Source organism: Stutzerimonas tianxiuensis (assembly GCF_053470365.1).
This window is the reverse complement of record NZ_JBPVWS010000023.1, coordinates 1-56,625: the sequence shown is the minus strand read 5'-3', so window position 1 is coordinate 56,625 and position 56,625 is coordinate 1. Positions and strand designations below refer to the sequence as shown.

Here is a 56,625-nt window from a genome sequence, read left to right as displayed (position 1 = left end):
CCTTTTTCACCGTGCCGGAGATGATCTCGCCCAAGCGATCACGATAGGCCTCAACCACTTGGGCGCGCTCGGCCTCCCGGACCTTCTGCACGATGACCTGCTTGGCTGTCTGAGCGGCGATCCGACCGAACTCGATTGACTCAACCTTTTCTTCCAGGACATCTCCAACTTTGGCCCCAGCATCGACAGCCTGTTTCATGTCGACGGTCAACTGGTGTGCCGGATCGTCGAAATCTTCTTCCTCGACCACCGTCCAGCGGCGGAAGGTCTCGTAGCTACCGTTCTGCCGATTGATCTCGACCCGCAGGTCAACCTCGTCCTCAAAGCGCTTCTTGGTAGCAGTGGCCAAAGCCAGCTCCAATGCCTCGAAGATTACACTGGCCGGTACGCCTTTCTCGTTGGATACCGACTCCACAACCAGCAGTACTTCTTTGCTCATCGTACGCCTCGCCTATCGCAATCCATTGGGGTCCGCGGGATCCGCGACTCACTCAAAACGGGGAATTATGTTGGTCTTGTCGATCATGTCGATCGGCAACAGGTATTCATGGTCGTCGACCAGCACCACTACATCCTGCTCCTCGACCCCGCGCAGAAGACCTTGGAAATTGCGCCGACCCTCAAAGGGCGAACGCAGCTTTATTTTGACCTGTTCACCCACATGGGCCGTGAACTGCTCGAGCGTGAATAGAGGCCGATCCATACCAGGCGAGGACACTTCAAGGGTGTAGTCAGAGCTGATTGGATCTTCAACGTCGAGCACACCACTCAATTGGCGGCTGACCTTTTCGCAATCATCGACAAGAATTCCGTTGGAATGGTCGATATAGACCCGCAACAAAGAATGTCGACCCTGCGAAATGAATTCGATACCCCAGCATTGATAGCCGAGCGCCTCGACCACTGGGGCCAACAAGGCCTGCAACTGTTCTAGCTTGCTCGACATCGAAGTCCCTCGCGCATGCTGTACAAATGAAAAATGGGCGAAACGCCCATCCATGACGATCGCCTGTAGATGCCGGCGACCTGGCTTGAAGCTAATAAAAAGCCCCTCGACAGGGGCTTTTTATCAACTGGTTGCGGGGGCTGGATTTGAACCAACGACCTTCGGGTTATGAGCCCGACGAGCTACCAGACTGCTCCACCCCGCGTCAAACTGGGCACGAATTATACGACCACACTGACAACAGGTCAACCGAAAGACTAAAACAAGAAAGCCCGCATCTGCGGGCCTGCTTGTTTGGTACCGAGGAGGGGACTCGAACCCCTACAGCCTATGGCCACTACCACCTCAAGGTAGCGTGTCTACCAATTCCACCACCTCGGCAAAAACCTTATTCCTGCTCCTGCAGCTGAGGCACATCATCTGCAACAGGTGCGGATGGAGTGCTTTCCAACACAGGCACATCTTCCACTACTGGCTTACTGACCGGCACTTCAAGAACCGCCGGATCCGGCAGACCTGCCCCTGAGAGCTGGTCAGCCTGACGAGTTGCGAAAAATGCCAACCCAAGACTCGTGGCGAAAAAAACGGCCGCAAGTATAGCAGTAAATCGACTAAGAAAGGTAGAGGACCCCTGACTTCCAAATACAGTTGCGGAAGCACCCGAACCAAAGGAAGCGCCAGCATCAGCCCCTTTACCTTGCTGCAGCAACACCAGCGCAACCACACCAATGGCAACCAGCAGATGCACCACAATCACAACAGTCTGCAACATCTGATCAGTTCCCTGCGGCGCGACAAATCGCACCGAAATCATTCGCTTTCAGGGAGGCGCCACCGATAAGCCCCCCATCGATATCCTGCATCTCGAAAAGCTCAGCAGCATTTTCCGCTTTTACACTGCCTCCGTAGAGGATTCGCACGCCATCAGCGATACGTCGATCTTCGCGAGCCAGCTGCTCCCGAATCGCAGCATGCACCTCTTGAGCCTGCTGCGGCGTCGCAGTCAGCCCGGTGCCTATCGCCCAGACTGGCTCATAAGCCACCACCGCCTTTTCGAACGCACCAACTCCAGCGTTAGCCAAGACACTAGCAAGCTGCCGACCAACCACTTCCAGAGTCTGCCCGGCTTGACGCTGCTCCAGCGTCTCCCCCAGGCATAGCACCGGCGTCATCCCGCACGCCAATGCAGCTGCAAATTTTTTGCCTACCACTTCGTCGCTTTCGCCCAAAATCAGACGCCGCTCGGAATGACCAACCAACACCCAACTGGAACCCGCATCAACCAGCTGAGAAGCCGACTCCTCACCTGTCAGCGCACCGAACCCGGCATCCGCCGCGCAGTCCTGAGCCCCTACAGCAATCGCCTTGCCCTGTAGACCACTCACGACCTGTGTCAGATGCAGACTCGATGGAAATACAGCAACTTCTATAACCGCCGGAAGATCCTGCTGGCGAAGCGCCTCGATCAGCTCTGCGACGCTGGCGCGGGTACCGTTCATCTTCCAGTTACCAGCTACCAATGGGCGACGCATGCTTTACCTCGTCGGTCAAAGTGGGCGCAGATGGTACTCAACGAAAAGGCACCTGGCAAGCGTAAATCACACACAAACTTCCTTAACCGCGCTTGCCAGCTCCTCGGCGTAACTGCGGACCTGATTTTCGTCGTCCCCTTCAACCATAACCCGCACCAACGGCTCGGTGCCGGATTTTCGTAACAGCACCCGACCACGACCAGCCATACGCTCCGTAACGCTGTCACAGACAGCCTGCACCTGGGGATGGGCAATCGGATCCCGATTGCCACTGAACCGCACGTTGATCAATACCTGAGGGCATTTGCTCCAGACCATGCGCTCCTGCGCAAGGCTACGACCGCGACGCTTCAGAGCAAGCACAACCTGGAGCGCAGCAATGATGGCGTCTCCAGTGGTGACATGCTGCGCGCAGACAATGTGACCTGAGTTTTCCCCACCAAGCACCCAGTCACGCTCGAGCATTTCAGCCATCACGTAGCGATCACCGACCTTAGCCCGCACAAAAGGAATGTTGCGCGCCTTAAGTGCCAACTCTAGACCGAGGTTGCTCATCAACGTCCCGACAACCCCACCGATCAGACGGTCTCGGTCCTGCAAATCTGAGGCAATAATGTAGAGCAACTCATCGCCATCAACCTGAGTGCCGGTATGATCGACCATCATCACCCGATCACCGTCACCATCAAAGGCTATACCAAGATCAGCGCCCTGCTCAATCACGGCCTTCTGCAGCTGCGCGACATGAGTGGAGCCTACGCCGGCGTTGATGTTCAGCCCATCCGGCTGAGCAGCGATAACCGTCACCTCCGCCCCGAGCTCTCGGAAGACGCTGGGTGCAACCTTGTAGGTCGCACCGTGAGCGCAATCAAGCACAATCTTCATACCGCTGAAATCTGTGCTGGTCGGCACACTGCTCTTGCAGAACTCGATATAGCGCCCTGCCGCATCATTTATCCGTGAAGCCTTGCCTAGTTGCACCGACTCCACGACCGTCATCGGTGTGTCGAGCAGCTCCTCGATCATCAACTCAACCTCATCGGGCAGTTTCGTCCCGCGGCCAGAGAAGAACTTGATGCCATTATCGTGATGAGGGTTATGTGAGGCGCTGATCACGATACCAGCGTCCGCATGGAAGGTACGCGTCAGGTAGGCGACCGCGGGGGTCGGCATAGGCCCCAGCAGCAAGACATCGGCGCCTGCGGCAGAAAGCCCGGCCTGCAGTGCCGACTCGAACATATACCCTGAGATCCGAGTGTCTTTGCCGATCAAAATGCGACATTTCCCATGCTTGCGAAATGCCATACCTGCGGCCCAACCAAGCCTCAGCATGAATTCCGGCGTGATCGGAAATTGCCCCACATGGCCACGAATACCATCGGTGCCGAAATACTTTCTACCCATACATATTCCCTATTCTGCCGCCTGCACTGCAGCAATCATTCGAACTACATCAACCGTTTCGGCCACGTCATGCACCCGAAGGATGTTAGCGCCTTTGGCAACAGCCAGCGCGGCTAGCGCCAGGCTGCCATAGAGACGATGCGACACATCCCGCTGCAACGTTTGGCCGACCATACTCTTGCGGGACACACCGACAAGCAACGGACGCCCCAGCGTATGGAGCTGCTCCAGCCTGTTGAACAGGCTCAAGTTATGCGCGAGATTTTTTGCAAAGCCGAATCCCGGATCGAGCACGACCCGGCCGGCTGGCATGCCTGCAGCTGCACACGCCTCCATGCGCTCACGCAAAAAACTGACGACCTCGCTGGCGACATCGTCGTAGTGCGGATCGTTCTGCATATCGCCGGGCTCACCTCGCATATGCATCAAGCACACCGGAAGCCCACTGCTTGCTACAGCCTCCAGCGCCCCATCGCGAGATAGAGAGCGGACATCATTAATCAAGCCTGCACCGAGCCGGGCAGTCTCGCGAATTACAGCAGGCGTCGAGGTGTCGACCGAGATAATCACGTCAAGCTCTCGAGCAATCGCCTCTACTACAGGCGCAACACGCTCAAGCTCTTCGATGGACGAAACAGCGCGCGCCCCCGGGCGAGTCGATTCCCCGCCCACGTCAATTAACGTCGCTCCCGCCGCCATCATGGCGTCGGCGTGCCGTAATGCAGCAACGACACCCGCATGCCTGCCGCCATCGGAGAAAGAGTCGGGAGTGACATTCAAGATGCCCATGACATGTGGGCGGGACAAATCAAGAACCCGACTGCCACAAGACAGCCGGGTTGAGTACATCTTTTCCCTCATCTAACGCAGCCTTAGCTTAATGCTCGCCAGCGGGACCACCAATCGGCGCCTGTGGGCGGCCACCTTCTGGCTGAATAGGCGTTCCGGTTGGACCAGAGCCATCCTGCCAGTCACGCGGTTCACGGGGAGTCCGACCTGCCATAATGTCATCAATCTGATCAGCATCGATGGTCTCGTACTTCATCAGTGTCTCGGCCATCACATCGAGCTTGTCACGGTTGTCAGCAAGAATCTGCTTAGCCGTGCCGTAGCACTGATCGATGATGCTACGAACCTCGAGATCGATCATTTTTGCCGTGTCACCGGACACATTAGTGTGCTGACTACCCGCACTGCGGCCAAGGAACACCTCGCCCTCTTCCTCTGCGTACATCAGAGGGCCCAACTTTTCGGACAGCCCCCACTTGGTAACCATATTACGGGCCAACTGGGTAGCACGCATGATGTCATTGGAGGCACCAGTGGTAACCCCCTCAAAGCCGAGCGTCATTTCCTCAGCGATACGGCCTCCAAACAGCGAGCAGATTTGACTGATCAAGGCTCGTTTGGAAAGACTGTAACGGTCTTCTTCGGGTAGAAACATCGTGACACCCAAAGCCCGACCGCGCGGAATGATCGATACCTTATAAACAGGATCGTGCTCCGGAACGACGCGCCCCACGATGGCATGCCCCGCCTCGTGGTATGCCGTATTGAGTCGCTCCTTTTCGGACATGACCATGGACTTGCGCTCGGCGCCCATCATGATCTTGTCTTTGGCCAGTTCGAACTCTTTCATTTCCACCAAGCGCTTGCCGGCGCGTGCCGCAAACAACGACGCTTCGTTGACTAGGTTGGCTAGGTCCGCACCTGAAAATCCAGGCGTGCCCCGCGCAATCAAAGCCGGCTCAACAGTGTCACCAAGCGGAACCTTGCGCATGTGGACTTTAAGAATCTGTTCGCGACCACGAATATCGGGGAGCCCAACGACTACCTGACGGTCGAAACGACCGGGGCGAAGCAGCGCAGGATCGAGCACATCCGGCCGGTTCGTGGCAGCAATGACGATGATGCCGTCATTCATTTCGAAACCATCCATCTCGACCAGCAACTGGTTCAACGTCTGCTCTCGCTCGTCGTGACCACCGCCGAGACCCGCGCCGCGATGGCGACCGACAGCGTCGATCTCATCAATGAAAATGATGCACGGCGCATGCTTCTTGGCTTGCTCGAACATGTCGCGCACGCGGCTAGCACCCACCCCGACGAACATCTCAACGAAATCGGAACCGGAGATGGTAAAGAACGGAACCTTGGCCTCGCCAGCGACCGCCTTAGCCAAAAGCGTTTTACCGGTACCCGGTGATCCAACCATCAGCACGCCACGCGGAATGCGGCCTCCGAGACGTTGAAACTTACCGGGGTCACGCAGGAACTCGACCAGTTCGGTGACTTCTTCTTTCGCCTCATCACAACCGGCGACATCAGCAAATGTGGTTTTGACCTGATCTTCGGACAGCAGGCGAGCCTTGCTCTTGCCAAAGCTCATCGGGCCGCCTTTGCCACCCGCGCCGCCTTGCATCTGCCGCATGAAGAACATGAAAACCGCAATGATCACCAAAATTGGGAAGCTAGCCACCAACAGCTGCGTCCAGATGCTCTGCTGCTCAGGCTGCCGGCCTTCGATCACCACATTGTTGTTGATCAGGTCACCGATCAGGCCGTTGTCCTGAATCGCGGGGCGAATCGTCTTGAACGTCTCGCCGTCACTGCGCTTGCCGGTAATGACGAAACCGTCGACGGTCACGCGCTCGACCTGACCTTCTTTCACCTGCTCGATGAAATCCGAATAGTTGAGCGTTTGCGGCTCTGTCGGGCTGGAAAAGTTGTTCATCACCGTCACCAGGACAGCGGCAATGATCAACCACAAAATCAGGTTCTTTGCCATGTCGTTCAATTCACTACCCTCTAGAGCAGGCGGGTTTTCGGGAGCCTGCATGACGGCCGATGGTTCGCTCTCGGCCTAACTTACTACACAACGTTGCTGAACGCGCAGCTCGGTCTGTAACCCGATATGAAACATGCTAGCCGGTAAATCATAGGCTCGGGTTCGACGGGATGGTTCAGCTCCATTCGGTTAAGACCGCAGCGCTTCCAGCGCGTTGCCATCGCCCCGGTATCCGCGCGCCAGCAGATACTGTTCACGTGAGCGGTCCCTTGATGACAAGGGTTTACGCATCTGCACCTTATCGAAATTCTGCCGCACATCCTTCAGGTAGGCATCGAAACCATCCCCCTGGAAAATCTTGATCAGAAAGTCCCCACCGGGGCGCAGAACTCGCATGGCCAGATCAAGCGCAAGCTCGCAGAGAAACATCGCTCGCGCCTGGTCAGCAACCTTCACCCCACTCATATTGGGGGCCATATCGGAAATCACAAGGTCAACTTGCGTTTCACCGATGGCCTGAAGGATCTCAGCGAATACTTCGTCCTCAGTAAAATCACCGAGAACAAAGGTAACGTCCGCAATGCTGTCCATGGGCAGAATATCGGATGCAATCAGCCTCCCGCGATCACCGATCACCCTGCTGGTGACCTGCGACCAGCCGCCCGGTGCAGCCCCGAGATCGACCACTGTCATGCCTGGCCGGAGAATACGATCCTTTTCTTGAATCTCGAGAAGCTTGTAGCTCGCTCGCGACCGATAGCCATCCCGCTGCGCCATCTTTACATAGGGATCATCAAAATGTTCTTTCAGCCAACGCGGGCTGGTCTTGGAGCGTGCCAAGCTGTTACCTCATCTGTGCGGCTCAGAGCGTGTCAGTTACACTAGCCGGGTTTTCCAGGGTTCTGACGCAAGGGTCGAATTATGCCGCTCACTAACGAGCAGAAGAAACAGTACAAATCCATCGGCCATCATCTGAAGCCTGTATTGATCGTATCGGAGAACGGCTTGACCGAAGGCGTACAAGCCGAGCTGGAGCGAGCCCTGAACGATCACGAATTGATCAAGGTGCAGCTGCGGATCACCGAGCGTGACGATCGGCGCGCGCTAACTGATGAATTATGCAAAATTGGCGGCTGCGAACTGGTTCAGTCTATCGGCAAGATGGCACTGATCTATCGCAAGAACCCCAAAGTGAACAAGCAGCTCTCTAACGTGCATCGCTTCCAGAGCTGATCCACTTTTCAGCCGCCGTCTTCTGCTATCGCTCCCGACCGGGAGCGACTTGCAGCACCAGGATTAACCCGCACAAACCCATCGCCAAGTAACTGAATACCAACCAGTACGATGATTCGATAATGCCCGCCCGCGCCGAAAAATGACTTCCGGCCAGGAGCAGCACTGCCAGTAACAGCTGACCTCGCAGATCGCGCCAAAGACTACGAAGCCCGCAGAGCTGGATCAGCACCGCCGCCTGAAGCAACACACAGAACGCAGCGAAGCCCACCAGCAAAGGCCGCAGACTGCCGGCGACCTCTTCGATCAGCAACGGCGCCAAGCCGATCTTGGCCAACGCCGGCAGCATTACAAACTGCAGCAGCCATAACCCGCCGACCCAGAATGTCTGGGCCAGCTGCCAACTAATCACGCCTGCGCGCATCGGTCGAATCTCAGAGATGGCGAACCTCGACGATCTCGAACTCGACCAGCCCTCCCGGCGTTTTCACCACAGCGACGTCACCTTCGACCTTGCCGATCAGGGCGCGCGCAATTGGGGAGCCCACGGAGATCTTGCCGAGCTTGATCTCCGCTTCGTCCTCACCAACGATCTGATAAGTGACGCGCTCATCAGTCTCGACATTGGCAATCTCAACGGTGGTCCCAAAGATCACTTTGCCAGTGTGCGGAATGCTGCTGACATCGATGACTTGAGCATTCTGAAGACGCCCTTCGATATCACGAATCCGCGCCTCGACCATGCCCTGCTGTTCGCGAGCGGCGTGATACTCGGCGTTTTCCTTGAGATCCCCCAGCTCACGCGCCACGCCGATGTCATGACTGAGCTTGGGGCGAAGGACTTTGGTGAGATGGTGCAGCTCTTCTTCCAAGGCGCGCGCGCCCTGGACAGTCATTGGGTATTTAGTCATGCCTTGATTCCTGCATGGAGATCCTGCAAGCGACGTACGGTCTTCTCGGGACCGAACTTCAGCGCCTCACAGATCGCCTGCCCACCAGCCAGGGTGGTGGTGCAGCAGATCTTGTGCTGCAGAGCGTTACGACGGATTGAGAAAGAGTCGGCGATGGACTGACGCCCCTCGGTAGTATTGATGATCAGCGTGACCTCGTCATTCTTGATCATGTCGACAACGTGCGGGCGACCCTCGGTTACCTTGTTCACCCGACGCACCGGCAGCCCAGCAGCCTCGATGATCTTTGCCGTGCCAGCCGTACCGACCACTTCGAAACCAAGCTCGATCAGATCACGCGCCACCTGGGCTACGTGTGGCTTGTCGTCATCGCGCACACTGATGAACGCACAGCCACTGTTCGGCAGAATCTCGCTAGCGCCGAGCTGAGCCTTGGCAAAGGCTTCGGCGAAGCTGTCGCCGACCCCCATCACCTCACCGGTCGATTTCATTTCCGGGCCGAGGATCGGGTCGACACCCGGGAACTTGGCGAAGGGGAAAACCGCTTCTTTAACACTGTAGAAATCTGGAATTATTTCTTCGGTCAGCCCGACCTCAGCCAGCGTTTTACCCGCCATGACACGTGCCGCAATCATCGCTAGCGAGACGCCGATGCACTTCGATACGAAAGGCACTGTACGCGACGCACGCGGATTGACCTCAATGACGAAGATGTCCTCGCCCTGCACGGCCATCTGTACGTTCATCAGACCGACCACACCCAACTCCAGCGCCATCTTCTTGACCTGGTCTCGGATTTCGTTCTGGATGTGCGCCGGCAATGAATAAGGCGGCAGTGAGCAGGCCGAGTCACCGGAATGCACGCCGGCCTGTTCGATGTGCTGCATGATGGCGCCGATTACCACGTGCTCGCCGTCACACACCGCGTCGATATCGACCTCGATGGCGCAGTTGAGGAAGTGATCGAGCAGCACTGGGCTGTCATTCGACACTTTCACCGCTTCGCGCATGTAGCGCTTGAGCTCTTCTTCCTGGTAAACAATTTCCATCGCCCGACCGCCCAGTACATAAGACGGACGCACCACCAGCGGATAACCGATCACTTTCGAGGCGGCAAGTGCCTCTTCTTCGCTGCGGGCGGTCGCGTTTGGCGGCTGGCGCAGGTTCAGGCGCTCGACCATCTGCTGGAAGCGCTCACGGTCTTCAGCGCGGTCAATAGAATCAGGGCTGGTTCCGATGATAGGCACACCCGCCTCTTCCAGCGCACGAGCCAGCTTCAGCGGAGTCTGGCCGCCGTACTGCACGATAACGCCCTTGGGCTGCTCGACACGGACGATTTCCAGCACGTCTTCCAAGGTTACCGGCTCGAAGTACAGACGATCCGATGTGTCGTAGTCAGTGGAGACAGTCTCAGGGTTGCAGTTGACCATGATGGTTTCATAACCATCGTCGCGCATTGCCAGTGCCGCATGAACGCAGCAGTAATCGAATTCGATGCCTTGGCCGATACGGTTCGGGCCGCCGCCGAGAATCATGATCTTCTCGCGGCTGGACGGATTCGCCTCGCACTCTTCCTCGTAAGTCGAGTACATGTAGGCAGTGTCAGTGGCGAACTCGGCGGCGCAGGTGTCGACGCGCTTATAGACCGGCAGCACTTTAAGCTTGTGCCGGTGAGCTCGCAGGTTCTTTTCGGTTACGCCAAGCAACTTGGCCAGGCGCGCGTCGGAGAAGCCTTTGCGCTTGAGCTTGTACATGACATCGCGATCGATGCTGGACAGGCCCATAGTCTTGATTTGCTCCTCCTCCTTGATCAGATCCTCGATCTGCACCAAGAACCACTCATCGATGCGCGTGAGGTCGAACACTTCGGCGACCGTCTTGCCAGCGCGGAAAGCATCGGCCACGTACCAAATACGATCAGCGCCCGGCACGGTCAGCTCACGCTTGAGGGTGCTTTCGCTCTCGGGGTCAGTCAGATCGAGCTTCGGATCAAAGCCGGACACACCGACTTCCAGGCCGCGCAGCGCTTTCTGTACAGATTCCTGGAAAGTGCGCCCGATGGCCATGACCTCACCGACCGACTTCATCTGGGTGGTCAAGCGAGCATCAGCTTTGGGGAATTTCTCGAAAGCGAAACGCGGGATCTTGGTCACGACGTAATCGATCGCCGGCTCGAAGGACGCAGGGGTGCGGCCACCGGTGATGTCGTTCTGCAACTCGTCGAGCGTGTAGCCCACCGCAAGCTTTGCAGCGATCTTGGCAATGGGGAAGCCAGTGGCTTTGGACGCCAGAGCTGACGAACGCGAAACTCGCGGGTTCATCTCGATCACGACCATACGGCCGGTGTTGGGGCAAATGCCAAACTGCACGTTGGAACCGCCGGTTTCAACGCCGATCTCGCGCAACACCGCCAGCGAGGCGTTACGCAGAATCTGATATTCCTTATCGGTCAGAGTTTGCGCTGGCGCGACGGTAATGGAGTCGCCGGTGTGGACCCCCATCGGATCGAAGTTTTCGATGGCACAGACGATGATGCAGTTGTCCTTCTTATCGCGGACCACCTCCATCTCGTATTCCTTCCAGCCGATCAGCGACTCATCGATCAGCAGCTCGCTGGTCGGCGACAAGTCTAGGCCACGAGCGCAGATCTCCTCGAACTCTTCACGGTTGTAGGCGATACCGCCACCGGTGCCGCCCATAGTGAACGAGGGACGGATGATGCAAGGAAATCCGACCTTATCGAGCACGCCATAGGCTTCGTCCATGTTGTGCGCGATACCGGAGACCGGGCATGCAAGGCCGATATTCTTCATAGCCTTGTCGAAGCGCGAGCGATCTTCAGCTTTGTCGATGGTGTCGGCGTTGGCGCCAATCATCTCGACGCCAAACTTCTCCAGGATGCCGTGCTTTTCCAGGTCCAGCGCACAGTTCAGGGCGGTCTGACCACCCATCGTCGGCAGTAGCGCATCGGGGCGCTCCTTCTCGATGATCTTGGCGACGGTGGCCCACTTGATTGGCTCGATGTAAGTGGCATCAGCCATGGACGGGTCGGTCATGATGGTCGCGGGGTTGGAGTTGACCAGGATGACGCGGAACCCCTCTTCGCGCAGTGCTTTGCACGCCTGCGCTCCGGAGTAATCGAACTCGCACGCCTGGCCGATGACGATCGGGCCAGCGCCGAGGATCAGAATGCTTTTGATGTCTGTACGTTTTGGCATGGTCTCTCTCGAATTCTGTGCTCGGCGAACTTAGCGGCGCTTGGCCATGGCGTCGATGAAGCGATCAAACAACGGCGCGACATCATGCGGGCCTGGGCTAGCCTCAGGGTGGCCCTGGAAGCTGAAGGCAACCTTGTCAGTGCGCTCAATACCTTGCAGCGTGCCGTCGAACAGCGACTTGTGCGTGGCGCGCACATTGCTAGGCAGGCTGGCTTCGTCTACGGCAAAACCATGGTTCTGACTGGTGATCATCACCACTCCCGTCTTCAGATCCTGAACCGGGTGGTTCGCACCGTGGTGGCCGTTGGGCATCTTCATGGTCTTGGCACCAGAGGCCAACGCCAACAATTGATGGCCGAGGCAGATACCGAACACCGGAATGTCGGTTTCGAGCACTTCCTGGATTGCCTTGATCGCGTAGTCGCAAGGCTCGGGATCACCGGGGCCGTTGGCCAGGAAGATACCGTCCGGGTTCAGCGCCAGGGCTTCGCTGGCAGGCGTCTGAGCCGGCAACACAGTGACCCGGCAACCACGCGCGACCAGCATGCGCAGAATGTTGTACTTCACGCCGTAGTCGAAGGCGGCCACATGGTACGGCAGCTCACTGGCAGGTACCTCAGCATGACCGTCATCACTCAGACACCAAACGCTCGAGCGCCACTCGTAGCGCTCCTTGACGCTGACCTCTTTGGCCAGGTCCATGCCCTTGAGACCGGGGAAGCTGCGAGCCAACTCCAGCGCCTTTTCTTCAGTCGCATCGTCACCTGCCAGGATGCAACCATCCTGAGCGCCTTTCTCGCGAAGGATGCGGGTCAGACGGCGGGTATCGATGCCTGCAATGGCGACGGTGCCATTGGCCTTGAGGTAATCCGGCAGCGGCTGCTTGTCCCGCCAGTTGCTCGAGACCAGCGGCAAGTCGCGAATCACCAGCCCGGCAGCCCAAACCTTCCAGGACTCGGCGTCTTCTGGGGTGGTACCGGTATTGCCAACGTGCGGATAGGTCAAGGTGACGATTTGCTTGGCATAGGAAGGATCGGTGAGGATTTCCTGATAGCCGGTCATGGCGGTATTGAACACCACCTCACCGATAGTCTGGCCGTCGGCGCCGATAGATTCGCCGCGAAAAATACTGCCATCGGCAAGGGCGAGAATGGCTGGCTTAGTCAAGAGACCTCCCAAAGATCAAGGCTGAAGCAAGCGCAGATTGTAAAAAAGCGGGATGACGTGTGAAGGTCATCCCGCTTTTTATTTGATTCATTCTGCGCAACTTTTAGTGGACACACTAAAACGGGAAGCTTACAGAAACCGCCCTTTCAGGTCCAGCCGCAATCAGCCAAAACGCCGAGCGAGGAGCTTCCTCAGCGTAGCCCGAGCACATCCTGCATGTCATACAGCCCCGCTGGCTGCTGCTCCAACCACATCGCAGCGCGCACCGCGCCTTTGGCGAAAGTCATCCGACTGGACGCCTTATGGGTGATCTCGACCCGCTCGCCCTCGGCTGCGAACAGAACGGTGTGATCTCCCACAACGTCGCCGGCACGCACGGTGGCAAAGCCGATCGTCTCCCGCGCACGGGCGCCCGTCTGCCCTTCGCGGCCATAAACCGCAACCTCCTGCAGATCGCGACCAAGCGCCTGCGCGACGACCTCACCCATGCGCAACGCAGTGCCCGACGGCGCGTCCACCTTGTGGCGGTGATGCGCCTCGATGATCTCGATATCGACCTCGTCACCCAGCACCCGCGCAGCCGTATCAAGCAACTTCAGACACAAATTGACGCCGACACTGAAGTTCGCCGCAAATACGATGGGGATATCCTGCGCGGCCGCTGCCAACTTCTCTTTCTCTGCAACCGAGAAACCGGTCGTACCGATCACCATCGCCTTACCGGCGCGCCGGCACACTTCGAGATTTTTCAGCGTGACCGAAGGATGAGTGAAATCGATCAGCACATCGAACTCGTCGACGACCTTCGCTACCTCACCAATCAGCGGCACACCGAGCCGCCCGATTGCCGCCAGTTCACCCGCATCGGCACCGACCAGAGTGCTATCAGGCCGATCAATGGCGGCGGTCAAACCCGCAGCACCGGCAGTTTGCTGAACGGCTTCGACCAGTGTCTTGCCCATACGCCCGGCGGCGCCCGTTACTGCAATACGTCGCATAAAAACAGCTCCAAGCTGCAAGCCTCAAGCTGCAAGAGCGCCTTCAGGAAGGCTGCCGCCTGCAGCTCGCCGCTGGATTAAAGATCGCCAAAAAATCGCTTCACGCCTTCAAACCAGCCACTGGCCTTTGGCGAATGCGAACTGTCGCTCTGTAAGGTCTTGCGGAACTCGTCGAGTAGCTCGCGCTGGCGCTTGCCCAGGTTGACCGGTGTCTCCACCGCGACCCGGCACAACAGATCGCCAGCCGCACCGCCACGCACAGGAGCAACCCCCTTGCCGCGCAAACGGAACTGCTTGCCAGTCTGAGTACCTTCCGGGATCTTCAACTTCACCCGCCCGTCGAGGGTTGGCACTTCCAACTCGCCGCCCAGCGCCGCATCGGCAAAACTGATCGGCACCTCGCAAAACAGGTGCTTGCCGTCACGCTGGAAGATCGGGTGCTCACGTACGTTGACCACTACGTAAAGGTCACCAGCCGGACCGCCCTGAGCGCCCGCCTCGCCTTCACCCGTCAAACGAATCCGGTCACCTGTATCGACACCCGGCGGCACCTTGACCGAAAGTGTCTTCTGCTCCTCGACCCGACCTTGCCCATGGCAGCTACCGCAAGGATCGGAAATCATCTTGCCGCTGCCATGACAGCGCGGGCAGGTCTGCTGAACCGAGAAGAAGCCCTGCTGCATGCGCACCTGACCGATGCCACCACAGGTGGTACAGGTCACTGGACTGGTGCCCTTCTTGGCGCCAGAACCGTCGCAGGTCTTGCATTCAGCCAAGGTGGGCACCCGGATGGTGACCGTGGTGCCCCGCACAGCCTCTTCCAGATCCAGCTCAAGGGTGTAGCGCAGATCGCTGCCGCGCTGAGCGCCGCCACGCGAGCTGCCGCGACCGCCAGCAAAGAAATCGCTGAACACATCGCCAAAGATGTCGGAGAAATTGGCGTTGCCGTAAGCCGCACCCGCGCCAGCTCCCATCTGGGGATCGACGCCGGCATGACCGTACTGGTCGTAGGCCTGACGCTTGCTCGCATCGGAAAGCACTTCGTAAGCCTCGTTGGCTTCCTTGAATGCGTCTTCAGCGGCTTTGTCTCCGGGATTACGGTCCGGATGATGCTTCATTGCGAGGCGACGATAAGCCTTTTTCAGCTCCGCCTCGCTGGCGCCGCGCTCGACACCCAGCACTTCGTAATAGTCACGTTTGGCCATAAGTTTCCTGAACCTTCAAATTCGTACCCTCCAGACACGCCGACGCGGGAGCAAGCCCCCGCGCGGCGATCAGCCCCGTCGCGGCATCACCGCATCGGGCTGGAGCAAAAGGCAGCAGCCTGAACGGACTCTGCCCTCACCCCTCTCATGGAGGTCATAAGCCGCGGCTTACTTGTTGTCCTTGACCTCTTCGAACTCAGCGTCAACCACGTCGTCACCTGACTGAGCATTGTCGCCAGCCTGCTCGCCTTCGCCGCCCTGAGGCTGCTCGGCATACATCTTCTGCGCCAGCGGAGTGGAAGCCTGCGAGACTGCTGCGATCTTGGCTTCGATCTCGGCCTTGTCGTCGCCCTTGATGGCCACTTCCAGCTCGCCGATGGCTTTTTCGATGTTGGCCTTGTCTTCTTCGGTGGCCTTGTCGCCAGCCTCGGTCAACATCTTGCGAGTTGCATGCACCAGCTGATCGCCCTGGTTGCGGACAGTCACCAGCTCTTCAAACTTGCGGTCTTCCTCGGCGTTGGCTTCGGCGTCACGCACCATCTGCTCGATTTCCTCCTCGGAAAGACCCGAGTTGGCCTTGATCACGATGGACTGGTGCTTGCCGGTGGCCTTGTCTTTCGCCGACACGTGCAGGATGCCGTTGGCATCGATGTCGAAGGTCACTTCGATCTGCGGCACACCACGCGGAGCGGGCGGAATATCAGCCAGATCGAAACGACCCAGGGACTTGTTCTGCGAAGCCTGTTTGCGCTCACCCTGCAGTACATGGATGGTCACGGCGCCCTGGTTGTCATCGGCAGTCGAGAACACCTGCGACTTCTTGGTCGGGATGGTGGTGTTCTTCTCGATCAGCGCAGTCATCACGCCACCCATGGTTTCGATACCCAGGGTCAGCGGGGAAACGTCGAGCAACAGCACGTCCTTGACGTCGCCAGCCAGCACTGCACCCTGAATGGCTGCACCCATGGCCACGGCTTCGTCGGGGTTGACGTCCTTGCGGGCTTCCTTGCCGAAGAACTCGGCAACCTTCTGCTGCACCAGCGGCATGCGGGTCTGACCACCGACCAGAATCACGTCGTCGATCTTGGAGACGTCGATCCCGGCGTCTTTCATCGCCATGCGGCACGGCTCGATGGTGCGCTGAACCAGATCCTCGACCAGCGCTTCGAGCTTGGCGCGAGAGATTTTCACGTTCAGGTGCTTCGGCCCGGTCGAATCTGCCGTGATGTAAGGCAGGTTGACGTCGGTCTGCTGACTGGAAGACAGCTCGATCTTGGCCTTTTCAGCAGCTTCCTTCAGACGCTGCATGGCCAGCGGATCACCCTTGAGGTTCATGCCGCTTTCTTTCTTGAACTCGTCGACGAGGTAGTCGATCAAGCGGATGTCGAAGTCTTCACCACCAAGGAAGGTGTCACCGTTGGTGGCCAACACTTCAAACTGATGCTCGCCGTCAACCTCGGCGATTTCGATCACCGACACGTCGAAGGTACCGCCACCCAGGTCATATACGATGACTGTGTGATCGCCCTTGGCCTTGTCCATGCCATAGGCCAGCGCGGCAGCAGTCGGCTCGTTGATAATGCGCTTAACATCCAGACCCGCAATGCGCCCGGCGTCCTTTGTAGCCTGACGCTGGCTGTCATTGAAGTACGCCGGGACGGTGATCACCGCTTCGGTAACCGGCTCGCCGAGATAGTCTTCGGCAGTCTTCTTCATTTTCTTCAGGATCTCGGCAGAGATCTGCGGCGGTGCCATTTTCTGGCCGCTCACCTCTACCCAGGCGTCACTGTTGTCCGCTTTGACGATCTTGTACGGAACCATCTGGATGTCTTTCTGCACGACGTCTTCATCGAAACGACGACCGATCAGTCGCTTCACGGCGTACAGCGTGTTGTGCGGGTTGGTAACAGCCTGACGCTTGGCCGATTGACCAACCAGGATTTCACCGTCATTGGCGTACGCAATGATCGAGGGGGTGGTGCGACCGCCTTCGGCGTTCTCGATCACCTTGGCCTTGCCGTTTTCCAGAATGGAGACGCAGGAGTTGGTCGTTCCCAGGTCGATACCGATAATCTTGCCCATGTGCTTCTCTCCGAACTTTGATTGATCCGCGCCTGTTTACCGGCTGCGGGTAATACAAAAACGCTTGGCTACCAGATGGGGGTCAGCCGCAAAAATTCAAGCCTGCTCATCAATCGAAGGCGGGGTTTCTGCCGGCGCCTTGCTGACAACGACCATCGCCGGACGCAACAGACGTCCGTTGAGCAGATAGCCCTTCTGGAACACCTTGAGCACGCTGCCTGGCTCGGCATGGGTGCTTTCTTCCATGGCCATGGCCTGGTGATGCTCGGGATTGAAGGGCTCGCCCTGTGGGTCAATCTGCACCAACTGATGGCGCGCCAGAGTGTCGAGCAACAACTTGAACGTCAGCTCGACACCTTCGCGCATCGGCTTGACTGCTTCATCATCTGGATTCGACAGCTCGAGCCCGCGCTCCAGACTGTCAGCGACGCCCAGCAGATCGCCGGCGAATTTTTCCAGCGCAAACTTGTGCGCTTTCTCAACATCCTGTTCGGCACGACGACGGATGTTCTGCAACTCAGCTGCCACTCGCAGGGACTGATCCTGCGCCGCGGCCAATTGCTCTTCGAGGGACTGCACCCGTGCAGCCAGATCCTCGGTCACCTCGGCTTGCGCGGTCTCGTTTTCATCAGGGGTCTGGTTGTCCAGGTTCTGCTCGTCGGCCATGCGGTCCTCCTCATCGATACGTCAGCGGGCGTCGACCCGCGCTTGTGCCGCTATATGGGGGCAACAAAATTCTGCTTCAAGGGCGTATCCACATCAAAGAAACACCCAGCCCCTTTCGAACAGCCCATTCGGTGCCTAACCGACCGCATTTGTTTACATACCACTCACGCGGAGCAGCTTGATGAGCCACGCAGAAGCACTGTATAAATACCCAGTCACCTACGCAGGAGTCCTGCCATGCTGGTCCATCTTTCCGTTCACAATTACGCAATCGTCGAGCATCTCGATCTTGAGCTCAAACGCGGCATGAGCGTGATCAGCGGCGAGACCGGCGCAGGCAAGTCGATAATGCTCGATGCGCTAGGTCTCACTCTTGGCGATCGAGCCGACAGCAGCGTGGTGCGCATCGGCGCGGACAAGGCGGATATTCTTGCGAGCTTCGACTTGGACGACATCCCAGATGCACGAGCCTGGCTGGCCGAGCGCGATCTGGAAAATGATGGCCCATGCATCCTTCGGCGAGTGATCACTGCTGAAGGTCGTTCGCGCGGCTATATCAACGGAACGCCCTGCCCGCAAGGTGACCTCAAGGCGCTTGGCGAGCTACTGATCGATATCCACAGCCAGCACGAACACCAGTCACTGCTAAAGCTCGATACGCACCGGCGGTTGCTCGATGAGTACAGCGGCAATCAAGATCTTGCCCGCCAGGTGCAGCTGGCCGCCCAGCGCTGGCGGCAAACCCGGCAGACCCTGGAGCGACTTAGCAGCAGCAGTGATGAACAGCGCGCCCGCCACCAGCTGCTCAGCTACCAACTCGAGGAGCTTGAGACATTGGCTCTCGGCGACGACGAATTGGACCAGCTGGAGCAGGAGCACAAGAACCTCTCCAACGCAGAACACCTGCTCGGCGCCTGTCGCCAGGTGATCGAGCTGTGTAGCGAGAGCGACGCCGGCAACGTACTGTCAGCGCTGACCTCGAGCCTGCAGCGCCTGACTGGCTTTCAGAACCAGCCCGGCGCGCTTGGCGAGGCCGTCAATCTGCTGTCCAGTGCGCAGATACAGGTTGAAGAAGCGATCGGCGAACTCAATCGCTTTCTCGATCACTTCGATTCCGACCCACAAAGGCAGCAGGCACTGGAAGAACGCCTCGACAGCATCTATACCCTGGCGCGCAAACACCGCGTTCAGCCGTCAGAGTTACCGAGCTTGCAGCAACGCCTCTTCGAAGAACTGGAAAGCCTTAACGCCGACGACACTGCGCTGGAGCAACTCGGCGAAGAGCTTGCCGCCTACGAGCGACATTATCGAGAAAAAGCCGAACAGCTGAGCGCTTCGCGCCAGCTGGCGGCAGAATCCTTGGCGCAAGCCGTCGAAACGGAAATTCAACGTCTGGGTATGCCAGGCGGCAAGTTTAGCGCCGTGTTGAAGCCCGCAGCAGAAGGAGACCTGATGCCACACGGACTGGAACAGGTAGAGTTTCTGGTAAGCGCCAACCCAGGCCAGCCACTGCGTCCACTGGCAAAGGTTGCCTCGGGCGGTGAGCTGTCGCGCATCAGTCTTGCGATTCAGGTGATCACAGCGCAGACATCACGCATTCCGACCCTGGTGTTCGACGAAGTGGACGTCGGTATCGGCGGGCCGACCGCAGAAGTGGTCGGCCAATTGCTGCGCCGCCTCGGCGAGCGGGGCCAAGTACTGACCGTGACCCACCTGCCACAAGTTGCGGCACAGGGTCACCATCACCTGTTCGTACACAAGGCGCGCGGCGCCCAAGAAACCCACACCGCTGTCGCCGCACTGGATGGCAGTGAACGGGTCGAGGAAATTGCCCGCATGTTGGGTGGGCTTGACCTCACCGAGCAAGCACTGGCCCACGCCCGCCAGATGATCGGCACAGCTCAAACATCCTAAAAAAGCAAGCAACGACGACCCACGGATCATCTTGCCGCGGCGCCAGCTGGAGAGCACACACCATTCCACGTACCGGACTGCACTGGGCTGGCTTGCAATAAAACGCGCCTCATCCGACTCATGGTCATGGGCACATCCCCAACGCACTGAGGCGGCAGCAGCCGGATGAATCGCACCTTCAAAACAAAACCCCGCCAATCGGCGGGGTTTTGTCATATAGCAAGATTATCCGGGGCTCACATTCGAACCAGATCAACTCCGATCACTCAGGCTTCTTGCGGACGTACAGCACCAAGTTGTGATCCACCAGGTCGTAGCCATGGCGCTTGACGATCTCCTTCTGCAGCTTCTCGATCTCCGGATCAAAAAACTCGATCACATCGCCGCTGTCGACGCACACCATGTGGTCATGATGGCCACCGTCAGCCAGCTCGAACACGGCATGGCCGCCATCGAAATTATGCCGAACCACAAGACCGGCTGCCTCGAACTGGGTCAGCACGCGGTAAACAGTTGCCAGACCGACATCCTCGCCGGCCTCCATCAATGCCTTGTAGACGTCCTCTGCGCTCATATGGCGACGATCAGTGGTATCCAGCATTTGCAGGATCTTGACCCGTGGCAGGGTTACTTTGAGGCCAGCTTTGCGTAGTTCGCTATTTTCAACCATGGTGGGCTTTCTCGCTGCTGCTGTTTCGCAGCCTCCTTCAATACGGGTATGATCCGGGCTTTGCCCAGCCAAGATAGTGGAAGTCACCTACCGATGCAAAACACCAAGCTCATGCTGTCCAGCCTCACGCTAGTGGGCCTGTTCGCACTCGCCGGTTGTTCATTCCCCGGGGTTTACAAGGTCGACATTCAACAGGGCAATGTCGTGACTCAGGACATGATAGACCAGTTGCGCCCCGGAATGACCCGATCACAAGTGCGGTTTATCATGGGCAACCCGCTGATCACCGACACGTTCCACGCTAACCGCTGGGACTATCTGTACAGCATCCAGCCTGGCGGCAGAGAACGTCAGCAGGAGCGCGTCAGCCTTGTATTCAATGCTAACGACCAGCTCGCTGGTCTTGCAGGCGACTTCAAGCCCGGCGTGAGCCGTGACGAAGCCATTCTGGGGACTGATCTACCGGCAAGCACCGATGACCCTGTTAGCACCGAACCAGAGGCCACCGCTCCTGGCTCTCTGCTTGAACAGATCCAGCGCGACGTAGATGCGGCGGAGCCCGTTCCAGTGCCTACTCCAGGCAGCCTGGACACAAACTAAGCGTTAACCGAACACCAGAAAAGCCCGTCACGCCGGGCTTTTCTCGTTAATGCCACTTCCTATGTGACCGCTTCACCTGATTCGCCGGCCTTGTTCTGTGTAGCCTTCGCCGCACGCTGCTTGCGAACTTCTTTCGGGTCGGCGATCAGTGGTCGATAGATCTCAACTCGCTCCCCCTCGACAAGCGTGCGCTCGTCCGGCTTGGGCACAGCCTTGCCGAAGATGCCCAACGGCGACGTTGCCAGATCCAGACCCGGAAAGTAGCCATCCATTCCCGAGCGCAGCGCTGCTTCTCGGACGCTGGTGCCCTGAGGAACGGCCAAGCGTAGCAACTTCTGCTTGTCCGCCAGCGCATAGACGACCTCAACCGCGATCATCTGCTTATCCATAAAGCTGCTTAGCCCTGTCACAGAACGCATCGACCAAGGTATTAGCGGCCTGATTGAACAACGGTCCCAAGGTGGCACGAACCAACGGCCCGGCGTAATCGAAGGTGAGATCAAGGCTGATCTTGCAGGCCTTTTCACCCAACGCCTTGAATTCCCAAATACCATGCAGATGACTGAAAGGCCCTTCTTCCAGCGACATCTCGATTCGCTTACCAGCCTGCAACTCATTGCGCGTAAGGAAGCGCTGGCTCATGCCAGCCTTCGCCACCGTCATGCTTGCGTGCATCTGTGTGTCACTGCTGGACAGCACCTCGGTTGCCGAACACCAGGGCAAAAACTTCGGATAGCTGGCTACATCATTGACCATGTCGAACAGCGCATGAGCCGGATAGGGCAGCAGCGCCGAACGTTGAATATGCGTCGTCATTCAGTCCCTTCTACTTCGTCAGTCGACAATCAGCAGCTGGAGCCGAGGCCGACAGCCGCTCACCGAGAGCAAGCGTAAAGCTCATACCTGCTACACAGCAGGTGTTGAGCATGAGCAAACGTAAAGTTGCCCATTGTCGAGGATAAGCGCACCCCTCTCAAGTTTCGCACCGTCGCACCACGCAGGTTATCGCCAGCCGCAACGGGACTCCCTATAATGCGCACCCTATGGCCAAACAGAAGAAACAGTCCCCCGGGACCATTGCGCTGAACAAGAAAGCGCTACACGACTACTTCATCGAACAGAAATTCGAGGCGGGCCTCGTGCTGGCCGGCTGGGAAGTGAAAAGCCTTCGAGCGGGGAAAGCCCAGCTGGTGGACAGCTACGTCCTGCTCAAGGATGGCGAAGCATGGTTGATGGGCTGCCACATTACGCCTCTGACCACCGCTAGCACCCATGTCATTGCCGACCCGACCCGCACCCGCAAGTTGCTGCTCAACAAGCGTGAACTGGGCAAGTTGTTCGGCGCCGTGCAGCAGAAGGGTTACGCCTGTGTGGCGCTGTCGATCTACTGGAAAAAGCATTTGATCAAATGCGATATCGCGCTAGGCAAGGGCAAGAAGGAGTTCGACAAGCGCCACACCGAGAAAGAGCGCGACTCTGATCGAGAGATTCAGCGCGCCATGCGCACCAAGGGCAAGGAAGACTGACCCTCGGCGTATCGAGCGGAACCCAGCCGCTCGATCTAGCTTTTCAACCCACCACCGCGCCAGCCCTGCTAATTCTTCTCGGGATGCGCCTGACGCCGCTGCGCACGCGCCAACCGTTGAGCTTCCTGCTGCCCTTCCGCCAAAACCTCTTGGACATAGCTGATGTGGTGATGAATGACATCCCTCGCGTCGTTCGCCCGCCGCGCGATGATCGCATCGTATAGCTCCTGATGCTGATTCATCAGCATGTCGCGGGTTTCGCTGCGTAGCGCGTACATACCGCCGATATTGGTCACTACGTTGCGCTTGAGCAGATCGAACAGACCCCGAATGGTATGCAGCAGCACTGCATTGTGACTGGCCTCGGCAATCGCAAGGTGAAAACGCGCGTCAGCGGCGCCCTCCTCGGCACGGGTAACCACCCCTTCGCGCGCATAACAATCCTGCAACGCCGCAAAGGCCTCTTTCAGGCGTTGCCTGTCCACTTCAGTTGCGCGCAAGGCGGCGTAATAAGCGCAACTGCCTTCCAGCGTATGGCGAAACTCGAGCAGGTCACGCTGCGCATCAGCGTTGTTTTCGAGCAGATGCAGCAGCGGATCACTGAAGGTCGACCCGAGGGACTCGGCAACGAAATTGCCACCACCGTGACGACTGACCAGCAAGCCCTTGGCCGCCAGCTTCTGGATCGCTTCGCGCAGCGACGGACGTGATACTCCAAACTGTTCGGCCAGCACCCGCTCGGCAGGCAGCCGCTCCCCAGCCTTGAGCGTCCCCTCAAGGATCATCGTTTCGAGTTGCTCGACGATGTTATCCGCCAGCCTCCGCTGGCGCACCACTCCCACTTCCATGACGCCTCTCGATTGGTTTGACCACTGTGTTGGGAAGCAGCGTAGCCAGCCGCTAGGTCCACCGCAATAACCGCCGCTGCGACCAAAGTCTATAGCTTGCTAATTGACGCAGTGCCGACAGAACTCTTACGCTGGCCGGACCCTACTGTAAATTGGTATTACCACTTTACAGATAGAGTAACCAAACAAGAAGAGGACTAGTTAATGCGGTCTCCGTTTATCTGCTCATCACCGGTCCGCCCGGGCCCCCATTTGCTCATTTCGACCCTGGGAGCCTGACATGTCTACCGGACTGCTCGCCCTGTTTGCCTTTACCCCGATCCTGCTGGCCGCCGTTCTGCTGATTGGCCTTCGCTGGCCGGCCAGCCGCGCCATGCCGGTTGTGTTCTTGTTCACTGCCGCCATTGGCTTGTTCATCTGGGACATGAGCTTTACCCGGATCATCGCCTCAACCCTGCAAGGCCTGGTGATCACGCTGGGACTACTGTGGATCATCTTCGGCGCGATCCTGCTACTGAACACTCTCAAGCATTCGGGTGGCATTACCGCCATTCGGGCCGGTTTCACCACCATTAGCCCGGACCGTCGAATTCAGGCCATTATCATTGCCTGGCTGTTCGGCTGCTTTATCGAAGGTGCCTCTGGCTTTGGTACTCCCGCAGCAATTGCAGCACCGCTGCTGGTTGCGGTGGGCTTCCCGGCCATGGCAGCGGTTTTGATGGGCATGCTCGTGCAGAGCACGCCAGTGTCCTTCGGCGCGGTCGGTACGCCGATCATCGTTGGTGTGAATAGCGGACTGGACACCGCCTCCCTCGGCGCACAACTCGCCGCACAAGGGTCCAGCTGGCCAATCTTCCTGCAGCAAATCACCAGCAGCGTCGCCATTACCCACGCCATTGTCGGCACGGTCATGCCGTTGATCATGGTCTTGATGCTGACGCGCTTCTTCGGCAAGGAAAAAAGCTGGAAAGCCGGATTCGAAGTGCTGCCTTTCGCACTCTTCGCGGGGCTGGCCTTCACCCTGCCCTATGTCGCCACCGGCGTATTCCTTGGCCCCGAGTTCCCGTCGCTGCTGGGCGGCCTGGTCGGCCTGGCGATCGTCACCACCGCCGCGCGCTTCAAGTTCCTGGTGCCGAAAACCAACTGGGATTTCGCTGCCGCAAAAGATTGGCCAGCGGAGTGGATCGGCACTATCGAGATGAAGCTAGACGACCTCGCGGCACGCCCGATGAGCGCTTTCCGCGCCTGGCTGCCCTACATCCTGGTCGGCGCAATCCTGGTGATCAGCCGTGTCTTCCCGCAGGTCACCGGCGCGTTGAAATCCGTGTCGATCGCCTTCGCCAACATTCTCGGCGAGACCGGCGTCAGCGCCAGCATCGAACCGCTGTACCTGCCTGGCGGAATTCTGGTTGCCGTTGTACTGATTACCTTCTTCATCCATGGCATGCGCGCCGCCGAACTCAAGGCTGCAGTGAAGGAATCGAGCAGCGTGCTGCTCAGTGCCGGCTTCGTACTGCTGTTCACCGTGCCGATGGTGCGCATCCTGATCAACTCAGGTGTCAACGCTGGCGACCTGCCAAGCATGCCCATCGCCATGGCGCGCTATGTGGCTGACAGCGTAGGCGGCATCTACCCGCTGCTGGCCCCTACTGTCGGTGCATTGGGAGCGTTCCTCGCTGGCTCTAACACTGTCAGCAACATGATGTTCAGCCAGTTCCAGTTTGGTGTTGCACAGTCGCTGGGCATTTCCGGCGCGATGGTCGTGGCCATCCAGGCCGTGGGTGCCGCCGCCGGCAACATGGTGGCGATCCACAACGTGGTTGCCGCCTCGGCCACTGTCGGCTTGCTGGGTCGTGAAGGCGTCACCCTGCGCAAGACCGTTTGGCCTACGCTGTACTACGTGCTGGCCACCGGCCTGATCGGCATGATCGCGATCTACCTGCTTGGCGTGACGGACCCGCTAGTCGGCGTCTAACGCAGCCTGCGACCATTGCCCCGGGAAACACCCGGGGCAATGGCGTTTGGAGTCATGTCCTGACCTCTCCATCGCCCGACCCGGTGATCAGGACAGCCGTAAATCGAACACCGCCTTCGTCGATGACGGGCGCTCCGAGACTTATCTCGTTTCAGTCGGTGAGAACATAAGATGATCATTTCTGCTTCCACGGATTACCGCGCTGCCGCAAAACGCAAACTCCCGCCGTTCCTGTTTCACTATGTCGATGGCGGCGCCTACGCTGAGTACACACTGCGGCGCAACGTCGAGGATCTGGCAAGCATCGCCCTGCGCCAGCGCGTGCTGCGCAACATGTCGGAACTCAGCCTGGAAACCCAGCTGTTCGGCGAAACCCTGTCGATGCCGGTTGCCCTCGCCCCGGTCGGCCTGACCGGCATGCTCGCTCGCCGTGGTGAAGTGCAAGCCGCTCGTGCGGCTGACAAGAAAGGAATTCCCTTCACCCTGTCCACCGTATCGGTCTGCCCGATCGAGGAAGTCGCACCGGCAATCAAGCGGCCGATGTGGTTTCAGCTCTATGTGCTGAAGGATCGCGGCTTCATGAAGAACGCGCTGGAGCGTGCCAAGGCCGCCGGCGTTACCACACTGGTCTTCACCGTCGATATGCCCACCCCCGGCGCGCGCTACCGCGACGCGCATTCCGGCATGAGTGGCCCCAACGCAAACGTACGTCGCATTCTGCAGGCCATGACACACCCCTTCTGGGCCTGGGACGTCGGACTGCACGGCAAGCCGCACGACCTCGGCAACATCACCACCTACCGCGGACACACTACCGGGCTGGAAGACTACATCGGCTGGCTTGCCGCCAACTTCGATCCATCGATTTCGTGGAAAGATCTGGAGTGGATCCGCGAATTCTGGGATGGCCCGATGGTGATCAAAGGCATTCTGGACGCCGATGACGCCCGAGACGCCGTGACCTTCGGGGCCGACGGCATCATCGTCTCCAACCACGGCGGGCGTCAGCTCGACGGCGTTCTGTCCAGTGCACGCGCGATGCCGGCGATTGCCGACGCGGTCAAAGGTGACCTGAAAATCCTCGCCGACTCGGGCATCCGCAGCGGTCTTGACGTTGTGCGCATGATCGCCCTCGGCGCGGATACCGTGCTGCTCGGCCGCGCCTTCGCCTACGCGCTGGCGGTGGACGGCGAAGCGGGGGTAAGCAACCTGCTCGACCTGATCGAAAAAGAAATGCGTGTTGCGATGGTGCTGACCGGCGCCAAGACCATCAGCGAGATCAGCACGGATTCGCTGGTACGCGAGGTTGATCACTATCAGACCAGCCGCCACGTCGACTGAACTTGGCTGAGCCCATCGAGAAGGCCGCCGGCACTCGCCGCGGCCGCTACCTCCCGGAGCCCGAAATGAACGCGCCTGCCGCTCTACCGACTGACTTTCTCGCCGCTGTCGAAAAGCTGATTCCGGCTGAGCGACGCTTCGACGACCCTCTTTCAACGCTGGCCTTTGGCACAGACGCCAGCTTCTACCGGCTGATTCCCAAGCTGGTGGTACGGGTCGAGTCTGAGATGGAGGTGGTGGGACTGCTCAAGCTGGCTCACAGCCAACGGGTACCCGTGACCTTCCGGGCGGCGGGCACCAGCCTATCCGGCCAGGCGATTTCCGACTCGGTACTGATCGTACTGGGCGACAACTGGAACGGTCGCGAGATACGCAACGGCGGCGAGCAGATACGCCTTCAACCCGGCGTAATTGGCGCCAATGCCAACGCCATACTGGCGCCGCTCCAGCGCAAGATCGGCCCTGATCCGGCCTCGATCAACGCCGCAAAAATCGGTGGCATCGTCGCTAACAACTCGAGCGGCATGTGCTGTGGAACAGCGCAGAACAGCTACAAGACCCTCGCCGGCCTGCGCCTGGCGCTTGCAGATGGCAGCGTCGTCGACAGCGAAGACGCTACCAGCGTCGAAGCTTTCCGCCAAAGCCACGCGGCGATGCTCGACCAGCTCGCCGAACTCGGCCGCACCACCCGCGCCAACACCGAACTGGCGGCGAAAATTCGCCACAAGTACCGGCTGAAGAACACCACTGGCTTCTCACTCAATGCGCTAGTCGACTACGACGAGCCACTCGACATCCTCAACCACTTGATGGTCGGCTCCGAAGGCACGCTGGGTTTCATCAGCGCCGTGACCTACGACACCGTGCCCGATCATCCGCACAAAGCCAGCGCGCTGGTTGTCTTTCCCGACGTAGAAACCTGCTGCCTCGCCGTACCCGTACTCAAGCAACAGCCGGTGTCGGCAGTGGAACTGCTTGATCGCCGTAGCTTGCGCTCGGTGGAGAACAAGGCCGGCATGCCGGAGTGGGTCAAGCAACTGTCGGCCAATGCCTGCGCGCTGCTGATCGAATCCCGCGCAGCCAGCGGGTCGCTGCTGCACGAGCAAATCAACCAGATCATGGTCTCGATCGCTCATTTCCCGGTGGAGAAGCAGGTCGATTTCAGCGAAGACCCGGTCGTCTACAACCAGCTCTGGAAGATCCGCAAGGACACCTTTCCAGCGGTCGGCGCGGTGCGCCAGACCGGCACGACGGTGATCATTGAGGACGTCACTTTCCCTATCGAGCGCCTCGCCGAAGGGGTCAATCGGTTGATCCAGCTGTTTGAAAAGCACACCTACAGCGAGGCGATCCTGTTCGGCCATGCCTTAGAGGGCAACCTGCACTTTGTCTTCACCCAGGGTTTCGACGATCCACTGCAAGTCGCACGCTACGAAGCCTTTATGCAAGACGTCACCCAGCTGGTGGCCGTTGAGTTCGGCGGCGCCCTGAAAGCCGAACACGGTACCGGCCGCAACATGGCGCCCTTCGTCGAACTGGAATGGGGCAACGATGCGTACCAACTGATGTGGCAGATCAAGCGTCTGCTAGACCCTCAGGGCATCCTCAATCCCGACGTAGTGCTCAGCGAAGACCCACAGATCCACCTCAAACATCTCAAGCCAATGCCGGCTGCCGACGAGATCCTCGACAAGTGCATCGAATGCGGCTTCTGCGAACCGGTCTGCCCATCTAATGGACTGACCCTGACGCCGCGTCAGCGCATCGTCGTCTGGCGCGACATTCAAGCGAAAAAGCGCGCTGGCATCGACACAAGCGAACTCGAGCAGCTCTACGACTACCAGGGCGTCGAGACCTGCGCTGCGACTGGGCTATGCGCACAGCGCTGCCCGGTAGGCATCAACACCGGCGACCTTGTGCGCAAACTTCGCGGGCGCAATGCCGACAATACGCGGGCCGCCACCTGGCTGGCCGAGCATTTCCGCACTGCCGTTCAGGGCGCGCGGTTCATGCTGCATGTCGCCAATGGCGCACATCTGCTCATGGGCACGCGCCTGCTCAGCAAGACTTCCGCTGCGCTCACCAATGCCAGCAAAGGTCGCGTGCCCCAATGGAGCTCCGCCACACCGCAGCCGCTGCAGCGGCTCCATCTGCCCAAGCCATCGTCCCAGGACCAACGCCCGAGGGTGGTTTACCTCGCCGCCTGCGTCTCGCGCGCCATGGGTCCCGCAGCACGCGATCAGGAACAGGAACCACTGCTCGACACCACCCGCACGCTTCTGGAGAAAGCTGGTTACCAGGTCATCTTCCCCGATGAGCTGAACAACCTCTGCTGCGGCCAACCATTCGCCTCCAAAGGCTATGCAGAGCAGGCCGAGCAGAAGCGTCAGGAAACGCTGGATGCTCTGCTCAAGGCCAGCCGCGGCGGGCTTGACCCTATCTACTGCGACACCAGCCCCTGCACGCTGCGCCTGGTTCAGGACCTGGCGGACGACCGCCTGCAGGTTTTCGATCCGGTGCGCTTCATCCGCACGCACCTGATCGACAAGCTGGACTTCGAGCCGCAGGACGCGCCGATTGCCGTGCACGTCACCTGCAGCACCCAGCACCTCGGCGAAGCCCAGGCGCTGATTGATATCGCACGCCGCTGCGCCAAAGAAGTGGTCGTGCCAGAAGGCATCCATTGTTGCGGCTTCGCTGGCGACAAAGGCTTCACCACCCCCGAGCTCAACGCCCATGCCCTGCGCAGCCTGAAAGACGCCGTGCAAGTCTGCGAAGAAGGCATCTCCACCAGCCGAACCTGCGAGATCGGCCTGTCACAACATGGCGGTATCGACTATCACGGACTGGTTTATCTGGTTAACCGAAACAGCCGAGCCAGAGCGGCCGCAGCGCCCTATTGAGCGGCTCCCAGCGAAGACGACGACATACGTAAATGAAACGCTTCAGCGCAGCCGCAGTCGGAAGTTAGGAGCCCAGTTTCAACAGAGGCTCACCCGCCTCGGCGCCGCCGCGCAATTGCAGAAACAGGCAGGCCCGCCGGGAAGTTAACTCCCTGGAGGACTTTATGAAGAAATTTGCCCTACTTGCCGCCGCAGCTCTGATCGCAAGCCCTGCCGTGTTTGCCGACGATAAAAACCTGTGTCAATTGAACATGCAGGAAATCGAAGACGACATGGCCACCAACCGAGCCACCCTCGGTGAGCCGGCGCGCAGCGAAGTGCAAGAACTGATCAAGCAGGCCCGCGAAGCGCAGCAAGCTGGCGACGTTGAAAACTGCATCGTTCATACCACCCAGGCTTTGCGCAAACTCGAAGGTCCTGGCAGCTCCGGCAGCACAGGCACCAGCGGCACTGGCTCGGGCACCGGTAACTGATACGCCCGCGAGGCAAGGCCGCCAGCAGTTGGCCTTGCCGATTCTCGGTTTGCCCTTGATTTTCGACGGGCTGCCCTAATTAAGAAGATCAAGCGTTCGACGCAGCCAAACCTTATGTCGTACACTGCGCAACACATGAGGCAGCAACACGCTTCATGGGGCCGATTAGGATTCGACGCCGGTAACAAAACTCTAGGTGCATGCCGAGTTGGTAACAGAACTCGTAAATCCACTGTTGCAAACTTATAGTTGCCAACGACGACAACTACGAAGGGTACGCGCTAGCCGCCTAACCTTCATCTGGTCGCTTCGGCGCCAGCGGTCACTAGGGGATGCCTGTAAACCCGAAATGACTGTCAGATAGAACAGGATCGCCGCCAAGTTCGCTGCAGACGTAACGGCTAAAACTCATGCAGCTCGCTCCAAGCACCCTGCCAATCGGGCGGCGCGGAGTTAACTCAATAGATTTGGCTACGCATGTAGTACCGACAGTGGAGAGCTGGCGGACGGGGGTTCAAATCCCCCCGGCTCCACCATTTTGTCTTCCCAGGAAGACCCAGAAAAGCCGTAAAGCCCAGAGAAATCAAAGCTTTACGGCTTTTTTATTGCCCACGTTTTGCTATCTAATCCCAGGGCATCCCACGGTTGACGGGGGCACATATGGGGGCATAAAACGCTCATCAGCTCGCTCGGAGAGGATGTGCCCCCAATGCCCTTGAAAGACACCAACTGCCGCAACGCCAAGCCCCAGGACAAGCCCTACCGGCTGTATGACGAACAGGGTTTGTATCTTGAAGTGCAGCCTAATGGAGGCCGTTACTGGCGCTTGAAGTACCGCTTTCTGGGCAAGGAAAAACGCCTTGCTCTTGGCGTTTACCCAGAGGTCGGCTTACAGGATGCTCGTCGCAAGCGTGATGACGCTCGTGTTCAGCTTGCCGGCGGCCAAGACCCTTCGCTGCAAAGACGCATGGCCAAAGTGGTCAGCCAGCTCGATCACCAGCACACCTTTGAATCGGTCGCCAAGCAATGGCTCACTGTTCGCGAATCCTCCTGGGATCCGGAGTACACCCGCACAGTAAGGCAGCGCCTTGAGCTCAATGCCTACCCCTGGTTGGGAAAACTTCCGATCAGCAGCATCAGCACGCCCATGCTGGTCGAAAACCTCCAGCGCATCATCAAGCGCGGTGCTCGCGAGACGGCACGTCGTGTAGCCCAAATCTACAAACAGATTTTCGAGTTCGCCGAAGCTGCCGGTATCACCCCACCCAACCAGATTGGCAATCTCTCACGTACGCTCCCAGCCAAGCGGGTGAAACATTTTGCTGCCGTGACCGATCCTGAAAAACTCGGCGCACTGCTTAAAGCACTAGATAGCTACAGCGGAACAATGCCTGTCTGTTGTGCCTTAAAACTGGCCCCGTTGCTGTTCTGCCGGCCCGGAGACCTTCGACATATGGAATGGTCGGAGGTCAATCTGGATGCTGGCGAGTGGTTGATTCCTGGTCACAAGATGAAAGGGCTAACTGCTACCAAACAGGATCGCCCAGATCACCTGGTTCCCCTCAGCCAACAAGCAGTCGCTGTTCTACGCGAACTGAAACCGCTCACCGGCAGGCATCGGTATACCTTCCCCTCGGCCCGAGGAGGCGACCGACCGATGTCCAACAATGCCGTTCTCAGCGCGTTACGCCGCATGGACATCAGCGGCGACGAAATGACTGGGCACGGCTTTCGTGCAACAGCGAGAACCATAGGTGCTGAGGTGCTGGGATTTCGCCCCGATCTCCTGGAGCATCAGCTTGCTCACACGGTAAAAAATCCGTTGGGACGGGCGTACGACCGAACGTCATTTCTGCCAGAACGACGCGACATGATGCAGCGCTGGTCAGATTACCTAGATGCGATCAAGGCCTGAGCTCACTGCCTGGGCTTGCAATACCGATTCCCGCTTGGTAAAAATCAGGCATCCCTCGGACGTTCATAGGACTCCATGGGATCGTCACGCTGCCCCAGTTACGGCGTTAAGAATCCGAAGTCCATCTGCTGTTAGCAAATGGACTTTCTGGGTACCTCATCGGGGTATCGCCAGCATCTCGCAGGCCTTTTGCGCCTGCTCGCCTGCAACAAGGCTGCTAAAGAAACGTATGGACTCCTATTCCGTACCAGCAGGGTCTTTCCTCTCCCCCACGCCAAAGACACAGCTTCAGCTGTCATGCGCACAGCTGAAGCCGGCAATAAACCTCGGAGGCCCGTAACACGAGGCCCGACAAACATCCCTGCTTTGCAGTAGGAAAATCCGAGCGCCACTCCCAACACATATGCGTATTGCAGTACTTGAGGACCGCTGCAACGCCACCGCCTGAGCACCAGTTAAATGTCAGCACAAACTATTGCACCCAGCCCAGAGGAACCGCGCTTCCTTCGCCTGCCCGAGGTTGAACTCGCTGTCGGGAAAAAGAGATCCACGATCTATCGCGACATAGCAGCGGGAAAATTCCCTGCTCCATATGATCTAGGCAGCAGCAGATCGGTTGGCTGGCTCAGCACGGAGATATCTGCCTGGATCCTGAGCCGGCCGCGCGTACAGTTACGTGGGAGGCATAACAATGACTAACACCTCCGCCCCACTGCGCGCACAGACTCAGTGGTTTCATGTCTTTAGGGCCATGATCGATCAGGGTGATGTCGCCCGAATCGGGCCCCATGCATTTACGGTTTATGCCGTCATCAAGGCACACGCCAATTTCGACCATGGATTATCGAAACCGGGCATCCAACGGATTTCCGAACAGTCTGGAGTCAGTCAGGCACAGGTCAAACGGGCATTAGGGGTTCTCGAAAAAGCAGGTTTCATTGCAAAGAAAAAGTTCGGCCGATCCAATCACTACATGCTACGCGAAAAGGTCCAGGTCACTGAGGCCGGCTTACCACATACCGTAGTAACCTGGGATTACGTGCCGGACCGCGCCCAGCAGACCGTTACTGAGCTTAAAAAAGCCATGATCGCTGGCGATCTCGCAAGTACGCGAACACTGAATATCGAGCGTCTGAATATACAAATCAATCTGGCAGGTGGTAATTCCCAGATCGATTTAGGCTCATTGCACACCGACCTAGATCGACTGCCAGCCGGCATTCGAGAAACGCTGCGTAGAAACCTCAATCGCCGTGGTGATCTTATACACAGCTCAGAGTGACACGTATCAACCTGAGCTGTGTACCATCTGGATGGAGCTCACCTAGAGCTCCGTCGCGTTGGAATACAGCTCAGGCTGAGCCGCTAAAAAGAAAGATAAAATAAAAAAGAGTAGTTCTGGGGGCGACGCAACCTCCTGAGTGAAAGCCCCGAAGCCATTTTGGGTTACGGGCAGCTACCGTAAGCTCGATTCGACGAAACCCACCAGCCCATTTGCCGCTTTTTCGCATTGCAGAAGCGCCTTCCTTTATCATCCCCGGCATCGTGTAATGATTGATTCCCCATTCACTGGCTCAGGGCGCTCGGCTGTCGAATCCAGTGGCATCCAGCATAAACCGAGGCGACTGAGCAGAGCTGAGTTGCGATGCTGACGCCAGGCCGACAGAGCGGCATGTGCCGGCCGGGATGTGACCCTCGCCCAAAAATTTTAGCGGCTAAAATCGCCGCCTTCGCGCATCAGCGATCTGGACAGTGGTAAACCATGAATGCAGTAGAAATTGAGTCCGCCATTTCGGACCTGGCCCTAGAGCCCTTTGACGCGGCGGAGTTCCCGTTCACCTTCCTGGCCGCATTCGGCAACAAGGAAACCGCGCTCAAGCGCCTGCGCGCTGGCAACAACAACGCCTCGGATGTACCTGGCGGCGTACTACTGCGCAGCAACATTCATATCGCCGCATGCGAGCCTGGCACCGTGGGCGAAACGCTCAAGGCCTTGCGCGCCAGCCCGGCCACCATAAAAGCTAAAGCCAAGTTCATCCTCTCCACCGACGGGCAAACGCTGGAGGCCGAAGAACTGATCACGGGTGAAACCATCACCTGCGACTACCCTGACTTTCCCAACCACTTCGGCTTCCTGCTGCCGCTGGCCGGCATCTCCACCATCAAGGAGATCAAAGACAACCCCATCGACGTGCGTGCCACCAGCCGCCTGAACAAGCTGTACGTCGAACTGCTGAACGAGAACCCGGACTGGGCCAAGACCGAACGCCGCCATGACATGAACCATTTTATGTCTCGGTTAGTGTTCTGCTTTTTTGCTGAAGACACAGATATCTTCACTGGCGACGGACTGTTTACCACGACGGTTGAGCACTACAGCGAGCGCGACGGCTCCAACACCGCCCAGGTGCTGTCGGAAATCTTCCGCGCTATGAACCTCAAGTTGGCCGAGCGTGCCGGTGCAGAACCGCGCTTGCCTGGCTGGGCCAACAAATTCCCGTATGTGAATGGCGGCTTGTTCTCTGGAAGCACTGAAGTACCGCGCTTTACGCGCATGGCGCGTACTTACCTGCTGCACGCCGGCAACCTGAACTGGCAAAAAATCAACCCAGACATTTTCGGCAGCATGATTCAGGCCGTGGCCGATGATGAAGAGCGCGGCGCACTGGGCATGCACTACACCAGCGTGCCCAACATCCTGAAAGTATTAAACCCACTATTTCTGGATGATCTGTGTGCTCAGCTGGAGGCAGCGGGCGACAACAAGGCCAAGCTGCTTAACCTGCGCAAGCGTATGGCGCGCATCCGCGTATTTGACCCAGCATGCGGTTCCGGCAATTTCCTGGTCATTGCCTACAAGCAGATGCGCGATATCGAGGCGGAGATCAATCGTCGCCGGGGCGAAGCTCACAATAAGTCCGAAATACCGCTGACCAATTTCCGCGGCATCGAGCTACGCGACTTTCCGGCAGAAATTGCCCGACTGGCCCTTATCATTGCTGAGTTTCAGTGCGATGTGTTGTATCGCGGGCAGCAGGATGCTTTAGCTGAATTTCTACCGTTAGACTCACAGAATTGGATTGTCTGCGGCAATGCGCTGCGGCTGGATTGGTTGGCGGTGTGCCCGCCGACGGGGACTAGCGTGAAGCTGGCAGCGAACGATTTGTTCGACGTGCCATTGGACCAATCTGAAATCGCCTTCGAAAACGAAGGAGGCGAGACGTACATCTGCGGTAACCCGCCGTATATTGGCGACAAATATCAATCGAAAGAGCAGAAGAGCGACATAAAAAGCCTTACCAAAAAAGACGTGCGCGCTGTCGATTATATCACTGGGTGGCTTTGGAAAGCATCAGACTACATTCGCAGCGGAGGCCGATTCGCCTTCGTTTCTACGAACTCTATCTGCCAAGGTGTTCAGGTTCCGCTGGTGTGGCCGAGAATAGTCATGGCGGGGCAAGAGATTTTCTTTGGCCACAAAGCTTTTCTCTGGGGTAACAACGCTGCTAGGAACGCGCAAGTCACCTGCATAATTGTTGGCGTGGCCAATTTAGGCGTCAAACAGAAATACATCTTCGACGGTGAAGAGCGAAAAGAAGTTGAAAGCATCAACTTATATCTCGCGCCCGGCAAAAATATCATCGTCGAGCGGGCGAATGATCCCATCTCTGGTGTATCGACCATGTTTGGCGGGAACATCCCGAGAGATCAGGGAAATCTGTTGCTCACGCCCGATGAGGCAAGGGATTTGCTGGACTCTTATCCTGAGGCAGCGCCTCTAATAAAGCCGATCCTTGGCTCCAAAGAGTTCATCAATGGCCTAGAACGGTACTGTCTCTGGATAACTGACGAACAAGCGCAGATCGCCTTTTCAATTCCGCCCATCAAGGCGAGGCTTGACCGCATACGAGAATATCGTCTGCATGGCAGTGAACGTGGCCGTGCCGGCCTCGACACACCCTACAAGTTTGAACGGACTATCATCGGAAACGACCACACCATCATCATTCCAAGCGTCTCGTCGGAGCGCCGCGCTTATCTCCCTTGCGGTTTGCTGACGAGTGACGTGCGCGTCTCAAATCTTGCACTTGCCCTCTACGACGCCCCACTTTGGAACATGGCCCTCATCGCCTCCCGCCTGCACCTCGTTTGGATTGGCACCGTCTGCGGAAAAATGAAAACGGACTTCCGCTACTCCAACACACTTGGCTGGAACACCTTCCCAGTGCCGAGGCTCACAGAGCAAAACAAGGTCGACCTGACCCGCTGCGCTGAAGATATTCTGCTGGCCCGCGAAGCACACTTCCCCGCCACCATCGCCGACCTGTATGACCCAGACACCATGCCTGAGAACCTTCGCCGTGCCCACGAGCACAACGATGAAGTGCTGGAGCGTATCTATATCGGTCGTCGCTTCAAGAACGACACCGAACGACTGGAGAAGCTGTTTGATCTCTACACCAAGATGACAGCAGACACAGCAAAGGCCACGCCGAAGAAGCTACGAGGGAAAATGGCATGAACGACACCCCTGCTAGCCTGACCACACCACCCGAGGGCTACGGCGAGTGGTTAGCAGACCTCAAAGGCCGCATCCATAGCGCCCAGCAGCGCGCCACGCTGGCGGTAAACCGCGAACTGGTGCTGCTCTACTGGCAGATCGGCAACGATATTTTGACCCGGCAGGCACAGCAGGGCTGGGGGGCCAAGGTGATCGAGCGGCTGGCCCATGACCTGCGCACCGCCTTTCCTGAGATGAAGGGATTTTCCCGCGCCAACCTGATGTATATGCGCGCCTTTGCCGAGGCCTGGCCGGATGCCGCAATTGTCCAACAGGCTGTTGGACAATTGCCCTGGGGGCACAACCTGGTACTGCTGACCCGGCTAAAAGACTCACAGCAGCGCCTGGCCTATGCCCAGAGCGCGATTGCGCACGGTTGGTCACGCAATGTGCTGAACATCCATATCGAAACCCGCCTGTTGGAGCGCAGTGGCACGGCGGTCACTAACTTCGACGTCAGCTTGCCCAAGGTGCAGTCGGACCTGGCCCGCGAGTCGTTGAAAGATCCGTATCGGTTTGACTTCCTCGGCCTGCGCGATGAGGCGCAGGAACGCGAAATCGAACACGCCCTGGTCAAACACGTCACCGAGTTTCTGTTGGAGCTGGGCGCAGGCTTTGCGTTTGTCGGGCGGCAGGTAGTGCTGGATGTAGGCGGCGACGAATTCTTCATTGACTTGCTGTTCTACCACCTCAAGCTGCGCTGCTATGTGGTGATCGAGCTCAAAGCCGGCAAGTTCAAGCCCGAGCACCTGGGCCAGCTTGGATTTTATATGACTGCGGTGGATCGCCAGGTCAAAGATGAACACGACAACCCCACCATCGGCCTTTTGCTCTGCAAGAGCAAAAACAAGATCGTGGCGGAATATGCGCTGGGCGATAAGACCCAGCCCATGGGCATTGCCGAGTACAAATTGCTCGAATCTCTGCCTGCAGAATTGCAAACCAGCTTGCCCAGCATTGAACAGATCGAACGTGAACTGGCGGGCGACGGCACCCTCATGGAGGACGAATCACAGTGACGAACACCACCAACCCGACCAACAGCTACACGGTGCCGTCGGTATCCATTGCTACAGCGCACACTGGGGCATCCAGCAAGGCAAATGAGCTGGGCATGCGCACCATGCAAGAGCGCGCCTATACCAAGCGCGGCGAACAGTACCTGCTGATCAAATCGCCCCCCGCATCGGGCAAGTCTCGCGCACTGATGTTTATCGCCTTGGATAAGCTGCATAACCAGAACCTGCAACAGGCCATCGTCATAGTGCCCGAGCGCTCCATTGGCGGCAGCTTTGCCGATGAGCCGCTGAGCCAGCATGGTTTCTACTGGGACTGGGTGGTGGCTCCGCAGTGGAACCTGTGCAATGCCCCAGGCATCGATGAGCCGCGTGTGGCCAAGTCCAAGGTGGACGCCGTGCGCGCCTTCCTAGACAGCAGCGACAAGGTGCTGGTCTGCACCCACGCCACCTTCCGCTTTGCCGTGGAAGAGTTGGGCATCGACGCGTTCGACAACCGCCTAATTGCCATCGATGAGTTCCACCACGTTTCTGCCAACCCAGACAACAAACTGGGCAGCCAACTGAGCGCGTTCATCAACCGCGACAAGGTACACCTCGTTGCCATGACCGGCTCCTACTTCCGTGGCGACAGCGCGGCCGTGCTGGCCCCGTCGGAAGAGAACAAGTTTGAGACGGTGACGTACACCTACTACGAGCAGCTAAACGGCTATCGCTGGCTCAAGTCGCTGGATATTGGCTACTTCTTCTACACTGGGAGGTACGTGGATGCGGTCGCCAAGGTGCTGGACCCGGCGCTGAAAACCATCGTCCACATTCCAAACGTAAATGCCCGCGAGAGCCTCAAAGACAAGGAACGCGAGGTCAACGAGATCATGAGTTCGCTGGGCGATTGGCAGGGTGTCGACCCGGCGACCGGCTTCCACCTGATCAAAGCCAAGGACGGCCGCACGCTGAAAGTGGCCGACCTGGTAGATGACAGCGACGCGGCCAGACGCTCCAAAGTGCTCGGCGCACTGAAAGATCCGGCACAGAAGAACAACCGCGACAACGTGGATGTAATCATCGCGCTGGGCATGGCGAAGGAAGGCTTTGACTGGATCTGGTGCGAGCATGCGCTGACCATCGGCTACCGTTCGAGCCTGACCGAAATCGTACAAATCATTGGCCGTGCCACGCGGGATGCCGAGGGTAAGGAGCGCTCGCGTTTCACCAACCTGATCGCCGAGCCTATGGCCGATCAAGCTGCCGTTGCCGAGGCGGTGAACGATATGCTCAAAGCCATTTCCGCCAGCCTGCTGATGGAACAGGTGCTTGCTCCGCGCTATGAATTCACCCCGAGGAACCACGGGGAGAAAGAGGGCTTTGTTTACAACGATGGTGAAGGCTATCAACCGGGCGGCACCAACCTGGGCGTGAATGAAACCACAGGCCAGTTCCATGTTGAGATCAATGGCCTGACCACGCCGCAAAGCACTGAAGCCACGCGCATCTGCAAAGAAGATTTGAACGAAGTAGTGACTAGCTTCCTGCAGGACAAAACCGTGCTGGAACGCGGCCTATTCGACAAGGAAAATACCTTGCCGGAAGAGCTGACCCAACTGCGCATGGGGAAAATCGTGCGCGAGCGTTACCCCGATTTGAGCGACGTCGACCAGGAAGCCATCCGCCAACACGCTATCGCCGCAATGAACATTACCCAGCAGGCCAAGTTGATGTTGGCTCAGGCCGACGCCAACGGGAGTGACACCTTACAAGGCAGCACTGCTCTGCTGGATGGCGTGCGCAAGTTCATTAACGTACGCGAGCTGGACATTGATCTAATCGACCGCATCAACCCCTTCGACGCCGCCTATGCGGTACTGGCGAAGGCGATGGACGAAAAGTCCCTGCGTCAGGTTCAGGCCAGCATTGCGGCCAAAAAGGTGAGCATTCCCGAAGACGAAGCACGAGACCTGGCAAAACGTGCCCTGCAGTTCAAGAACGAGCGTGGCCGCCTGCCTGACATCAACTCCGCCGACGCCTGGGAAAAGACTATCGCCGAGGGCATGGTAGCTTTCGCACGCTATCGTGCCCAAGCGAAGGCACAGGAGGGCTCTGCCAATGGCTGAAATGAACGATGACGAGCTGCTGAATGCGCTGGGGATAGAAGTCCCTTCACTCAAGATAACAACCCGAACCCCTCGCGAAGAACGCATCATCGCTGGCTTCGAGGACATTCAGCGTTTCTATCAAACCCACGGCCGCGCCCCACTGCATGGCGAGGATTGCGACATCTTCGAGCGTTTGTATGCCGTGCGCCTGGATCAGCTGCGCAAGCTGCCGGAGGCACAAACCCTACTGGCAGGCTTTGATAGTCACGGCCTACTGTCAGGTACTGCGGCCGCCGCAGTAAATGTGGACGACCTGGATGAGGACGCATTACTCGCTGAGCTCGGCATCGGCAGTGAGTCCGTCGATCAGGACGACATCACCGTGCTGCGGCATGTGCGATCCAGTGCGGCAATAAAGGCGGCAGAAGAAATTGCCGCCCGGAACCCGTGTAAAGACTTCGAGAGGTTTAAGCCACTGTTTGATGAGGTGGAAGCGGGCCTCAAACAAAAATCGTGGGTAACCAAGCCCTTTGGCAAGAACGCCAGCATCGAAGCAGGGGACTTCTTCATTTTGAGCGGACTGATCGCCTATGTTGCCGAAGTGGGCGACACCTACAGGACGCCGAATGCGGAGACAAATGGGCGCTTGCGCGTCATCTACTCCAATGAGACGGAAAGCGATCTGCTATTACGGTCCTTGCAGCGGGCGCTCTACAAAGACAGTGACGGCCGTGCCGGGTCTCGGCTCATCAAGGTAGATTCCGGCCCGCTATTCAGCGACATAACCGAGCCGGACGACATCGAGACTGGCACTATCTATGTGCTGCGCAGCCAGTCCAGCCACCCATTCGTAGCCGAGCACCGCGAGCTGATCCACAAGATCGGCGTAACCGGCGGCCGAGTGGAAACCCGTATCGCGGCGGCCGCGAAGGATGCCACCTACCTGCTGGCCGATGTGGAAGTGGTCGCGACTTACAAGCTTCACAACCTGAACCGTACCCGGCTGGAAAACATCTTCCACCGCCTGTTTGGCGCAGCGCAGCTGGACTTAACCATCGAAGACCGCTTCGGCAATCCGGTTAAGCCAAGGGAATGGTTCCTAGTGCCGCTGCATGTGATTGATGAAGCGGTTGAGCGCATTCGGGATGGGTCTATTACCGGTGTAGCGTATGACCCACAAACGGCTCGCCTGGTCAGCTGAGGCGCTGGGTATGCGCAACGGCTAAATAGTGATGATCAAATCCGGGCGGAAGCCAGTCTCTTCGCCCGGATATCCCCGAGGGTTGCAGACCATACGCGTGCCCGCCACTTCTTAGTCGACGGCTGTATGTGAATGCCCACGCACCCACAGTGCCATATGCGCCTCCCCCATAAGGTCTTCCCCGCGACTGGCATACGCGGCATCCATGTGAGTGCCGGCATGCGGGTTGCAGTGGACAGCTTCAGCGCGACTTAACCTACGTTAGCCTCGACCAGTCGCAAAGGAGATGACGGTACATCCAGCATGTACTGCCTGGTCACCATCTCTGCCGTAAGCCCGGCAGCTGTCAACACCCGCTTCCAGGTACTGTAATCCAGGAGATTGATCGCCCTCTGTACCAGCATAGGCGACTCCATAGGGATCAACTCGTCAAACTCCTCGTGCTTCGTGAAACCCTTTCGATTGAGGTACGTGAAGCCCGATTTAGCTTGCTCGGCAGTAAGCAGATCAAGGGTGTGAGCCCTGAAAATGAGCGCCTTGAAGCTTACCTTCCAACGAAGCTTCATTTCCTTGAGTGCCGGCCAGTTCAGGTACTTGCCTCGCATAGGGGGAAACTCTGATGCGAAACTTGCCCGGGGCATCAACAAAGCGCTGGCAAACTGGTTAGCCTGATCCTCAGTAAGGCGGCAACCGGTCTCAATGCCTTGGTGCATCACCAAATGGCCCATTTCATGAGCAAGGTCGAAACGTTGCCGGCATGGATTCACCTTTGCGGTGTTCCTCACGATCAACGGTCGTTTGTTGGACAGCGAGAACGCATCGACCTTGTCATCGGCTTCGGCCAGATTCACCACCAGCACACCAACTTTTTCGGCCAGCTTGGTCACACTAGACAGGGGGCCAATCCCCAGGCCTTGCTCACGGCGAAATTTTTCAGCAACTTGCTCGATCTTGTTGATACCGGATACCGGCTCCTCAAGCATGCTGAAACTCACTGCAGGAAAGGCAACTTCCTTATCCAACTCGTCAATCAGCAGCTCAAACATCTCGACCTGAGCCGCAATGGTCTTTTTGAGAGTCTGCGAGGAGGATCGGACGCTTCGAAAATGGCATTGCTCCAACTCCACCGAACCGCGTCGTGGCGTGAAGAAAAAACTCTCGCGCACGCCCAAGGCTTCAGATAGCTGGGCGAGTTGGGTGCCCGAAGGAATCGCATTGACTTCCAGCTTGTGCGCGTATTGCCGGGTAACGCCCAAGAGCTCTCCGATATCGGCGAGCGAACGCCCCGCCGCGCATCTAGCGAGACGGAGCTTGTCGGGCGAAAACTCGTCGCCAAGAGGCAGAAAGCCTGTTCTGTCATTCATTTACTGGATCAGCATCTCGTGTTGCGTTCTGGTCTGCATCTTTGTCCCGACGAGCGACTAATGGATCATCGATTGCCACCTCTTGTGGAAGCTCGGTGGTACGAGGAGCAAACAGAGGCACGTAGTCATGCACCCACTTACATACGAGGTTCCGGTTGGTATCGAAGCCCAGAATCGAAGCAGTCAGCGTCGGCCCGTCAAAGTTGCCGTCAGTATCGACATACAAACGCCAGGTAATGTTCTTGTCGATCGCAGGCCCCAGCAGGCTAGCCTGGTAAAGCTCAACTCGGTTGGATTGCAGTCGATACCCTTTCTTTCTGACCTCGGGATCGTCCATTACCACCTGCATCAGCACGCCATTCACACTCAGAGTGAAGTCCATGGTGCGGTTAGTGAGCAGCAGCCACGGAAGGGCCGGATCGCCGTGCAGGCGTTTGAACCGGCCGTGGACGCGGCCATACGGAAGTGTTCCCATAGTCCAGTTGGTATCGTCATCAGTAGAGGTGACTTCCAACGCACGGTAAGCCGCATCCAGAGCGTTATTGCAGATCAGCTCGACGTGTTCCGGCTTCAGCTTCGGTTCCAGCTCACTCGGGTGTTGGATCGGGGGCATGGGCCTCTCCATAAAAGCGTGCAAAACATAGATACTGTCAACCGGCATTTTTGTGCAAATTATGGTATCTGTCAACCTTCGTGCCCCTGATGCTCAATAGCTGCCTGGCGAAGCTTTTAAACCCGAAGCTACCTAAGACCGTTTCCCGGCAACAACACGGGACACTGACGGTAGAGTGCTCAGGTTGTACAGTTTTTGCTCAACCACCCCAAAAGCCATATACGACGCTACGTTTAGCTCACTGTATCTGCTCACTGGCTTACAGCGCTTCTAGGACGCTCATAATCCCCTGGTCGCAGTTTCGTGTGCTGCCAGGTGCAAGTTATCTCGGCCCGGTCTTACCGACGTATCGATACAGCGTTGTTCTCGATACCCCGTATCGCTTGGCTACGGTGCCAACCTGAATCTGTGGATCTTTGAGCAAAGCCTTTATTTCGCGGACTTGAGCCTCTTCCAGCGCAGGTTTACGACCACCTTTACGTCCTCGAGCGCGAGCCGCCGCCAGCCCTGCGCGGGTACGCTCTCGAATCAGGTTGCGCTCGAACTCGGCCAGGGCTGCGAACACATGAAAGATCAGCTTGCCGGCGGCGCTGGTGGTTTCGATTCGCTCGTTGATCGACTCGAACCCCACCCCTTCCTGCTCCAGCCGACTGACGATCCCAACCAAGTCAGGCAAGGAGCGGCCAAGGCGATCCAGTCGCCATACGACCAGAGTGTCGCCACTGCGCAGAGCCTTGAGACAGTGCCCCAACTCCGGCCTATCTGCTGACTTACCACTCATGGTCTCCTCGTAAACTGCGTTGCATCCAGTCAGGGCAAGTGCATCACGCTGCAGGTCGAGATTCTGATCATCAGTCGACACTCGGGCGTACCCAATCCGCTTTCCCATACGTTTTTCTCACACTGATTTCGGTACGGGAAAAGTGACAGGAAAGCGGTAAATCCCAAGCCCAAAAGATCATCTGGAATAGGTGTGCCATAAACGACCGTTTATTGGACGGATGCGCTCGTCAATTTCAGGCGCTGAAAGCGACCGAAACCGAACCCCAGAATATTTTTCCTCGCTCAACATTTCCTTCAGCAGCTCAGCACCTGAGCTGAATGGAGGAATGACCATGAAGCAGAGTTTCCACGCACATTTTGATCGGGACTTGACCAAGGCCGGTTCGGCAATTCTCAGGGAGGCAGTCCGGCGCGGGCTTCTCAGTCAGCACGAGGCCATGATCCACGACCAGCAATGGGCGCAGTTTAGTGCTTATGCCAACGAGTCTCATGAGGTAGACATCTTGGAATTCGTCAATAAAAAATTGGTGAGGGAGTACGGGGAAGAGCTCTATATCCAGACATACCAAGGAAATCTCCCACTACAAAGCGTGTCGGGCCTGCTTGAGACTGTATATGTAGTGATGGGCTTCGCAACTAATGGGCACTGGAAAGGCGCAGCGGCTAACGTCGGTAGCCGTCTTGGCTTTCCAAGCTATGCACGGATTACCGTACCGCGCAGTCTTGACCGTACTAAGTTTGAAACCGCGATGGTGGATATTCAGGCTCTCCACTCAGAGCAGCTAGCAACATTAATCAGGTCAGTTCGATACCTCGGCATGTCATTGCTTGAGGCTTTTTTCTTCGACGCAGAAGATGCTCACAAGGACGCCGAAGAAGAAAACATCTTTTATGTGTTCAGCAAAGATAAACATGAGCATCGGATCATTAATATCTCTGCTCCTGAGCAAATTTTAATTTTGAAGAAGGCCGCGGCATTTCAAAAGCTTCAGGGCAGCAGCCACGCGACACCAGCAGCTTGGTGTACATGGAAATTAAAGAACCTACCTGCAGCTCAAGAGCTTTTACTTTCTCACGGACTAAACATTGATGATTGTCGCGCGGCATATGCCTGCGAGCTCTACTGGCGATTGTCTGGTCACCACGCCCCGATTCTTGGGGGCAAAGCTCCCCAAGATGAGGATCTGGAGGCCCGGAATCACGTCGCCTACGAGCTCGGGAATATGCGTATCTGGGAAACTGATGCGTACGTTGGTGCCCGAGCCAACCTGAGGAAGGAAGCCGCCGGTACCAATCGCTAAGCCATCACACAGCAGATTTGGGATTAGATCAGACGCCCTTAACCTTGGCAGAGCTCGAATTAAAGGAGTCAGGGTATGGATCGTTTTGAATTGCTTGTATATGCCGTGCTTGCCGTCATCAGTGCGCTGACTATCGCAGGTGTAATTGGCTATATGGTCGCAGCGTACCTGGACAAGAAGCACGGCGACGATTGAGCCCTCAGCGGAACGGCCAGATACCTGCAACAAACTGTCCGCTGCCCCTTGGCAGCGGGCGCTTACCCAAATCCATCGGCAAGGCACACTACCGCTGCGATACGCAGTATTTTCCCAAGCCTATGAGGTCATGGGATGACTTCGGAAGGGCTGTCAATTTCCGCACCCTAGCGAAAGTGACCGGAGCGCCGAAGCGTTTAGATCTGCAACATGCACGCCCTCCGTGTGGCGAGCTAGCTTGCCGAGTACGCTAAAACCCGTGCGCGGACTCATGGGCAGCATCTCATCTTGGGTTTTCCGAAAGCTACCGGAGAGTGTTTAGCGACCTCATCTAACCGGAGCAGCATCATGGAATTTCGTCACCTTGGTAACGGGCAGTACTTCCCACCTATTGCACCAAACGGTCGGATTTACGCTGTACCTCTTGGGCAGGAAACCCAGGTAGAAATTTTCTGCCTGGCCCCAGTAGGCATCATGGGCGCGGGCATCCAATTACGCTGGTCAGAAATCGTTGGTTGTTACTACGACGACGAATCATGGGAGATCATCCCGCGCAACTACTCGGGACGAGGGATGCGCTTCCGCAGAGGCCTATCCTGCATCATGGTGATCGCAGGCAACGAGGCTCTCACGACCCACATCCAGGGCTACCCCATCCCCATCTGCGTAATGAACCGCATTGCATTCGAACAGCAGCGAGGCAGCGAGGGGTAGCGCGTTACCGTCACCACCCGCTGCGCGACACAGGTACCAGCAGGAACGGCACCTACCAATGTTTATTTTATGAAAGTGAAGCCTTTCACTACTAATACAGGTCAAAGCTGGCCGGCTGACTTGGTCGCAAGCGTCACTGCTAATAGCAAATACGGCCTCCGCCCCTGCCTGTATGGGCCTGCTGGCTGACGGCGAGTAGATTTAGCGCCCTACACTGCTTATAGCTCGAACCCGTCGCCTTCCCTGATCAAGCGCAGCAATGTATCTCGCCGTAGTTCACTGCTGATACGAGAAAGCCCCGCCAGACCAAGCTGCACGGGGCTTTCGGGATTTACAATCGGGTCAAATCTGTTAGGCACTGCTTATAGGTACTCAGCCGCTACCCTGCCGAATAGAGGTCGCCATGATTAAGCGCTTGGTATCTAGACAGCTTCTTCTCATAAGCGACCAACGTACGACGTAGCTGACGATTCTCGCTCGCAACGCGGCGAATCTCTGCAAGTCGCCCCTCAACTTGCAGAACGAGGTGACGGTATGGGTATTCAACAAACTCAAACGAGGAAGCCGGGTATTTATGTTTGCCATTCCCCTTGGCAATAGTCAGGGGCGCGAATTTGTTTTTTTGTCCTTGCAGCGGCACCAGTTTGCACCAGTAGATCGAATACGCATTCGGGCTCACCTGCTTGATTGATACGCCGGCCACAACAGATTTGACCCCGGTCTTTTTGTACAGCTTCATGGACGTATCCACATAGCTTGCTACCAAGCATCTCGCGTCCGTAAGCAGCTGCTCGTACTGCTGATCCAGCAGGGTGACTATCGTTTGTGCTTCTTTGCTCATGACGAAGGCTCTCTTCTTTGTAAGAGCCAAATGGTGACCGATCGCTGAGCACCCGGGATTCGATTTCAGACCGTTCTACCGTCGGAAATATACGAAAACTGGGCGAACTGGCTCACGCTGTGACCCAGCTTCGCATCAGATGACCGACGGATCGCAGAAAAACATAACATGCAAAGGATGCACGATAGATGACGACGGCAGCCTTGACCCTGAGCGGAACAAGGTCGACTTGTTAGAAGCAGATTACAGCGAGCGGGCGTGTATCCCTGCCAAGCTGCAACTGGCCAATTTCTGCCAGTTACGACAGGCAGAAATCGGCCGATTCTGTTGAAAAAGTAGCGACCTCCCCATGCCGTTGGCAAAATTGCTTTGTCAGCGGGCGTGGAGGCGAACAGCATGATGGGACAGTTACCGGGAGGACAGCAGCGCCTGTTCTACTCGTTCAATCTGGAAGATCACGTCCCGGCCCAACATCTCCTGCGAAGCATCGACCAGTGCCTGGATCTCAGTGATCTGCGTGCCTACCTGGCGGATTTCTATAGCCCCATCGGGCGCCCCTCGATTGACCCGGAGTTGATGGTGCGCATGCTGGTCGTCGGCTACTGCTATGGCATTCGTTCCGAGCGGCGATTGTGCGAAGAGGTGCACCTGAACCTGGCCTATCGCTGGTTCTGCCGGCTGGGTCTGGAAGACGAAGTACCTAATCACTCGACCTTCTCGAAGAATCGCCATGGCCGTTTCCGTGACAGCGATCTGTTCCGCTGGTTGTTCAATGAAGTGCTGCGGCGCTGCATGGCAGCCGGCCTAGTCAAGGGCGAAGGTTTCGCCGTCGACGCCAGCATCATCAAGGCGGATGCCAGCCGGCAACGTGGGGTGGTGGGAGATGAAGTCGATTGGAGCGATCCAAAGCTCAGCAGCCGCGCCGTGCGCGAGTACCTCGAAGCACTTGATGAAGATGCGTTGGCTGAGGCTCTTCCCAAGAAGATTTCGCTCACCGATCCTCAGTCCCGTTGGACAGCAGCACCAGGCGGCCCGGCCTTCTTTGCCTACTCCACAAATTACCTGATCGACACTGAGCACGGTGTGATCATGGATGTGGAAGCGACCCCGGCGCACCGTACCACCGAAGTCGACTCGACCAGGACGATGGTCGAGCGTGTCGAAGCGCAGTTCGACCTCACACCGGAACGCCTCATCGGCGACACCGCCTATGGCACTGCCCCGATGCTGGCCTGGATGGTCGAAGAGAAGGACATCGAGCCGCATGTGCCGGTGTGGGACAAGACTGAGCGCAAGGACGACAGTCTCTCCAGTAACGACTTCCACTGGAATCAGGAAGCCAATGAATATCGCTGCCCAACCGGCAAACCGCTACGCAGTGAATGGCGCGCCTTCACCCAGAAAAGATCGCGGGTAACCAAGGCCAACACCATCATCTACCGCTCCAGCCAAACCGACTGCGTCACCTGTCCGTTGAAAGCGAAATGCTGCCCCAACACACCGAATCGGAAGATCGTTCGCAGCATCCATGAGGCTGCCCGCGATGTGGCTCGACGCATCGCCAAGACACCGGAATACCTCGTCTCACGTTGCGAACGGAAGAAGGTGGAGATGCTTTTCGCCCATCTTAAACGGATCATGAAACTCGACCGTTTACGACTGCGTGGCCTGACAGGCGCCACTGACGAATTCACCATGGCTGCGATGGTGCAGAACCTGCGCCGCATGGCCAAGCTTTTGCCTCAAGGGCCACCGCTCACGGGATAGGTACGCCTGTGGCGAGCAGAAACCCTCGAATTAACCCTCAAACCTGAGCAAGGACGCTCAGTGAAACGCCGAAAGGTAACTTGAAGTGGCTTGCAGCCACTTCGACAGCAGGTACATCCGACCGCCTTGCTGCCGCTAAACCTACTTTTTCAACAGAATCGGCCAAAAGCAGTCACACCTAAAGTGCATGATGTAGCGGTAGCCGAGAAGAAGAGGCATTTGCTGATTGTCACGAACAAGTAGGCTCCTCGCTCGTGACAACACAGCGTTTCAGATCTTAGTCGTGAGCGTGACCGTGGCTTTCGACTTCGGACTGGGTTTCCGGCTCGCCGCCGCCACAGGCCGACAGCAGACCAAGCAGACAAACCAACAGCAGGGAGCGACTCAGGGTAGTTGTGCTTTTCATCATGTAATCCTTTCTGTTTCGATCATGAAAGTAGAAGCCCCTGTGCCGGCTGACGCAGGGGCTATGTGCCTCAGATAACGCGTTTGACGCTCAGGTACTCGCCCTTGGTCTTCAGCGTGATGGTCACGTCCTGGTTGCTGCGGTTGCGCCAGAACCAACCGTGTGTGCCGTCGAAAATGGCGGTGAACTCGCCTTTGTCACCCTTGATCTGCTTGGCTTTGCTGTAGCTGTGGTAGTAGCCCTTGGGGCCGTTGTAAGGCTCGCCATGAGTGTCGTGGTTGACCGGTACGCCATTGGTTGCCCACTCGTAGCTGACCGTGGCCTTGTTCAGCATCTCCAGCTTGATTTCACTGGCCTCACCTGGCTTCAGGGTGACGGTTATCTCGTCAGACTTCAGGGCTGGCTGTGGCTCTGCGGCTGGTTCAGCCACAGGCACTGCCGCGACTTGCTCTTGAACTACCGGCCGAACAGGCACGGGGGCTTGCACAACGGGGGCCGCAGCGGGTTGAACCGCTGCATCCGCAGCCGCTTCTTCGGCCAGGGTTTTCTTCATTTCGCCCATCTGGGTCAGGCCGAGTAAGCGGCCAACGCCCGTTGGGTCGATGGCGTACTCCGAAGGCATCACTACAGTGACCAGTAAGGCTGCGGCAACGCCCACGGCGATCACAGTGGAGCGCAACAGTTGGCGGCTGGTAGGCAATTCGCTTTGGGTCGGAAGCTTGGTATTGAACATGCTGAGAATTCCTTACTGAGAGACGATCAGGCCGGTGAGCTGGTAACCCATCAAGAGGAAACCGGCGCTCATCATGGCGACGTTTGCGGTATATGCATGGCGCCAGAAGCTGGCGGTGCGTCGCCAGTAGCCCATGACAATCAGGATGGCGCTCAGGGCCAGGAGCTGGCCGATTTCGACGCCGACGTTGAAGGCGATCAGGTTGGTGATCAGGCCATCTGCCGAGATCTCGTATTCCTGAATCTTGGTCGCCAGACCAAAGCCATGCAGCAGGCCGAAAATCAGCGTGGCCGCTTTGGTGTTCGGCTGATGGCCGAACCAGCGCTGGAATGCGCCCAGGTTATCCAGCGCCTTGTACACCACCGAGAAACCGATGATGGCGTCGATCACATAGGAGCTGATGCTGATTTCTGCCAGCACACCGAACAACAGCGTAACTGTGTGGCCCACGGCGAACAGGGTGACGTAGAGCCCAACATCCTTCAGGCGGTAGAGGAAGAAGATCACTCCGAAGAGGAACAGCAGGTGGTCGTAGCCGGTGATCATGTGCTTAGCGCCCATGTAGATAAACGGCAGCACCATCACCCCGGAGCTTTCCTGAATAAAGCCCTTGTCGCCCTCGGCAACGGCGTGGGCCAGCGCCTCAGGCATGCCTAGAAACAGCAATGCCGTGAAAAGCAGCAACAGTAGTAACGAGCGATTCGGACGCACGACAGATGAGTCCATTGCGCCCATAGATAGCGAATGCATGGTTGAGTCCTAAATTAAAGGGGGCTTGGGCCGCACAGCGGCCTGTGTCAGAGCACGAATGTGGCGCGCGGTGGCCGCTCGATCAGGAAGATCGGGCTTGGAGGAATGGAGTAGCGAGGGGCGAGTATCGGCTGCGCACGTTCTGGCAGCGTGCTTATTCTCAGCAGCGCGGTCAGATGCGGTGTTTCATGCAAGTGGTCGGCTGTCAGCGGCGAGTGGCAGTGATCCCCGTACGCAGCACAGGCCTGCGTCTCATCACCATGCGCATGCGAATGAGCACTGTCATTTCCACTCAAGGAAGGCTGGCTCGATCCCATAAACAGCGCAGAGGTATGCCCGGCCCAAGCCAGCAATATGGCGAGAGCAAGGGCAAAAATCACCTTGGTGCTAATGGGATTGCTGAGCATGTTGTGGTTCTTTCGATGCCTAAGCGAGTGGCTTTTATGGAGAGGTAGCCGGTTTGACCATATCCCCCCCAGGGGGATAGCATGGGAGCGTAATTCATCGACGCACGAGACTCAAGGCATGAGCGATCACGAACACGGCCACCAGCACCAAAGTCATGGCGACATCATCAAAAGGTTGAAGCGTGCGGAGGGCCACCTGCGCAGCATCGTCACCATGATTGAAGACAGCCGGGCCTGCGTCGACATTGCTCAGCAGCTACATGCCGTGGAAAAAGCCGTCTGCCAGGCCAAGCGTGTGCTTATCCAAGACCATATCGACCACTGTCTGGAACATACAGTCGAAGCACTTGCGGTAGGCGAGCGCGCTTCACTCGAAGACTTCAAGCAAATCACCAAGTACCTCTAGGCCCCTCCCATGTCGAGTTTCGCCGAATTGCTGCAACAGGGGGGCTCGCAGGCCTGGCTGTACTTCCCCAGCGCCATTCTGCTGGGTGCTTTGCACGGCTTGGAGCCTGGGCACTCGAAGACCATGATGGCGGCGTTTATCGTGGCCATTCGTGGCACGGTGAAGCAGGCCATTCTGCTAGGCCTTGCCGCAACGCTTTCGCACACCGCCGTAGTCTGGCTGGTGGCCATGGGCGGCATGTACCTGGGGCAGAATTTGGATGCCGAAACTACCGAGCCTTATTTCCAGCTAGCGTCCGCCGTAATCATTATCACCATCGCCCTGTGGATGCTCTGGCGCACCTGGCGTGGCGAGCAGATGTGGCGCTTCGAGGAAGGTGATGAGCATCAACACGACCATCACCACCACGATGAAACGCAGCGTATCGACACAGGGCACGGGCGTATCGAGCTGTCGATCTTCGAAGAAGGCGCCCCTCCGCGCTGGCGGCTGAAGACCTTGAGTGGTCATGCCTGGCCGGCTGCTGAAGTAAGCTTGCTGACGACTCGCCCCGATGGCCTGGCCCAGCAGTTTCGCTTCGTCGACCGGTGTGACTACCTAGAGTCACTGGACGATATTCCCGAGCCCCATGAGTTCACTGCGCGCCTGAGCCTCGGCCATGCTGATCACTCCCACGACTATGACCTGGAGTTCCGCGAGCAAAGCCACCGTCATGAGCATGATCATTCCGAGCTGGAGGGGCTAGAGCTGTCGCTGGAGGGCTACCAGGATGCCCATGAGCGAGCGCATGCCAACGACATCCGTAAACGCTTCAGCAATCGCAATGTCACCACCGGCCAGATCATCCTGTTCGGTCTGACTGGCGGACTGATTCCCTGCCCGGCAGCGATCACCGTGCTGCTGCTCTGCCTGCAAGTGAAAGAAGTCACCCTGGGTGCCGTCCTGGTGCTGTGTTTCAGCATCGGTCTGGCTATAACTCTGGTTACCGTTGGTGCAGCCGCTGCTATCGGCGCACGCCAGGCATCCAATCGTTGGCCCTGGCTGGGTGCTGTGGCCCGTCGCGCTCCTTACCTGTCCAGCCTACTGATCATTGGTGTGGGGGTTTACGTCGGCTTCCACGGCTGGATCGGCCTGAACGCCTAGCCGATGTGGGAGTTATCCGGTTATTTCGGCCTGTTCCTCGCTGCCTTCGGTGCTGCCACGTTGCTACCCATGCAGTCGGAGGCGGTGCTGGTCGGGTTGCTGCTGACTGACCGCTATGCGGTCTGGGCGCTGCTGGCGGTCGCCACCACGGGTAATGTACTGGGCTCGGTACTGAACTGGCTGCTGGGTCGCTCTATCGAGCGCTACAGACACAAGCGCTGGTTTCCCGTCAGCGAGGGCAAACTGGAAAAGGCTCAGCAGGCTTATCACCGCTTCGGTCGCTGGTCACTGCTGCTCAGTTGGGTGCCGATCATTGGTGATCCACTCACAGTCGTCGCGGGTGTCATGCGAGAACCCTTCTGGAGCTTTCTGTTGATCGTGATGCTGGCTAAGACCACTCGCTATCTGGCACTAGCTGCCATGACGCTTGGGTGGTTTGGGTGAGCCTGCAGAAGCGCGACACCAACCTGGATCTGATCAAGTGGCTGGCGATGCTGACCATGCTGCTGGATCACCTGCGCTACATCTGGCCTGACAACGGATGGTTGTTCATCGTTGGGCGCTTAGCCTTTCCAATGTTCTGCCTGGGGATCGCCGCCAATGTCGCGCGCTCGCAAACAGGTGAGCTGTATTCCGATAACAACGTTCGCTACATGTGCTGGATGACTGCGTTTGCAGTGATCTCGGAGTTGCCCTATCGCCTGCTTTCTAACGACAGCAGCACGCTCAACGTTATGCCTTCGCTGCTGTTGGGCCTGCTTATCACCTGGGGAGCACATCACCGTGGTCGCGACGGTTTGATCCTGGCTCTGGCCGGCGTGACTGTCGCGGTGCTGATGCAAGAGCGCCTGATGTACGGCGTTTTCGGCGCACTGCTGCCGGCAGCGTTGCTGCTGGCCATTCAGCGCCCAGGGCTTGTGTGGCTATTGCCTGCCGCACTGTGCGTACTGGCCAATAGTCGCAACCGCTGGCTCGCCGAGTGGGAATTGCAGCCCTATACCTTGCTGATCGTGATCACTGCGTTTGTCGCACCCTTGCTTGGGTTGTGGCTGCTGCGCCGACTGCGCCAGTTCAGGGTCTGGCCGGTCAAGCGCTGGGGTTATTGGTTCTACCCCGGGCATCTGGCCGTACTACACATGATCCGCTCGCTCGGCTAGTGCCAGCGACTATCGCGTCATATCGGCGGAGATCCACTACCTCGATATGCTACGGGTGGGCCGGCCAGCGCCGTACCAGCCAGCAAAGCCATCGATCAAGAAGCGAGCATCCAGGCCCATGGCCTCCAATGTGGCGGCGATGCCCTGGCTGATTTCACGCCCCTTGGCGCAATAGACAATCACTGGCCTGTCCCGTGAAACCTGATCTTTCCAGGTGAAGACAGCCTCGGGATCACGCCAGTGTGCGTCGGGAATTTCTTCGGCATCGGCAAGCCGCACGCTCGTACGGCGCACATCCAGCAAAGTGAACGCCCGATCTGCTGCCTGCCATTCCGCCAGTTCGCATATCGAGATTCTGCTCATCTTCTACCTCTCAGTTTTGCAGCAGGTGTACCACCAGTCCGGCCAAAGCACAGGCCATCAGCACTTGGATGACACCGCGTTTAAAGTGAAACAAGGCTACCGCTGCCGCCAGGGCAATTAGCGCCGAAGGCCAGTCGAAAGCCCCCTCGAAGCCTTGCGGCCAGAGCACGTGATAACCAAAGAACAGCGCCAGATTGAGGATTACCCCGACCACGGCGGCGGTGATGGCCGTCAGCGGCGCGGTGAACTTCAGTTCGTTGTGGGTCGATTCCACCAGCGGGCCGCCCGCAAGAATGAACAGGAAGGACGGCAGGAAGGTGAACCAGGTGACCAGGCTGGCGGCCACGACACCGGCCAAGAAGGCCTGATCGACACCGAATACCTGCTGCACGTAGCCACCGACAAAACCGACGAAGGCCACCACCATGATCAGTGGCCCTGGCGTAGTTTCACCCAGAGCCAGACCGTCGATCATCTGTGTCGGGGTCAGCCAGCCGTAGTGGCCGACTGCACCCTGGTAGACATAGGGTAGTACCGCATAGGCACCGCCGAAGGTCAGCAGTGCGGCCTTGGTGAAGAACCAGCCCATCTGCGTCAGCGTGCCTTCCCAGCCGAATAGAGCGGTCAACAGCCCCATGGGCAACGCCCACAGCGTTGCACCTATCGCTGCCAGCAAGAGCAGTCGTGGCCAGCGGAAGCGCGCATGTTCCGGTGTCGGGGTTTCATCATCAATCAGCGCTGGGCCGTAAGACTGCTTGGCCGCGCCATGACCACCGCCGATGCTGAACTTCTCTGGGACGAAACGCCCACCGAAATAACCGATCACTGCGGCCACCAGCACGATCAGCGGGAACGGCAGGTTGAGGGCGAATATCGCCACAAACGAGGCGGCAGCTATCGCCCACAGCCAGTTGTTCTTCAGGGCACGGGAGCCGATGCGATGAGCGGCCTGCACCACGATGGCGGTCACGGCGGGCTTGATCCCATAGAACAGTCCGGCCACCACCGGCACATCACCGAAAGCGATATAGACCCACGACAGCGCGATCAGGATAAACAGCGAGGGCAGCACAAACAGCACCCCGGCAATCACACCACCCCAGGTGCGGTGCATCAGCCAGCCGATATAGGTGGCCAGTTGCTGGGCCTCCGGGCCGGGCAGCAGCATGCAGTAGTTCAGCGCATGCAGAAAACGCCGCTCAGAGATCCAGCGCCGACGCTCCACCAGCTCCTGGTGCATGATCGAGATCTGTCCGGCTGGGCCGCCGAAACTGATGAAACCGAGCTTGAGCCAGAACAGAAAAGCCTGGAACAAACTGACAGGCTCGGCACGTGGCAGATCCTGCTCTACAGGCGGCAGTGTGGTTTCATTCATCAGGGGTCTCTTCTTTCACAAATGCCGCCAGCAACCCATCGAAGATGGCGCAAGCAGCCGTTAGCAACTGGTCGTCATTGAGGATGGTTTCGCGCAGCCCGGCCAATACACGCTCGATGCCAACAGCCTCAGCGGGTTGAACGCCACCGACATCCAGGTAATGCACCAGAGCCGCGATGCGGCTTAGGCCTGGCTCGACCAGTGCAAAGCTGGCTTGCAGGGTTTCGAAGGTGACGCGACTGCCGACATGGCTAAAGGTCGCACCGTCGAAATCGAAGCCCAGCGCGTCAGCAGGGCAATCATTCGGTGTGTCCAACCAGAGAATGCGGGCTCTCGGATCGATGCAGCGCCGAATCAGCCAGGCACTGGCCAGGCGGTCGACCCAGGGCCGCTTGCGCGTAGCCCAGAGGCGGCCCTGGTAGTCGCGGCGATCCAGCTGTTCGATAGGCTGATCCTGACTGCTCGGCTCATCCCGCGAAAGTGCCCGACTGATGGCCGTTTCAAGTGTTTTGAGGGCCGTGTCGGTCTGTTTCCGCGCTGCCGCAGGGAAGAAGTCGATGGCCGCAAGCTGCGCAAATGCCTTGCGCAGCTTGCGTACCTGCTTGGTGCTAGTGAGGGCGTTATCCGAAGTCAGTTGAGCCTGGCACGCCTCGATCTCGACGCGCAGCTTGGCGTAGTCCTCGCTACGGTCGAACAACTCGATAAAGCGCTCGCCTTGCGGATCATTGATGGGCAACAGAAAGGCCGTGCCATTGCTACCCAGCACGTCGCGCTCAACAGCTTCCAACGCTTCCCGGCAGGCGGGAGTATCAGGCAGCAAATAGACACCATCGCGCAGTACCGCTGCGCCACTGCTCTTGAGGGCACGCCAGGCACGCATCCGCTCTGTGGCGTTAGCGGTCGGCAAGGCGATGATCAGAGATAGCCAACTATTCATGTAGAGTAGAATACCTATTAGGTAGTAATCTTTACTCTATTCTTGCTCTGGGTGATTGTGAAGCACTAAATAGTTGGCCGATGATTGCCCGTTACGACTGGTCGCTTTTGGCCGGTTAGCGACGGCCTGACTTCGACCGTCGCTATACATGGTCAAACCTCGGTCTGCTCTGCCATTTCCAAGG

At 57.9% G+C, this 56,625-nt stretch carries 53 protein-coding genes, 2 tRNA genes and 1 other RNA gene (1 of these 56 only partly in view); 23 read left to right on the top strand and 33 right to left on the bottom strand.

Annotated features, from left to right (window positions below; translation table 11 throughout):
* From nusA to rlmE, 10 genes are all read right to left on the bottom strand, one after another.
* Positions 1 to 439: the start of a transcription termination factor NusA gene (nusA, locus tag ACSSNI_RS21235; RefSeq protein WP_200638489.1), read on the bottom strand. It extends 1,043 nt beyond the left edge of the window; 439 of the gene's 1,482 nt are visible here — the first part of the coding sequence; the start codon lies at positions 437 to 439; its stop codon lies beyond the left edge, outside the window.
* A 48-nt stretch (positions 440 to 487) separates the two neighbouring features.
* Positions 488 to 946, bottom strand: a complete 459-nt coding sequence (rimP, locus tag ACSSNI_RS21230) for a ribosome maturation factor RimP (RefSeq protein ID WP_102835978.1) — start codon at positions 944 to 946, stop codon at positions 488 to 490.
* Between the two features lie 128 nt (positions 947 to 1,074).
* Positions 1,075 to 1,151, bottom strand: a tRNA-Met gene (locus ACSSNI_RS21225).
* Between the two features lie 90 nt (positions 1,152 to 1,241).
* Positions 1,242 to 1,327, bottom strand: a tRNA-Leu gene (locus ACSSNI_RS21220).
* 7 nt (positions 1,328 to 1,334) lie between these two features.
* Positions 1,335 to 1,718 (bottom strand): preprotein translocase subunit SecG, encoded by a 384-nt coding sequence (gene secG / locus ACSSNI_RS21215; protein ID WP_200638488.1) that lies wholly within the window; start codon positions 1,716 to 1,718, stop codon positions 1,335 to 1,337.
* 4 nt (positions 1,719 to 1,722) lie between these two features.
* Complete coding sequence (gene tpiA, locus ACSSNI_RS21210) at positions 1,723 to 2,478, bottom strand: triose-phosphate isomerase (RefSeq protein ID WP_102835594.1); 756 nt, start codon at positions 2,476 to 2,478, stop codon at positions 1,723 to 1,725.
* A gap of 66 nt (positions 2,479 to 2,544) precedes the next feature.
* On the bottom strand, positions 2,545 to 3,882 hold the full coding sequence (gene glmM / locus ACSSNI_RS21205) for a phosphoglucosamine mutase (protein WP_200638487.1): 1,338 nt from the start codon (positions 3,880 to 3,882) through the stop codon (positions 2,545 to 2,547).
* A gap of 9 nt (positions 3,883 to 3,891) precedes the next feature.
* Positions 3,892 to 4,743, bottom strand: a complete 852-nt coding sequence (folP, locus tag ACSSNI_RS21200) for a dihydropteroate synthase (RefSeq protein WP_200638485.1) — start codon at positions 4,741 to 4,743, stop codon at positions 3,892 to 3,894.
* A gap of 16 nt (positions 4,744 to 4,759) precedes the next feature.
* Positions 4,760 to 6,670, bottom strand: a complete 1,911-nt coding sequence (gene ftsH / locus ACSSNI_RS21195) for an ATP-dependent zinc metalloprotease FtsH (RefSeq protein WP_148926758.1) — start codon at positions 6,668 to 6,670, stop codon at positions 4,760 to 4,762.
* A 189-nt stretch (positions 6,671 to 6,859) separates the two neighbouring features.
* On the bottom strand, positions 6,860 to 7,510 hold the full coding sequence (gene rlmE, locus ACSSNI_RS21190) for a 23S rRNA (uridine(2552)-2'-O)-methyltransferase RlmE (RefSeq protein WP_102835590.1): 651 nt from the start codon (positions 7,508 to 7,510) through the stop codon (positions 6,860 to 6,862).
* A gap of 81 nt (positions 7,511 to 7,591) precedes the next feature.
* Here rlmE and ACSSNI_RS21185 point away from each other — a divergent pair, with 81 nt between their 5' ends.
* Entirely contained in the window at positions 7,592 to 7,903 is a 312-nt protein-coding gene (locus ACSSNI_RS21185) for a YhbY family RNA-binding protein (protein WP_148926759.1), read from the top strand.
* A 25-nt stretch (positions 7,904 to 7,928) separates the two neighbouring features.
* Here the strand turns inward: ACSSNI_RS21185 and ACSSNI_RS21180 are convergent, their stop codons facing one another.
* The 8 genes from ACSSNI_RS21180 to grpE form a co-directional block, all read right to left on the bottom strand.
* Entirely contained in the window at positions 7,929 to 8,327 is a 399-nt protein-coding gene (locus tag ACSSNI_RS21180; protein WP_200638483.1) for a DUF4149 domain-containing protein, read from the bottom strand.
* A gap of 10 nt (positions 8,328 to 8,337) precedes the next feature.
* On the bottom strand, positions 8,338 to 8,814 hold the full coding sequence (gene greA, locus ACSSNI_RS21175; RefSeq protein ID WP_046162835.1) for a transcription elongation factor GreA: 477 nt from the start codon (positions 8,812 to 8,814) through the stop codon (positions 8,338 to 8,340).
* Positions 8,811 to 12,032 carry a carbamoyl-phosphate synthase large subunit gene (gene carB, locus ACSSNI_RS21170; RefSeq protein ID WP_200638481.1) on the bottom strand — a complete coding sequence of 1,074 codons (3,222 nt, stop codon included), beginning with the start codon at positions 12,030 to 12,032 and terminating at the stop codon, positions 8,811 to 8,813. Before carB ends, greA begins: the two co-directional genes overlap by 4 nt.
* A 30-nt stretch (positions 12,033 to 12,062) precedes the next feature.
* Positions 12,063 to 13,199 carry a glutamine-hydrolyzing carbamoyl-phosphate synthase small subunit gene (gene carA, locus ACSSNI_RS21165; RefSeq protein ID WP_200638474.1) on the bottom strand — a complete coding sequence of 379 codons (1,137 nt, stop codon included), beginning with the start codon at positions 13,197 to 13,199 and terminating at the stop codon, positions 12,063 to 12,065.
* Positions 13,200 to 13,390: 191 nt separating this feature from the next.
* On the bottom strand, positions 13,391 to 14,197 hold the full coding sequence (gene dapB / locus ACSSNI_RS21160; RefSeq protein WP_200638471.1) for a 4-hydroxy-tetrahydrodipicolinate reductase: 807 nt from the start codon (positions 14,195 to 14,197) through the stop codon (positions 13,391 to 13,393).
* A 77-nt stretch (positions 14,198 to 14,274) separates the two neighbouring features.
* The gene (gene dnaJ / locus ACSSNI_RS21155) at positions 14,275 to 15,402 is read right to left on the bottom strand and encodes a molecular chaperone DnaJ (RefSeq protein WP_102835584.1); all 1,128 of its coding nucleotides are present in this window, start codon (positions 15,400 to 15,402) and stop codon (positions 14,275 to 14,277) included.
* A 168-nt stretch (positions 15,403 to 15,570) separates the two neighbouring features.
* Positions 15,571 to 17,484 carry a molecular chaperone DnaK gene (gene dnaK, locus ACSSNI_RS21150; protein WP_148926762.1) on the bottom strand — a complete coding sequence of 638 codons (1,914 nt, stop codon included), beginning with the start codon at positions 17,482 to 17,484 and terminating at the stop codon, positions 15,571 to 15,573.
* Between the two features lie 96 nt (positions 17,485 to 17,580).
* Positions 17,581 to 18,150: a nucleotide exchange factor GrpE gene (gene grpE, locus ACSSNI_RS21145; protein WP_200638469.1), complete on the bottom strand. Its 570-nt coding sequence runs from the start codon at positions 18,148 to 18,150 to the stop codon at positions 17,581 to 17,583.
* A 237-nt stretch (positions 18,151 to 18,387) separates the two neighbouring features.
* On the opposite strand from grpE, the gene recN reads away from it, so the two are divergent.
* Positions 18,388 to 20,064: a DNA repair protein RecN gene (gene recN, locus ACSSNI_RS21140; protein WP_159968933.1), complete on the top strand. Its 1,677-nt coding sequence runs from the start codon at positions 18,388 to 18,390 to the stop codon at positions 20,062 to 20,064.
* A 262-nt stretch (positions 20,065 to 20,326) separates the two neighbouring features.
* Here recN and fur read toward each other — a convergent pair whose 3' ends face one another.
* The gene (gene fur / locus ACSSNI_RS21135; RefSeq protein WP_045429745.1) at positions 20,327 to 20,734 is read right to left on the bottom strand and encodes a ferric iron uptake transcriptional regulator; all 408 of its coding nucleotides are present in this window, start codon (positions 20,732 to 20,734) and stop codon (positions 20,327 to 20,329) included.
* Positions 20,735 to 20,827: 93 nt separating this feature from the next.
* On the opposite strand from fur, the gene ACSSNI_RS21130 reads away from it, so the two are divergent.
* Complete coding sequence (locus tag ACSSNI_RS21130) at positions 20,828 to 21,334, top strand: outer membrane protein assembly factor BamE (RefSeq protein ID WP_159968934.1); 507 nt, start codon at positions 20,828 to 20,830, stop codon at positions 21,332 to 21,334.
* Positions 21,335 to 21,393: 59 nt separating this feature from the next.
* Here ACSSNI_RS21130 and ACSSNI_RS21125 read toward each other — a convergent pair whose 3' ends face one another.
* Positions 21,394 to 21,723, bottom strand: coding sequence for an RnfH family protein (locus tag ACSSNI_RS21125; protein ID WP_200638467.1), 330 nt, complete (start codon positions 21,721 to 21,723; stop codon positions 21,394 to 21,396).
* The gene (locus ACSSNI_RS21120; RefSeq protein ID WP_102835578.1) at positions 21,716 to 22,150 is read right to left on the bottom strand and encodes a type II toxin-antitoxin system RatA family toxin; all 435 of its coding nucleotides are present in this window, start codon (positions 22,148 to 22,150) and stop codon (positions 21,716 to 21,718) included. The genes ACSSNI_RS21125 and ACSSNI_RS21120 overlap by 8 nt, the downstream gene beginning before the upstream one ends.
* A gap of 227 nt (positions 22,151 to 22,377) precedes the next feature.
* Between ACSSNI_RS21120 and smpB the strand changes: the two genes are divergently transcribed.
* The gene (smpB, locus tag ACSSNI_RS21115; protein ID WP_019340344.1) at positions 22,378 to 22,860 is read left to right on the top strand and encodes an SsrA-binding protein SmpB; all 483 of its coding nucleotides are present in this window, start codon (positions 22,378 to 22,380) and stop codon (positions 22,858 to 22,860) included.
* 68 nt (positions 22,861 to 22,928) lie between these two features.
* Here smpB and ACSSNI_RS21110 read toward each other — a convergent pair whose 3' ends face one another.
* Positions 22,929 to 23,708, bottom strand: coding sequence for a GntR family transcriptional regulator (locus ACSSNI_RS21110; RefSeq protein ID WP_148926767.1), 780 nt, complete (start codon positions 23,706 to 23,708; stop codon positions 22,929 to 22,931).
* A gap of 280 nt (positions 23,709 to 23,988) precedes the next feature.
* Between ACSSNI_RS21110 and ACSSNI_RS21105 the strand changes: the two genes are divergently transcribed.
* From ACSSNI_RS21105 to ACSSNI_RS21050, 12 genes are all read left to right on the top strand, one after another.
* Positions 23,989 to 25,683, top strand: a complete 1,695-nt coding sequence (locus ACSSNI_RS21105; protein ID WP_102835576.1) for an L-lactate permease — start codon at positions 23,989 to 23,991, stop codon at positions 25,681 to 25,683.
* Between the two features lie 171 nt (positions 25,684 to 25,854).
* Positions 25,855 to 27,024 carry an FMN-dependent L-lactate dehydrogenase LldD gene (gene lldD, locus ACSSNI_RS21100; protein ID WP_102835575.1) on the top strand — a complete coding sequence of 390 codons (1,170 nt, stop codon included), beginning with the start codon at positions 25,855 to 25,857 and terminating at the stop codon, positions 27,022 to 27,024.
* A 65-nt stretch (positions 27,025 to 27,089) separates the two neighbouring features.
* Positions 27,090 to 29,927 carry an FAD-binding and (Fe-S)-binding domain-containing protein gene (locus ACSSNI_RS21095; RefSeq protein WP_200638465.1) on the top strand — a complete coding sequence of 946 codons (2,838 nt, stop codon included), beginning with the start codon at positions 27,090 to 27,092 and terminating at the stop codon, positions 29,925 to 29,927.
* Positions 29,928 to 30,091: 164 nt separating this feature from the next.
* Positions 30,092 to 30,400 (top strand): hypothetical protein, encoded by a 309-nt coding sequence (locus ACSSNI_RS21090; RefSeq protein ID WP_064481622.1) that lies wholly within the window; start codon positions 30,092 to 30,094, stop codon positions 30,398 to 30,400.
* Between the two features lie 157 nt (positions 30,401 to 30,557).
* Positions 30,558 to 30,936: a transfer-messenger RNA gene (gene ssrA, locus ACSSNI_RS21085) on the top strand.
* A 173-nt stretch (positions 30,937 to 31,109) separates the two neighbouring features.
* On the top strand, positions 31,110 to 32,315 hold the full coding sequence (locus tag ACSSNI_RS21080) for a tyrosine-type recombinase/integrase (protein WP_042926690.1): 1,206 nt from the start codon (positions 31,110 to 31,112) through the stop codon (positions 32,313 to 32,315).
* Positions 32,316 to 32,774: 459 nt separating this feature from the next.
* On the top strand, positions 32,775 to 33,014 hold the full coding sequence (locus ACSSNI_RS21075) for a helix-turn-helix transcriptional regulator (RefSeq protein ID WP_081262886.1): 240 nt from the start codon (positions 32,775 to 32,777) through the stop codon (positions 33,012 to 33,014).
* Positions 33,007 to 33,597, top strand: a complete 591-nt coding sequence (locus ACSSNI_RS21070; RefSeq protein ID WP_042926691.1) for a helix-turn-helix domain-containing protein — start codon at positions 33,007 to 33,009, stop codon at positions 33,595 to 33,597. Before ACSSNI_RS21075 ends, ACSSNI_RS21070 begins: the two co-directional genes overlap by 8 nt.
* 480 nt (positions 33,598 to 34,077) lie before the next feature.
* Positions 34,078 to 36,837 (top strand): class I SAM-dependent DNA methyltransferase, encoded by a 2,760-nt coding sequence (locus ACSSNI_RS21065; RefSeq protein WP_042926692.1) that lies wholly within the window; start codon positions 34,078 to 34,080, stop codon positions 36,835 to 36,837.
* Positions 36,834 to 37,895: a PDDEXK nuclease domain-containing protein gene (locus ACSSNI_RS21060; protein ID WP_042926695.1), complete on the top strand. Its 1,062-nt coding sequence runs from the start codon at positions 36,834 to 36,836 to the stop codon at positions 37,893 to 37,895. The genes ACSSNI_RS21065 and ACSSNI_RS21060 overlap by 4 nt, the downstream gene beginning before the upstream one ends.
* A complete protein-coding gene (locus tag ACSSNI_RS21055; protein ID WP_042926697.1) occupies positions 37,892 to 40,003 on the top strand; it encodes a DEAD/DEAH box helicase in 2,112 nt (703 codons plus the stop codon). Before ACSSNI_RS21060 ends, ACSSNI_RS21055 begins: the two co-directional genes overlap by 4 nt.
* The gene (locus tag ACSSNI_RS21050; RefSeq protein WP_042926699.1) at positions 39,996 to 41,186 is read left to right on the top strand and encodes a GIY-YIG nuclease family protein; all 1,191 of its coding nucleotides are present in this window, start codon (positions 39,996 to 39,998) and stop codon (positions 41,184 to 41,186) included. Before ACSSNI_RS21055 ends, ACSSNI_RS21050 begins: the two co-directional genes overlap by 8 nt.
* 251 nt (positions 41,187 to 41,437) lie before the next feature.
* Here the strand turns inward: ACSSNI_RS21050 and ACSSNI_RS21045 are convergent, their stop codons facing one another.
* The 3 genes from ACSSNI_RS21045 to ACSSNI_RS21035 all read right to left on the bottom strand — a co-directional run bounded on the left by ACSSNI_RS21045 (position 41,438) and on the right by ACSSNI_RS21035 (position 44,052).
* Positions 41,438 to 42,550: a helix-turn-helix domain-containing protein gene (locus tag ACSSNI_RS21045; RefSeq protein ID WP_042926702.1), complete on the bottom strand. Its 1,113-nt coding sequence runs from the start codon at positions 42,548 to 42,550 to the stop codon at positions 41,438 to 41,440.
* On the bottom strand, positions 42,543 to 43,163 hold the full coding sequence (locus ACSSNI_RS21040; protein ID WP_042926703.1) for a hypothetical protein: 621 nt from the start codon (positions 43,161 to 43,163) through the stop codon (positions 42,543 to 42,545). Before ACSSNI_RS21040 ends, ACSSNI_RS21045 begins: the two co-directional genes overlap by 8 nt.
* A 322-nt stretch (positions 43,164 to 43,485) precedes the next feature.
* Positions 43,486 to 44,052 carry a recombinase family protein gene (locus ACSSNI_RS21035; RefSeq protein WP_042926704.1) on the bottom strand — a complete coding sequence of 189 codons (567 nt, stop codon included), beginning with the start codon at positions 44,050 to 44,052 and terminating at the stop codon, positions 43,486 to 43,488.
* 226 nt (positions 44,053 to 44,278) lie between these two features.
* On the opposite strand from ACSSNI_RS21035, the gene ACSSNI_RS21030 reads away from it, so the two are divergent.
* Positions 44,279 to 45,247 (top strand): hypothetical protein, encoded by a 969-nt coding sequence (locus ACSSNI_RS21030; protein WP_042926705.1) that lies wholly within the window; start codon positions 44,279 to 44,281, stop codon positions 45,245 to 45,247.
* Positions 45,248 to 45,790: 543 nt separating this feature from the next.
* Positions 45,791 to 46,156, top strand: coding sequence for a hypothetical protein (locus tag ACSSNI_RS21025; protein ID WP_042926707.1), 366 nt, complete (start codon positions 45,791 to 45,793; stop codon positions 46,154 to 46,156).
* A 379-nt stretch (positions 46,157 to 46,535) separates the two neighbouring features.
* Here the strand turns inward: ACSSNI_RS21025 and mobI are convergent, their stop codons facing one another.
* Positions 46,536 to 46,997 carry a conjugative transfer protein MobI(A/C) gene (gene mobI / locus ACSSNI_RS21020; protein ID WP_045429914.1) on the bottom strand — a complete coding sequence of 154 codons (462 nt, stop codon included), beginning with the start codon at positions 46,995 to 46,997 and terminating at the stop codon, positions 46,536 to 46,538.
* Positions 46,998 to 47,393: 396 nt separating this feature from the next.
* Between mobI and ACSSNI_RS21015 the strand changes: the two genes are divergently transcribed.
* Entirely contained in the window at positions 47,394 to 48,764 is a 1,371-nt protein-coding gene (locus ACSSNI_RS21015; protein ID WP_014818820.1) for an IS1182 family transposase, read from the top strand.
* A gap of 277 nt (positions 48,765 to 49,041) precedes the next feature.
* On the opposite strand, the gene ACSSNI_RS21010 is transcribed toward ACSSNI_RS21015, so the two are convergent.
* From ACSSNI_RS21010 to ACSSNI_RS20995, 4 genes are all read right to left on the bottom strand, one after another.
* Positions 49,042 to 49,170 carry a hypothetical protein gene (locus ACSSNI_RS21010; protein ID WP_256044860.1) on the bottom strand — a complete coding sequence of 43 codons (129 nt, stop codon included), beginning with the start codon at positions 49,168 to 49,170 and terminating at the stop codon, positions 49,042 to 49,044.
* A gap of 70 nt (positions 49,171 to 49,240) precedes the next feature.
* Positions 49,241 to 49,903, bottom strand: coding sequence for a hypothetical protein (locus tag ACSSNI_RS21005; protein ID WP_042924902.1), 663 nt, complete (start codon positions 49,901 to 49,903; stop codon positions 49,241 to 49,243).
* Between the two features lie 12 nt (positions 49,904 to 49,915).
* Positions 49,916 to 50,653: a HupE/UreJ family protein gene (locus tag ACSSNI_RS21000; protein WP_042924899.1), complete on the bottom strand. Its 738-nt coding sequence runs from the start codon at positions 50,651 to 50,653 to the stop codon at positions 49,916 to 49,918.
* 47 nt (positions 50,654 to 50,700) lie between these two features.
* Positions 50,701 to 51,060, bottom strand: coding sequence for a hypothetical protein (locus ACSSNI_RS20995; protein WP_042924896.1), 360 nt, complete (start codon positions 51,058 to 51,060; stop codon positions 50,701 to 50,703).
* A gap of 118 nt (positions 51,061 to 51,178) precedes the next feature.
* Here ACSSNI_RS20995 and mreA point away from each other — a divergent pair, with 118 nt between their 5' ends.
* From mreA to ACSSNI_RS20975, 4 genes are read left to right on the top strand one after another with little or no spacing between them, the layout of a single operon-like run.
* Positions 51,179 to 51,466: a metal-sensing transcriptional repressor MreA gene (mreA, locus tag ACSSNI_RS20990; RefSeq protein ID WP_042924893.1), complete on the top strand. Its 288-nt coding sequence runs from the start codon at positions 51,179 to 51,181 to the stop codon at positions 51,464 to 51,466.
* 9 nt (positions 51,467 to 51,475) lie between these two features.
* Entirely contained in the window at positions 51,476 to 52,609 is a 1,134-nt protein-coding gene (locus tag ACSSNI_RS20985; protein ID WP_042924890.1) for a nickel/cobalt efflux protein RcnA, read from the top strand.
* Between the two features lie 3 nt (positions 52,610 to 52,612).
* A complete protein-coding gene (locus ACSSNI_RS20980; protein ID WP_042924888.1) occupies positions 52,613 to 53,053 on the top strand; it encodes a YqaA family protein in 441 nt (146 codons plus the stop codon).
* Positions 53,041 to 53,766, top strand: coding sequence for a TraX family protein (locus ACSSNI_RS20975; RefSeq protein ID WP_081262884.1), 726 nt, complete (start codon positions 53,041 to 53,043; stop codon positions 53,764 to 53,766). Before ACSSNI_RS20980 ends, ACSSNI_RS20975 begins: the two co-directional genes overlap by 13 nt.
* 36 nt (positions 53,767 to 53,802) lie before the next feature.
* Here ACSSNI_RS20975 and ACSSNI_RS20970 read toward each other — a convergent pair whose 3' ends face one another.
* From ACSSNI_RS20970 to ACSSNI_RS20960, 3 genes are read right to left on the bottom strand one after another with little or no spacing between them, the layout of a single operon-like run.
* Positions 53,803 to 54,129, bottom strand: coding sequence for a rhodanese-like domain-containing protein (locus ACSSNI_RS20970; protein ID WP_042924886.1), 327 nt, complete (start codon positions 54,127 to 54,129; stop codon positions 53,803 to 53,805).
* A gap of 10 nt (positions 54,130 to 54,139) precedes the next feature.
* Positions 54,140 to 55,504, bottom strand: a complete 1,365-nt coding sequence (chrA, locus tag ACSSNI_RS20965; protein ID WP_042924883.1) for a chromate efflux transporter — start codon at positions 55,502 to 55,504, stop codon at positions 54,140 to 54,142.
* Positions 55,497 to 56,441 carry a chromate resistance protein ChrB domain-containing protein gene (locus ACSSNI_RS20960; protein WP_042924881.1) on the bottom strand — a complete coding sequence of 315 codons (945 nt, stop codon included), beginning with the start codon at positions 56,439 to 56,441 and terminating at the stop codon, positions 55,497 to 55,499. The genes chrA and ACSSNI_RS20960 overlap by 8 nt, the downstream gene beginning before the upstream one ends.
* Positions 56,442 to 56,625: the final 184 nt, after the last annotated feature.

Excerpts from the sequence above, each read along its gene's own strand:
- ACSSNI_RS21025 (WP_042926707.1), top strand. The coding sequence starts at position 45,791 with ATGGAATTTCGTCACCTTGGTAACGGGCAGTACTTCCCACCTATTGCA.
- chrA (WP_042924883.1), bottom strand. The coding sequence starts at position 55,504 with ATGAATGAAACCACACTGCCGCCTGTAGAGCAGGATCTGCCACGTGCC.
- smpB (WP_019340344.1), top strand. The coding sequence starts at position 22,378 with ATGGCCAAACAGAAGAAACAGTCCCCCGGGACCATTGCGCTGAACAAG.
- ftsH (WP_148926758.1), bottom strand. The coding sequence starts at position 6,670 with ATGGCAAAGAACCTGATTTTGTGGTTGATCATTGCCGCTGTCCTGGTG.
- ACSSNI_RS21105 (WP_102835576.1), top strand. The coding sequence starts at position 23,989 with ATGTCTACCGGACTGCTCGCCCTGTTTGCCTTTACCCCGATCCTGCTG.
- ACSSNI_RS21180 (WP_200638483.1), bottom strand. The coding sequence starts at position 8,327 with ATGCGCGCAGGCGTGATTAGTTGGCAGCTGGCCCAGACATTCTGGGTC.
- carB (WP_200638481.1), bottom strand. The coding sequence starts at position 12,032 with ATGCCAAAACGTACAGACATCAAAAGCATTCTGATCCTCGGCGCTGGC.
- mreA (WP_042924893.1), top strand. The coding sequence starts at position 51,179 with ATGAGCGATCACGAACACGGCCACCAGCACCAAAGTCATGGCGACATC.
- ACSSNI_RS21050 (WP_042926699.1), top strand. The coding sequence starts at position 39,996 with ATGGCTGAAATGAACGATGACGAGCTGCTGAATGCGCTGGGGATAGAA.
- mobI (WP_045429914.1), bottom strand. The coding sequence starts at position 46,997 with ATGAGCAAAGAAGCACAAACGATAGTCACCCTGCTGGATCAGCAGTAC.
- lldD (WP_102835575.1), top strand. The coding sequence starts at position 25,855 with ATGATCATTTCTGCTTCCACGGATTACCGCGCTGCCGCAAAACGCAAA.
- ACSSNI_RS20985 (WP_042924890.1), top strand. The coding sequence starts at position 51,476 with ATGTCGAGTTTCGCCGAATTGCTGCAACAGGGGGGCTCGCAGGCCTGG.
- dapB (WP_200638471.1), bottom strand. The coding sequence starts at position 14,197 with ATGCGACGTATTGCAGTAACGGGCGCCGCCGGGCGTATGGGCAAGACA.
- dnaJ (WP_102835584.1), bottom strand. The coding sequence starts at position 15,402 with ATGGCCAAACGTGACTATTACGAAGTGCTGGGTGTCGAGCGCGGCGCC.
- secG (WP_200638488.1), bottom strand. The coding sequence starts at position 1,718 with ATGTTGCAGACTGTTGTGATTGTGGTGCATCTGCTGGTTGCCATTGGT.
- ACSSNI_RS21065 (WP_042926692.1), top strand. The coding sequence starts at position 34,078 with ATGAATGCAGTAGAAATTGAGTCCGCCATTTCGGACCTGGCCCTAGAG.
- ACSSNI_RS21120 (WP_102835578.1), bottom strand. The coding sequence starts at position 22,150 with ATGACGACGCATATTCAACGTTCGGCGCTGCTGCCCTATCCGGCTCAT.
- folP (WP_200638485.1), bottom strand. The coding sequence starts at position 4,743 with ATGAGGGAAAAGATGTACTCAACCCGGCTGTCTTGTGGCAGTCGGGTT.
- ACSSNI_RS21060 (WP_042926695.1), top strand. The coding sequence starts at position 36,834 with ATGAACGACACCCCTGCTAGCCTGACCACACCACCCGAGGGCTACGGC.
- ACSSNI_RS20960 (WP_042924881.1), bottom strand. The coding sequence starts at position 56,441 with ATGAATAGTTGGCTATCTCTGATCATCGCCTTGCCGACCGCTAACGCC.
- dnaK (WP_148926762.1), bottom strand. The coding sequence starts at position 17,484 with ATGGGCAAGATTATCGGTATCGACCTGGGAACGACCAACTCCTGCGTC.
- ACSSNI_RS21125 (WP_200638467.1), bottom strand. The coding sequence starts at position 21,723 with ATGGATAAGCAGATGATCGCGGTTGAGGTCGTCTATGCGCTGGCGGAC.
- ACSSNI_RS20995 (WP_042924896.1), bottom strand. The coding sequence starts at position 51,060 with ATGCTCAGCAATCCCATTAGCACCAAGGTGATTTTTGCCCTTGCTCTC.
- rimP (WP_102835978.1), bottom strand. The coding sequence starts at position 946 with ATGTCGAGCAAGCTAGAACAGTTGCAGGCCTTGTTGGCCCCAGTGGTC.
- ACSSNI_RS21110 (WP_148926767.1), bottom strand. The coding sequence starts at position 23,708 with ATGGAAGTGGGAGTGGTGCGCCAGCGGAGGCTGGCGGATAACATCGTC.
- glmM (WP_200638487.1), bottom strand. The coding sequence starts at position 3,882 with ATGGGTAGAAAGTATTTCGGCACCGATGGTATTCGTGGCCATGTGGGG.
- ACSSNI_RS21005 (WP_042924902.1), bottom strand. The coding sequence starts at position 49,903 with ATGTTCAATACCAAGCTTCCGACCCAAAGCGAATTGCCTACCAGCCGC.
- fur (WP_045429745.1), bottom strand. The coding sequence starts at position 20,734 with ATGGTTGAAAATAGCGAACTACGCAAAGCTGGCCTCAAAGTAACCCTG.
- ACSSNI_RS21030 (WP_042926705.1), top strand. The coding sequence starts at position 44,279 with ATGAAGCAGAGTTTCCACGCACATTTTGATCGGGACTTGACCAAGGCC.
- ACSSNI_RS21130 (WP_159968934.1), top strand. The coding sequence starts at position 20,828 with ATGCAAAACACCAAGCTCATGCTGTCCAGCCTCACGCTAGTGGGCCTG.
- ACSSNI_RS21080 (WP_042926690.1), top strand. The coding sequence starts at position 31,110 with ATGCCCTTGAAAGACACCAACTGCCGCAACGCCAAGCCCCAGGACAAG.
- recN (WP_159968933.1), top strand. The coding sequence starts at position 18,388 with ATGCTGGTCCATCTTTCCGTTCACAATTACGCAATCGTCGAGCATCTC.
- ACSSNI_RS21185 (WP_148926759.1), top strand. The coding sequence starts at position 7,592 with ATGCCGCTCACTAACGAGCAGAAGAAACAGTACAAATCCATCGGCCAT.
- ACSSNI_RS21035 (WP_042926704.1), bottom strand. The coding sequence starts at position 44,052 with ATGGGAAAGCGGATTGGGTACGCCCGAGTGTCGACTGATGATCAGAAT.
- tpiA (WP_102835594.1), bottom strand. The coding sequence starts at position 2,478 with ATGCGTCGCCCATTGGTAGCTGGTAACTGGAAGATGAACGGTACCCGC.
- ACSSNI_RS21000 (WP_042924899.1), bottom strand. The coding sequence starts at position 50,653 with ATGCATTCGCTATCTATGGGCGCAATGGACTCATCTGTCGTGCGTCCG.
- ACSSNI_RS21075 (WP_081262886.1), top strand. The coding sequence starts at position 32,775 with ATGTCAGCACAAACTATTGCACCCAGCCCAGAGGAACCGCGCTTCCTT.
- grpE (WP_200638469.1), bottom strand. The coding sequence starts at position 18,150 with ATGGCCGACGAGCAGAACCTGGACAACCAGACCCCTGATGAAAACGAG.
- ACSSNI_RS21070 (WP_042926691.1), top strand. The coding sequence starts at position 33,007 with ATGACTAACACCTCCGCCCCACTGCGCGCACAGACTCAGTGGTTTCAT.
- ACSSNI_RS21095 (WP_200638465.1), top strand. The coding sequence starts at position 27,090 with ATGAACGCGCCTGCCGCTCTACCGACTGACTTTCTCGCCGCTGTCGAA.
- ACSSNI_RS21010 (WP_256044860.1), bottom strand. The coding sequence starts at position 49,170 with ATGAAAAGCACAACTACCCTGAGTCGCTCCCTGCTGTTGGTTTGTCTG.
- ACSSNI_RS20970 (WP_042924886.1), bottom strand. The coding sequence starts at position 54,129 with ATGAGCAGAATCTCGATATGCGAACTGGCGGAATGGCAGGCAGCAGAT.
- ACSSNI_RS20980 (WP_042924888.1), top strand. The coding sequence starts at position 52,613 with ATGTGGGAGTTATCCGGTTATTTCGGCCTGTTCCTCGCTGCCTTCGGT.
- ACSSNI_RS21090 (WP_064481622.1), top strand. The coding sequence starts at position 30,092 with ATGAAGAAATTTGCCCTACTTGCCGCCGCAGCTCTGATCGCAAGCCCT.
- greA (WP_046162835.1), bottom strand. The coding sequence starts at position 8,814 with ATGACTAAATACCCAATGACTGTCCAGGGCGCGCGCGCCTTGGAAGAA.
- ACSSNI_RS21040 (WP_042926703.1), bottom strand. The coding sequence starts at position 43,163 with ATGCCCCCGATCCAACACCCGAGTGAGCTGGAACCGAAGCTGAAGCCG.
- ACSSNI_RS21045 (WP_042926702.1), bottom strand. The coding sequence starts at position 42,550 with ATGAATGACAGAACAGGCTTTCTGCCTCTTGGCGACGAGTTTTCGCCC.
- ACSSNI_RS21015 (WP_014818820.1), top strand. The coding sequence starts at position 47,394 with ATGATGGGACAGTTACCGGGAGGACAGCAGCGCCTGTTCTACTCGTTC.